This window comes from uncultured Sphingomonas sp. (assembly GCF_964237335.1).
In the GTDB taxonomy this organism is placed as follows: Bacteria; Pseudomonadota; Alphaproteobacteria; order Sphingomonadales; family Sphingomonadaceae; genus Sphingomonas.
This window is the reverse complement of record NZ_CAXSHM010000011.1, coordinates 1-57,472: the sequence shown is the minus strand read 5'-3', so window position 1 is coordinate 57,472 and position 57,472 is coordinate 1. Positions and strand designations below refer to the sequence as shown.

The window sequence follows — 57,472 nt, the reverse complement described above, 5'->3', positions numbered from 1 at the left end:
AGCAGACCGCTGGTCGGTCGGATGGCTAAATCGAGGATAAGATCGCATAACGATCGGGATTCATAGCGTTCTTCCGCCTACGCCCCATGCCTGCGCGTCTCATCGCGCGAGCAAAGGCGCATCTGCGGACTTGCCCGGGATGCACTTGTCGATAGACTGAAGGCGCGGACGCATGGGGGCATGTCGCCGACGGGGGAGGATGGCGGCCATCGAGCCAGCGAACGCGCGACCGGGCGTCCCGGCGCTGATGATCCTGCTGATGGCGCTCAACATCGCCGCGAGCGTCGATCGGATGATCTTTGCGGTGCTGGCGCCGGTGATGCAGCCCGCCCTGCACCTGTCCAACCCGCAATTGGGCATGATCCAGGGACCTGCGTTCGCGCTCCCCTATGCGGCGGCGTTGCCGGTCGCCGGCTGGTGCGTCGATCGCTGGAGTGCACGCCGCATGCTGGTCGGCTCGATCGCGATATGGACCGCAGGACTGGCGCTGAGCGCGACTGCGTCCGGCCTCCTCCCGATGATCGCGGGCCGCGCGGCGTGCGGCGTCGGCCAATCGGCGCTACTGCCGATCGCCTTCCATCTGATCGGCGGCGGCATCCGCCCGGACCGGGTCGGGCGCGCGATCGCGCTGTTGACCGGCGCCGGCACATTGGGGCGCAGCGCCGCCTTCGCGATCGGCGGCCTGCTGCTCACAGGGTTCGCGGGCCTCGGGATCGGGGGCGCTTGGGCGTACACTCTGATGGTGCTGGCGGGCGCTAACCTCGCCCTGCTCGCGCTGGTGATCGGCCTGTCGTTTCCCGACGCGCCGCCCGACGCGAGCCCTCGCATGGGCGTGGCTGCGACCGATCCGACCGCTCCGCGGTCGCCGGCGCTGGTCACCACCACGGTGGTGACGGCGCTCGGGCCGGTGGTGATCGTCCAGGCGGTCACCGGCTGGGTCGCGTCCACATTGACGCAGGCCCATCGGTTGCCGCCGTCGCGCGCCGCGGGCCTGATCGCGATCGCGACGCTCGCGTCCCCGATCGGCCACTTCGCAGGCGGCTGGGCGATGGATCGAGTGGGAGCGCGGCGGCGACCCGCCGGCGTGGTGCAGGCTCTGCTGCTGCTGCTGTGCATCCCCGCAGTGATCGCGCTCAGCTGGAGCGGCTCGCTGGGCGTTGCGCTTGCCGGCGTCGCCGCGTTGATGATGTTCGCAGGTGCCGGCTCGGTGGCAGGGCTGGCGCGGGTCCAGCGTCTCGCCTCGCCGCCGATGCGCGGCGCCACCAACGGCCTGTTCCTGCTGCTCGTCAACGTGATCGGCGTCGGCGGTGGCCCGCTGGCGGTCGGCTTGCTGGCGACGGACGGTCGCCAGGTCGGCGTCGCGCTGGTCGTGGTCGTCACCGTCACGGCAACGATCGCCGCGGTGGGAGCGTTGCGCACATCAATGATCGAGATCAAGGCGCGATGAGGAGTCGGCGGTGAGGCAGGTGCGTGGTCCGACGATCGAGCGGTCGTCTGTCGAGGCTAGGATCGTTCCCCCCGCCGCCGAGCGGCTGAAGTTCGTGGCGGGCGACGCGGACCCGGGCGCGTTCGATCGCTATCGCAGCCTCTATTCGGTCGGATCGGGGGTCGAGCCGATCGAGGGCCGGTTCCACGCGGAGCTCGATTGCCTGCGGCTGGATCGGATGATGATCCACGGCCGTCGGCTGCGTGCCGTTTCCCATCGCCGGGACGCCGCCACGGTGCGCCGCGCCGAGCTGGAGCATTTCACCGTCACCGTCTGCCTCGAGGGTACGATGTTCGGGGCCGGCGCCCAAGGGTACAGGCGTATCCGGCCCGGCGAGGCATGGCTGACCGACATGACGCGGCCGGTGCAGACGCGGATTGAGGATGCGCGGCTGATGACGCTGTCGATCGGTCGCGAGGTGGTCGAGGCCGCGACCGGCAATCCCCGCGCCCTGCACGCGACGATCGTGCCGGCGGCACAGGCCGCGGCGCTCACGCGCGCGCTCGTCGGCCTCGCGGACCGGGCACCCGCGTTCGTCGGGCGAGCGACGGCCGGCGAGGCGATCGGCGCGGAGGCGGAACTGACGCGGCTGGTCGGCGGCATGCTGGGGCCACCCAGCGCCACCGACCTGATACGGCTGGAGCGGCTGGCCAAGGCTAGGCGGTTCATCGACGCGCATCTGGACAGCCCGGATCTGGGGGTGGAGGCGATCGCGGCCGACCTCAACGTGTCGCGCAGCACCGCTTATCGGTTGTTCGAGCCGTCGGGCGGGGTCATGCGTTTCGTCCAGTCCCGTCGGCTGGAGCGGCTTCGCCGATTGTTGTCCGAACGATCGGTGGACACCAATCTCGCCCACCTCGTGGACCTTGTCGGTTTCGCGAGCGAGAGCCACGCAAGCCGCCTGTTCCTGAACCAATACGGCCAGCGCCCGGGCGCGTTTCGTGCCGGCACGCGCGCGATGTCGGATCTCGCGATGAGCAGGGTGCTGATGAGCGGCTGGCTCGCGGCGCTGCAATGACGCGCACCCGTTCGTGGATCGGGCTGGGGTCGTCTGGCCGATCGGCCTCCATCACGCTATGACGACCTTCCGCGAACTCCGGGAAGCGTCTCGATGGCATTGTATCTCGTCGGCTTCTCCGGCCGACTGACCCGGCATGCCGCCGCGACGCGCGAGGCGTTGCAGGCATGGGGCGCCACGAGGCTGTGGGACGACGTCTGGGTCGTCGATATGGAACAGGCGCCAGAGGCTTGCCTACCCGATCTCGTACTGACAGAGGCCGCGTTCTCGGTCGCTCTGGAAAGGTCTGGCGCGTTCTTCTCGATCGGGCGTGCGGCAGGCTTGACGGCGCAGCTGGCCTTCACCGAAACGGTCGCGCCCCGTCTCCATGCAACCGATGCGGTTGAGGAGGCTCAGGTCCAGGTGCGCTATTGCAACGACGGAGAAGCCGCTTTCGGCGGGATCGTCGATCAGTACCTGCGGCTGCGTCGGCATTCGACCCGTGCGACCGATCTCTGCCGTCTCATGGCGGGTCATGGCAGCGACAAGGGGATCGGATGGCATACTTACACGCCGTTCTACCAAACGCTTTTTGCAGATCGCAAGGAGACGATGACCGCGCTGTTCGAACTGGGTCTCGGGACAAACAACGAGGATACACGCTCGAACATGGGCTCGCACGGCAAGCCCGGCGCCTCGCTGCGTGGCTGGCGGGACTATTTCCCGAACGCACACGTGTACGGCGGCGACGTCGACAAACGCATTCTCTTCGCGGAAGACCGTATCGATACGTTCTTCGTCGATCAATGCGCGCCCGGCAGTTTCGACCTTCTCTGGGCGCAGCTACCCGGCATCGAACTGGACGTATTCCTGGACGACGGCCTTCACTCCTTCGAGGCCGCCCGAACCACGTTCCTCAACTCGATCGGCAAGGTGAAGGCCGGTGGATATTACGTCATCGAGGACGTCATGAAAGCAGATCTTCCCAGATATCTCAACGTCGTCGAAGAATATGGATTGGCGGGCATGTCGATCGACATCGAACACTCCGCCAACATCTATGACAATTGCTTGGTCGTGGCGGTCGTCACTCCCGTCACAACCCCGTCGTGATCGCCCGACAAGAGCGGCTGCGTGCGGGACCGTAGCAGGTTCGTTCAGTGCGGCGTCAGCCCCTCGTCGCGCAGCCAGCCCCGCCGATGGGCAATGCGGAAGACCGCGTTGAGAAGCGCATTCGACCAGCCGTTGATCGTGCTGAAGTCGCGCGCCAGCGTATCATGGTGATGGCGATGGTCCTCGGGCCGCATCAGCAGCCCGAGCCCACGCATCAGCCGGACCGGCCAGGGATTGTCCGCACGATGGAGCGTGCCGTGGAAATATTGCGCGAAGGTCGCGCCAATCAAGAAACTGACGAGCAACGCGACAATCGCCACCGGCCAGCCGGCTAGCGCAAGCACGGCATTGGCGAGGAGCGCGAAAGGGAGCGTGGTGAATAGCACTGTCGCGCCAACCTGCGTCCGCATCGAGCGTCGGCCGAGCGCGTCCGGCCGGGGATGGTGGTTCTTGAAATCGTAGGTAATCCGCTCGACCGGATTCATCTGTGCGAACGCCGCCCGGCGCATCGCGAGATACTCGTCGGACTCGCGCGATCCCTCATAGAAATACAGTCGGTCGAGGCCAATGCCTGATGGCGATGAGCGATAATCCATCACCATATGGACGACTCCTGACATGAGGTCGGCCAGGAACCAACCCAGCAACGCCGCCGGAACTAACCACAGACTGGGCGCGGACGCCATGATAGCCGCGTCGACGAGGAGTATGAGGCAGAGTGCCGCAATGGCCGCGAGGATTCTCATCGAGGCGCCCTACCTGCTGCGCGCCGCTCGACCCACCTTGCGGCCGTCGAGCCTGCTCGTGTCAACAGGAGGAGCAAGATACGCGTACGACTGGCTTTCGATCGGGGATCGCGGTCGGAGAACCGTGTTGGAGCGGTTACGTTCCCGTCACCCGTCGACGGCGCGCCCTGCGGGACGTGGCACCACTATTATCGATGACGCGCTGATCTGACCTGCGGTTACACGATCGTAGTTCTCGTTCATGATCGTCGAAGGGTGCGCTCGGCCACGCCTGCCAGGACAGTGGGGGGCCATATCAACGCCAAGGAACGCTCGGCCGTCGAGATCCCTTACATGCACGACCTGCAGGCTTTCAAAGCCGCTTAGGAAGACGGCGCGGCGATCTACGTCGACCAAGGAGGGTCCCAGCATCATGGCCGGGCGGGAGGACGCGCGGAGCGGAAAGATGCTGCAGGGCGTGGTGTCCGGCAACGGCATAGCCGTCTACAACTACGACAACAGCTACCCGGGAAGCGACGGGGCCAGCCTTGTGCTGAGTGGCTCCTACGAGGGCGCGTGCAGGCCATGAAGGGCAAGACGATATCGCCGCGCGAGCGGTCGCCGCTCCCCGGGCCCTGGAGCGATCACCAGCCCGCGCCCCGGGCGTGGACGGTGCGCCAGCGCAGGCCAACGGCTTCGCACACGGCCGGTAGCATCCGCTCCACGGTGTGGAGGATCGTCCTGTCGTAAGGAAGCGGCTCGGGCGGCAGGTCCGCCGTCGTCAGGCCCAGCTGCCAAAACGGCTCGATGGCCTTGGTACGGGCCCAGAACATGGCGCCGAGCGGGAAATAAGGATGGGCCGGCAGCAGCGGCACGGAGGTCATCCGCGCCGCCAGTTCCTCCGCCAGAGGCAGGTTGCCCGTCCAGCCCACGGCGTTGCGGTCCTCGGCGAACACGAGGCCGGTCGCCGCATCGTTGAACAGCGACAGAACCTGATCCATGCGACGGCCGTCTCCCATCAGGAGCCCGACCATGTGCTCGCGCCAGCGATCCCCCGTGCTGGTCGGTTCGTTATAGGCGGTCAGGCTCTTCTTGCCGTGCAGATGGCCGATCACTTCGTACCCGCCTTCGCGCAGCACATCCCTGATGCTGGTCATCAAGGGCCCCATGTCGCGGCCGCGATTGGGCACCAGATGGACCTGTACGTCTCCCCGCCGATAGTTGGTGAACGCGTATTCGATCTCGCGCCGTTTCTTCTCGCTGTTGGTCGTGACGATGATGTCCATGCGCGTAGCGGCATTGGCCAGGCGCCGCGCGAAATCGAAGGCGAGGTCGGAATAATGCAGGTGGAGGTGCACCGCGGCCTTGCCCCGGAAGAGCTTCAGGGGGGCTTCGTCCTCGAGGAGGTGGCAATCGTGCGTCGTCGGATCGACCTCGCCCCTGGAAAGCGCGTCGAACAACGGGACGACACCGTCTGCTGGATCGAGACGATGGCGTGATCGATAGAGATTGTCGCTGAAGCCGGGCCGCGGGTTGTGATCGCTCAGGCCCTTCAGCCCTCCCGCGACATATTTGCGCAAGGGTCGCAGGCCGAGACCCAGAAACCGTCGCTCCCCTTCGTGGAAGGCGGCGTCGAACACGTCCGCCTCGTCCAGCGCCGAGACGATCGTGTTGATCTCGCCTGACAGGACGCGCGCCTCGTCCAGCTTCCCCGAGATGAAAGCCGAATAATCGGGAAACCTGTAATCGGTTTCGATCAGTCGCCTGTTCTCATCCGCTACCGTCTTGGGTTTGCCGAAGAAATCGACGATCGCGTCCGCCGCGGCGCTCGCGCTGCCATATTCGACGGCGGCGCCGATCGCGCGCCCATCCGCGATCTCTTCCGCGATCCCGGTGCCATGTTCGAAGCATATCACGGGCAGCCCCGCCTCGAACGCGTCGAGCGCGACGTTGGGAAACGGATCGAGCCGCGACGAAAGATAAAATACGTTCGCACGTTCGAACAGGATATCGAGATTCGCCTGGGCCGGAAGAAACGTCACCACGTCCTGCAAGCCGAGGCGTTCGAGCGTCTCGCGGACGTAGAGCGAGTAGTTGAGGTCGCGAAGCGGGTCGTAGCCGCTGCCCACCCAGATGAACCTGAAGTCGGCCGAATAACGACGGCGGACTTCGTTGGCAGTCTGAACGAACAGGTCCACGCCTTTGCGTATCTGGACCTGGCCGGCTCCCAGCACGATCTTGGCGTTGCCTCTGTAACCAACCAGGATGTCGAGGTCCTCGTGGGTCAGATCGGAAGCATCGGGATCGGTTGGGAGTTCGGCGAGAATGCCTTGATGCCTGATCGCGGTATTGTTGGGCCTGCCGATCAGCGACAGCTCCTTGAACGCGGATTCCTGGAGGAGTTTGGCGGGGAAGATGACCCGGTCGGCGGTACCCACGATGCGACGGACCCTGAAGTCCGAATATTCGGCGAACTCATGCACGAGCGCGACGCTGGGCACGCCTGCGTACAATGCGCCTTCGGCGACGTGGAAGGTCTCTACCGAGTTGAGCACCACGCCGTCGATGCGACCTTCGTCGCGCAACTCCTTGAACAGTCGCTCGTAGCCACGGCCCATCAGCGCGCCGGTGCCCACCTGTGTGCTGATCGCCTTGAACTCCGCGGATAGCGGGCCCGGACGGCCCGTAAGGACGATCAGGTTGTTCTCCTTGGCAAGTTCTTCCGCGACGCCAAGCGCGACTAGGGGCGCCCCCGTGCGCGACGCTTCGTGCGACGCGACCACGATGGTGGGGCGATCCTCGTCGAACGGCTGATCGCCAGGCTCCAGTGCGAACGCGCCCGTGTTGCCTGAACGCCCTTCTGATCGCCCCATTTGCACGAAGTGAAGAAACGGATCGACGGGCGCCGACGCGATATCCGGATATCGTGCGAGATAGGACTCTTCCGAAAAATCGGGCGATGGATCGAGGCCATTGTACCGGCCCGTCAGAATGTAATGGATGAGCGGGTCTATCGAGGAAGGAAGATCCGAGATCTGGCTGCGATAGTAAGCCTCATCGAAATGCGGCCTCAACGCACTCGTCAGGCCCTCGATCTGCTCGGCCCGTGCCACCCGTCCCTCGTCGTAGCCGACGAGCAGGTAATGGACGGCCGGCGGCAGATCGCCCGTACGGACATCCTCGTAAGCACTGCGGTAGAAGTTGTCGTCGAACTCCTTCAGGATTTTTGCGCCGTTTCGCCAGCCACCGGCTAGATTGAACTCCAGCAGCGTGAACCCTTGGACCGGGCCCGGGACGCTGGCGTCCGCGGGACGATGCAGCTTCGTCTTGCGGCTGCGGCGCATCGCATCGGCGTGCTTCCTCAAAGCGGCTGGCGTCGCATAACGGCCCTCGTTCCGGCCATGGGCGAGATAATGGAGCAGCAGGTTGCCGCCGCCGGATCGCGCCACGTCCGCGTACATGACGCCATAGAAGGCCGGATCGAAACCATCCGAGGGCGCCAGGCCGTCACGCTCGCCGCGTTCCAAATAATGCTGCGCTGCCGCTGCCGCGTCGGCAAAGTCGAGTTCTGCCCGGTCTGCATAGGCCCGGGCATCGAAGAGGCCGCCTTCCAGGATCGCCGCGATGTCCGCCGCCTCCGTTCGCGGGCCGCGATCGGAAACTGGAGTGGAGTCAGAAGCCATGAGAGAACCTTAACGCGAGGATGCCGGCGCGAGGGACGCGATGCCGGCCAGGAAATCTGAGGGCGTCGGGTGCGGCTGCCGCTGGCCAGAGAGGGATGTCGGGAAGGTCATACGTGCGCGTATCAGAGGCGCGCTTGTTGTGGCGGATCACGCCCGCAGGCCGGTCTTCCTTGCTTTCGTCCCGCATCGAATCATAGGGTTATATCGGGCGTTCGGTAACGGCAACCGGGGAATGGGATATGCGTCGGTGCTGTGTCGTGGGCGGAGGCGGGTTCATCGGCGTGAACTTGGCCAATCACCTCGCAGGATCGGGCTGGCAGGTATCTAGCTATGGAAGATCGCCTCCGACAGGCTCGCTTGATGCCCGGGTACGCCATGTGGCCGGCGAGTTCACGGACACCGCCGCCCTTCTGCCGGCAGTCGAGGGATGCGATGCCGTGTTCCACCTCATCGGCAGCACACCGGCGCGCGCCGAGGCCGATCGCATCGGCGACATCGAGAGCAACGTCCTCAACACGCTACGCCTCCTCGATGCCGGTGCCGCCGGTGCGTTCGGCAGGATCGTGTTCGTCTCGTCGGGCGGCACGGTCTATGGCTCTCCCGAACAGATCCCGATCCCTGAGACCGCGCATCAGTGGCCGACCTGCTCCTATGGCGTAAGCAAGATGGCCATCGAGCGCTACCTGAGCGTCTACCACCGCATCTATGGCCTCAGTTACGCCATTGCCCGTGCGAGCAACCCCTTTGGGCCTTACCAGCGGTACGGGACGGGCCAAGGCGCGGTCGCGGCGCTGCTTCACTGCGCGCGGACGGGCGAGCCGTTCACGATCGTGGGCGACGGTACGGTCATGCGCGACTATTTCTATGTCGAGGACCTCGCCGGGGCGCTCGCCGGCCTAGCCGTCTACAAGGGGGACGCTCACGTCTTCAACATCGGCAGCGGCATCGGCACGAGCCTCAACGCGCTGGTGATGCTTGTCGAAAGCGTGACCAGCCGGGTCATCACGCGCCGGTACCAGCCGGGACGGGCGATCGACGTGCCGGTCAACGTGCTTGATGTGCATCGCGCCGCAACGGAGCTGGGATGGACGGCGCAGACCCCGCTCCGGGTCGGGCTGGCGCGGACGTTCGACTGGATGTCGCAGCAAGAGCGGCATGATGGCGATTGATGATCCGATCATCGCTCGCCAGGGAGCCGACGCTCTCCGGCACGAACTAGACTTGGGGCGTGTGTGGGCGCGCGATTGGCTGTTCACCGCCGCCTTGCCGTTGTGGTTCGACCGGGGAGCGGACCATGGTCGGGGAGGATGGTTCGACAAGCTGGATCGCCATGCGGGCCCGGTGGACGTGCCCAAGCGGCTGCGCGTGCAAGCCCGCCAGGCATTCGTCTTCGCGGAAGCCGGCCGCTTGGGCTGGGACGGCCCCTGGCGCGAAGCGGTGGTCCACGGCCTGGGTTTCATGTTGGGGAAGTTCAAGCGGCCGGACGGCTTGTTCCGGGCTTCGGTGACGCGGGACGGCGTGCCCGTCGTCGATGCGCCCGACCTTTACGACCAGGCATTCGCCCTGTTCGCCATGGCCGCCGGCTATGTGGCGCTGAACAGGCCGGCCGCGCTGCTGGCGGAGGCGGAAACGCTGCTGGAACGGCTGGAGCGGGAACTCGGTCATCCCCGAAACGGCTTTGAGGAGGCGCGGCCTCGCACGTTGCCCCTTCGATCCAATCCGCACATGCACCTGCTCGAGGCGTTGCTCGCGTGGGTGGAGGCAGGCGGGGGGCCAGGCTTCGAACGCCGTGCAGATGCGATCATCGACTTGTGCCGGGATCATCTGATCGACCACAACACAGGTTCCATCGGCGAGTTCTACGACGGCGACTGGCGGTTCAACGACGAGACGGGCCACCTGCGCGAGCCGGGCCACCAGTTCGAATGGGCGTTCCTGCTCCACCGTGCCGGCGCGCTTCTGGGTCGCGACCACGCGCCACAATCGAATGGCCTTCACAGGTTTGGCACGGCCCACGGCATCCGCGACGGACTGGCCGTATCCGCGGTCGCCGCGGACGGGGCGCTGGTGGACGGTTCGGCCCGGCTATGGGCCCAGACCGAACGGTTGCGGGCGATGGTCGTGCTTGCCCCTGCCCTCCCCCCGATCGACGCCGCCGCGGCCATGGCCGCGGCGGTCGAAAGCCTCGCGGTAGTACGCCGTTTCCTTGACGTGCCCGTCCGCGGCTTGTGGCGGGATCGGATGGACGCGAACGGCTTCTGGCTGGACGAGCCGGTGCCGGCGTCCTCACTCTATCACATCGTCACGGGTCTGGTGCCGCTGCTCGAGATGCGGGATGGCGGCGCAAGGCCGGCCGGCGATGCTCCGGCGGCACTTGAGCGGAGCGCATGACGATGGACCTTCCCGATTTTGCGGCGATCCGGGTGCTGTGCATCGGTGACGTGATGATCGACCGGTTCGTCAGCGGCCGGGTCGAGCGCATCTCGCCCGAGGGTCCGGTGCCGATCATCCGGATCGACGCGACGCAGAGCGTACCTGGAGGAGCCGCCAATGTCGGGCGCAACGTCTCGGCACTGGGTGGGCGCTGTACGCTGGTGGGCGCGGTGGGCGCGGACGCGGCGGGGGCCGAACTCGGCGCGATGCTGTCGATCTGCGGCCGCATCGATCCGGCGCTGGTGGCGGACGACGGGCGTCTGACGATCGAGAAGATCCGCTTCGTCGCAAGCGGGCAGACGCTGCTGCGCGCCGACCGCGAGGAGCCGCGCGAGGTCTCGGAAAAAGGCGCGCATGCGCTGGTCGCGGCGATCCGCGACCGGATCGCCGACCACCACGTCCTCGTCCTGTCCGACTATGCCAAGGGCGTGCTGACCGACACGGTGATCCGGCGCGTGATCGACGCGGCGATCGATGCGGGCATCCCGGTCGTGGTGGATCCCAAGTCGGTGCGGCTCGCCCGCTATGCCGGTGCCACCGTCGTCACGCCCAACGCCCGCGAAGCCGGCATCGCCACGGGCATCGACATCGACACCGACGAGAGCGCCGCGCGCGCCGCGATCCAGGTGATGCGCGATGCCGCCATCGGCTCGATCCTGCTGACCCGGTCCGAACGGGGCATGACCCTCGTCACCGCCGACGGCGCCGTCGTCCACGTGCCGACCACCGCGCGCGAGGTGTTCGACGTCGTCGGCGCCGGGGACACCGTTGTCGCGACGCTGGCCCTGTGTCTGGGTGCCGGCATGGCGCTGGAGCCCGCCGCACGCATCGCCAACGCCGCGGCCGGCATCGTCGTCGGCAAGCACGGGACGGCGACGGCGAGCCGATCGGAATTGGCCGAAGAGCTGGCGCGCCTGAGCCGCAGCGCCGGCTCTCCGAGCGAAGCCAAGGTGATGTCCCCACTCCACGCAGCGATGTTGCGCCGGCAGTGGGAGCGCGATGGGCTGACGGTGGGATTCACCAACGGCTGCTTCGACATCCTCCATGTCGGCCACGTCGGCATCCTCGAGTTCGCGCGCGCGCAGTGCGACCGCCTGATCGTGGGGGTGAACGACGATGCCTCGGTGACCCGCCTTAAAGGTCCGTCGCGGCCGCTCACCCCGGAAGAGGACCGCGCCCGAATGCTCGGCGCGTTCAGCTTCGTCGACGCGGTCGTCCTCTTCGAGCACGATACGCCCCGCGCGTTGATCGAGGAGCTGCAGCCCGACGTACTGGTCAAGGGAGCGGATTATGCCATCGAGGACATCGTCGGACACGACATCGTGCAGAAGCGGGGCGGCAGGGTGGTGAGGTTCGACCTGGTGCCGGGACGCAGCACCACGGGAACCATCGCCCGGGCGGCCGGGCTCGTGGAGGTGTCGGCATGATCGTCGTGACGGGCGCGGCCGGCTTCATCGGATCGAACATCGTCGCCGACCTGGAAGAGCGCGGCGCAGGAGCGATCGCGGTGGTCGACTGGTTCGGGGAGAACGAGTGCTGGCGCAACCTCGCCAAGCGCCGGGTGGACGCATTCGTCCGGCCGGACCATCTCGATGCATGGCTCCACGGCAACGGACGCGATGTGACGGCCGTCATCCACATGGGCGCGATCTCGGCCACCACCGAACGCGACGTCGACCGGCTCGTCGCCAACAACATCAACTTCACGATCGGACTGTGGGACTGGTGTGCCGAGCACGACGTCCCCTTCGTCTACGCGTCATCGGCCGCGACCTACGGCGGCATCGAGGCCGGCTTCGTTGACGACGACAACGTCGAGGCGATGGCCGCGCTGCAACCACTCAACGCCTATGGGTGGAGCAAGAAGGCCACCGACATCCTCCTGTGCCGCCGCGTCGCCGCGGGCAAGCCGGCGCCTCCCCAATGGGCCGGACTCAAGTTCTTCAACGTCTATGGGCCAAACGAATATCACAAGGGCGAGATGATGTCGGTCGCCTGCAAGATGTTCGACCAAGTGCGACAGGACGGACGGGTGACGCTGTTCCGATCCCACCGGGACGGGATCGCCGACGGCAACCAGCGCCGGGACTTCGTCTATGTGAAGGACTGCACCAGGACCATCCTGTGGCTGCTCGACCATCCGGAATGCAGCGGCATCTTCAACGTCGGGTCGGGAGAGGCCCGCTCGTTCCTCGACATCGCGCAGTCGATGGGCCGGGCGACGAACATACCGGTGGCCGTCGACTTCATCGACATGCCACTCACGATCCGCGATCGATATCAGTATTTCACCCAGGCCGACATGACGAAGCTGCGCGCGCTTGGCATGGACGTGCCGTCGACGACGCTCGAGGACGGGATCGCCGACTATGCGGCCGCCTATCTCGCGCGTGCCGACCGCTATCGCTGATGACGCACTGGACGCGCGAGCGGTGAGCGGCGGCACGATCTTCCTCGATCGCGACGGCACGATCATCGTCGAGCGTGACTATATCCATAATCCTGCGGACGTGGCGCTGGAGATCGGCGCCGCGGCGGGCTTGCGCGCACTGACCGCGGCAGGTTTCCGGCTCGTCGTTCTCACCAACCAGTCGGGGGTCGCGCGCGGGTATTTCGACCTGGCGGCCGTATGGGCCGTAAACCGGCGCGTCGCCGATCTGCTCGATGAGGCAGAGGTGACGATCGCGGGCTGGTACGTTTGTCCCCACGGACCATCCGACGGCTGCGCGTGCCGCAAGCCGCGTCCCGGGCTTGCGTACCACGCGGCCATCGACGGAGGCCTTGCGCTCGCTGGGTCATGGGTCGTCGGCGACAAGCGCTCTGACGTGGAACTGGCCGATGCGATCGGCGCATCCGGCATCCTCGTGACGACCGGTCATGGAGCCGACCACGTCGCCTGGGCGCATGACCTTGGGCACCCCGTCGTCAGTGATCTTGTCGGGGCATCCGACTTCATCTTGGCCGCGGCTGCCTGATCGTGGCGGCCGGCCCCGCCCTGCATGAAGCCCGAAAATGTGGCGCGTCTTGGTTCTTTGTCCTTTAGGGAAGGACGGGTAGATCGGACCGTGATCGCTTGGCTGAGAGGAAGTTCCACATTCACCAGGGTCCGACCGAACAGGCCGTCTCCTCCGCCGAGGCAGATCGGCTGCGGAAAGAGAACATGCGGCTGGTCGAGCGGTTGGCCGACATGGGTCGTTTCCGCGCCGACGAGCAGCGAACGGCCGAGGAGGTCGAGGCGCAGATGGATCGCGCACGCCTCGACCTCGCAGCCGGCGAGCAGCGCCGCGTCCAACTCGAACGGCAACTCGACGAGTTGCGACTCGCCTTAGAGCAGCAAGGCCAGGCGGCGCAGGACGATCGGGACCGGCTCGAGGCGGCGATCGCCCGCCTCAGGCAGGAAGGCGCCGACGTGCCGCTGTTCGACTATGTGCTGAAGGGCGGCGGCTCGGACATGAGGCTGTTCCGCCGTCTGACGTCCGGCGGTAAAGCCGCGATGGCGCGGGGTGATCATGGTCGCGGCGAGGCCCTGCTAAGGCTGGCCGCTCTGCTGCTTCCGATGGATGGGCCGGCCTGGCGTCGGTTTGCTGGCAGTCTCGAGACCTTGGGCGAGTATCCCGCCGCAGCCGTCGCATGGCGCAGGGCGATCGGCGTGGACCAGCACGATGCGGTCGCTTTGTACGGCCTGGGACGGGCGATGGCCGAGGTAGGGCGTCATGACGACGCGCGTGCGGCCATGGAGACGGCGTTCGCGATCGATCCCGGCCTGCCCGGTCTTGGCGAACGTCTCAAGGCGGTCGGCGTCGAGCCGGCCAAGCTGGTGGACCTGGTGCTTTCCTCGCTCTGGTTGCGCGGCAGGGCACGCAAGGGGCTCGTGTCCGGCATCCGTCATCGCCTGGCGCTGCGCAGGGCACGCCATGCCGCAGGCGACGGCCGCCCCCGTTCGGCGACGCGCATCTATGACCGAATGGTGACCCTGTCGGACGATCCGGACGAACTCTTCCGGTATGGCGACGCGATCGCCCGTCTGATGGGCCCCGTCGCCGCGTGCCGCACCTACCTCAAGGCCGTCGCAGCACGGCCGGACGATGGGCGTCTGCGCCGCCGCGCGCTCGACGTCAAACATGATGCGCTTGGTTTCGTGGTCCGGCCGACGGTCGACCTGAGGACCGCCGACGACGGCAGCTTCGTCACGATGTCGGACGACGCGCAGATGCAGCTCGATCCCGACGGTCGCTCCTTCCCGGCGGGCTGGACCTTGATCTCGATCTCGGCGAGCGCACCCGCCGCACCGATCCGGCCGGTCGTTTACGCCTTCCACGGCGAGCTTGGAGCGCAGGTGACGGCGTTCACCTTTCCGCTGATCGAGGGGGAAGCGGAAGTACGATGCCTGCTTCCCTTGCCTGAGGGGATCGATCGGCTTCGACTCGATCCCACTGGTCACGCGGGCGTGACGTTCCGCCTCCACCGCGCAGGCTGGCTGAGCGAAGGCGCGCTCGAAGGGCGCCTCTTCGTACCGCCCCCGGAAGGGCTGGCGTTCGTCGGTGAGGAACCGACGGTCGGCGGCGCGACCGATCCTGTGTCCCGGAGCTTCGTTCTGCGACCGCAGAACGACCTGGCGGTTCTGACCGACGGCTCGTTCGTTTCGACGGGCGAGGACCCGCAGTTCGACGTCGAGGGTGCCAAGGACGTCCTGGGCGGCTGGACATGGATCGACCTGCGGATCGATGGCGTCGAAACGCCCCTCGATCCGATCCTCTACGCATGGACGGAAGGCGAGGTGGTCACCATCCGCCTCCCGGAGATCGTTGAGGGCATCGGCGTGATCCAGGCGCTGGTCCGCCTGCCCGAGCGCGTGTCCCAGCTGCGGTTCGATCCGGCGTGCCGCAAGGGCGTCCGCTTCGGCGCCGTGGCGTTCGGCGCCGGGCCGATGCCGGACGGAAACCGTGTCTTCCTGCCCTGCCCCGCCGGCCCGGCCGCCCAGCCCGGCGCGATACCGACGGCACTGCGTGTGGCTGCCGTCTACTCGGCGCGCCCGCTGGAACAGCTCGAAGCGGTCGGGAACGACCGGTTCAGGACGACCGGCGACGCGCCGCGCGTCGCCATCGAGTCCGATACCGCCGACTTCCCCGCCGGCGTGGTCAGGCTGACCCTGCGGGTGGACGAGGCGGACCAGGCGATCGATGCCGCCCTGTACGCTTCGTGCGAGCCGGACCGATCGCCCTGGGCCTATCGCTTCGGCAGTCTGGCTCCGGGGGTGTCATACGAATACCACCTCGTGTTGCCGGTCGGCGTCCGGGCGCTCCGCTTCGCCTCCGGCGACACGAGGAACGTCACGCTGACCCTTCCTCGGGTCGGATTGCTGCCGCTCGATACGACCGACGAGGCGAGCTACGCCGTCGCGCGTCGCGAGGACATGCCGCCCGACGCGGGTCCGGACGCGATACGGGCCGGTCTCCAGCCGCTCCAGCACCTGGAGGAGTTGGACGGCGTGTTCCGGTCTACCGGACACGATCCGCAATTCCATATCGCGACGGGCGGAGCATTCCCGTGCGGATGGACGGTCGTGACGGTCGAGATGGACGTCGCGGACACGCTGGCCAGACCGATCCTCTACGTGTGGAGCAGCGCGGGTGTGACGGCGATCCAGCTTGCGTCACTCGGCCAGAAAGGACGCGTCCAGCAGCTTGTCCACCTGCCCGACGACGTCTCGACGATGCGCCTCGACCCGACCGACGTGGCGGGAACGTCATTCTCGGCGCCGCAGCTTTCCTTCTCGCCTGCATCGCTGTTCGCGGGTCGCCTCCTTGCGCGCCTGCCTAATGCCGGCCGCCGGGTGGACTATGACACCTGGTGTGACCTCTACGACCGGATCGGTCCGGTGGACCGTGCGCTCATCGGCGAGGCGATCGATCGATTCGCGGACCGGCCGCTGATCTCGATACTGATGCCGGTCTACGATCCCGAGCCCCGCTTCCTGAAGCGCGCGCTTGATACGGTGATCGACCAGATCTACCCCGTTTGGGAGCTGTGCATCGCGGAGGACTGCTCGCGGAACGAGGAGATCCGCACCATCCTACGCGACTACGCGGCGCGAGACGAGCGGATCAGGATCGTCTTCCGGAAAGAGAATGGCCACATCTCGCGCGCGTCCAATTCCGCACTGGAGCTCGTCAGCGGCACGTTCGTCGCCCTGATGGATCATGACGACGAGTTGCCGCCCCACGCGCTCTACCTGATCGCCGACGAGATCAACCGCTTCCCCGACACGGACCTGATCTACAGCGATGAGGACAAGATCGACCAGAACGGCCGGCGCCATGATCCCTATTTCAAGAACGACTGGAACCAGGAGCTCTTCTACTCGCAGAACTGCGTCGCTCACCTGGGCGTCTTTCGTACGGCGCTCGTTCGGGCGGTAGGCGGCTTTCGCGCCGGCTTCGACGGCAGCCAGGACTATGATCTGGTGTTGAGGATCCTGCGCCTCTCGTCGGCCGACCGGATCCGGCACATCCCGCATGTGCTGTACCATTGGCGGATTTTCGAAGGGGTGCGCACCTTTTCGAGCAACAACCCGTCGAACTCGGTCGATACCGCCCGACAAGCGATGAAGGACTATTTCGCGGAGGCCGAGCCCGACAGCGAAGTCCAGCCGATCCCGTATTTCCCCGGATGGTGGCGGATCCGGCGCCCTCTTCCGACCAAGCCGCCGTCCGTCACGATCATCATCCCGACGCGCGACCGTGCCGAATTGGTCAGAAACTGCCTCGACGGTGTTCTCGATCGTACGGACTACCCGGCCGTCGACGTCATCATCGTGGACAATGGCAGCGTCAAGGCGGAGTCCCTGAACTATTTCACGACGATGGCTCAGCATCCGCGGGTAACCGTCCTGCACGATGACGGACCGTTCAATTATTCCCGGCTGAACAACATGGCGGTCGCGCAGGCGGCGGGTGAGTATGTCTGCTTCCTCAACAACGATATCGAGACGATATCACCCGATTGGCTGTCGGAAATGGTCAGCCAGATTCTTCGGCCGGGCGTCGGCGCGGTCGGCACGCGTCTTCTCTATGCCAGCGACACTCTGCAGCACGCCGGCATAACATTGGGCGTGTATGGGATCGCGGCCCACGGCCATCGTCACTTTCCGGGCGACTCCATCGGCTATTTCGGTCATCCGCAGCTGGTCCGGGAAGTGTCCGCGGTCACTGCGGCCGCCCTGTTGATGCCGAAGGTCTTTTTTCGCGCCATCGGCGGCTTCGACGAGGCCGATCTCGCCGTCAGCTACAACGACGTTGACCTGTGTCTGCGTGTTCGGGAAGCGGGGCGCAAGGTCGTCTACACGCCCTTTGCCGCGCTCTACCATCTCGAATCGGCCAGTCGCGGTCTGGACATCAAGCCGGAACAGCTCGAACTGCAGCGTATCGAACGCGGCTACATGACGGCGCGGTGGGAAGGCGCGATCGCCGATGACCCGTTCTACAGCCCCAACCTGACCCTCACCAACGAGGATTACGATCTTGCCTTTCCTCCCCGGGCGTCGCGCCCGTGGCTGACGCAGGGGGACGTCGCGGAGCGACTGGCACGCCTGGGCCAGGCGGCTCTGCCGGTGCCGAGCGAGGCGGCGTTGGCATCGCTTGCGGCGGACACGGTGATCGTGATCGCCGGCGCCGCTCCGTTCGATATGCTGGCGCGGTTGTCCGCCGCGTTCCGCGACGGCCGGCCGAGTCCGGCGGCCATCGTCCTGGTCGACAGCACGGCGCGCATCGACGGTTTTGTCGGCGCCGGCCGCACGGCAGCCTTTCGACGGTCGTGCGATCACGTCCCATTGATCGTCGTCGACGATCCTGGACAGGATCATGACGTCGCAAGGGCCGCCAATCTCGGCCTTGCCCGGGTCGATTCGGATCATCGGCACGTCGTCGTGATCGCGGAGGATTGCGCGTTGACGGACGGCTGGTTCGCCTCGCTCCTGCGGGCCTGGCTTGCCGCGGGGGATCCCGACGGGCTGATCTCGCCGCGCATGTTCGTCCGGGAGAACCGGCCACGCGACGGCGTCCTGACCGACGGCTATCTGGAGATGCCGGCGCGGCAGGTGGCGGCGACGCCGTCGGATATCGGCGAGATGGGTGACGGCTATGCCAACCTGCCCGTTACCGGCCGTCGGGCGCCCGGCGACGTCACGGCCGACGAGGAATTGGAAGCGACGGAACTACCCGCGAGCGGCATGATCCTGGCGCGGCTCGCGGTTCTGCGCGGGGTGGCCGACGACGCCGCGGGAGAACAGGTGTTCGATCCGCTGCTTCTCACCCGGGCGGCGCTGTTCGAGGATCTCGCGCGCCGCCTCGAGAGCAAGGGGGTGCGCTGTCGCGCCACGATGGCGGCGCTGGGCGTGCTGCCCGGCCCACGGCCACGCGACATCGTCCATCTGTGGCAGCATCAGCATGACTATCGTTGGCTCAACCGCAAGGTCCACGGATCCGCCGACGACGGCACGGTGGAGTTCATCTGCCCCTTCCATCGCGGCGACGTGCTCGTCGGAATGCAGGTCGCCCATACCGCCTTTCTCGCCGGGATACCGATCCGGCTCCATGTGGCGGAAAGCCTGCTCGACTGGGTGCTGGCCTTTGATCCGCCGTTCCCCGTCCGCGGCGTGCCTGTGAAGGTGCCCTCCGCCGAGATGACTGCGTTGCACCTGCTTCGTTCCTACGAATATGTCGTCCGCCACCCCGATACCGGTCCTCGCCTCGCCCGATCCCATTTCGCGCGAGGGCTCGATGCGATGCGCAGCAATCTGGCGGGCGTGATGCTGGCGTCGGTGGGGCTGGCGCCGGAGACGCCGCTGGTCGAGCTTCGTCCGGTCACGGACGCCGTGCAGGAGGACGAGGCCGCGACGCTGCTGGCCCCCCATGGCGACCGCGTGATCCTCTTTCATCGCACGGGTGGCTGGGGACTGAAGTCCCTGCCGGACATGGTGCTGGAGCGCTTCGCCTCGACCGTGAAGGCGCAAGGCTTCCGGCTCGTGCAGATAGGTGGCCCGGGCGAGGCGGCCTGCGAGGAAGCCGACGGGATGATCGCCGGAAACTTCGCTCCCGGCCTGTGGGCGGCGCTGTTCCGGCTGGCGGATGCGGTCGCCGGGATCGACAGCTGGACCGCCCATATGGCCGCTATCCTCGATGTGCCTCAAATAACCTTCTATGGTTCGACGCATCCCGACCAGGTGGCCTCGAAACCCCATTTCCGCGCGAGGCGATCGCCTGCCCTGCTGATCGAGCCGACGGTCGCCTGCTCCCCATGCAACTCGCTGGTGTGCCTGATCCAGCCCGAGCCGTTCTGCCCGGGCTACAGCGCGGACCGGACCCGGGTCTCGTTATTCCTGCGCGCTCTGGACCCGATGCCGGCGGAGGAGCGACACGAGGCGTCGGAACGGTCGCCAGAGAGCGACCGGTTTCGCGCTTGATCGCAGCGTAATTGACAACCGGTTGCCGAATGCGCTTGCGTTATCCGGTGATGCCGCCGCTCGCTTGCTTCCTGGCGTCGTCGAGTTCGTTTGGAAAACCCTATGGAAATGCTAGTGAAGCCGGGAGTGCGGCCGAAGCCGCCTGCGCTGCTGGAGCGCGTGGCGAACTGGTTGCGCCATCGCCGCTGGTTCACGATCTTCGTGATCGCACCGACGCTCCTGGTGGCATTGTACCAGGGGTTCGGCGCGTCTGACATCTATGTGTCTGAGTCGCGCTTCGTCATCAAGGCCCCCAGCCAGAAACAGGCCCAGCTCTCGACGATCGCCAGCCTCATCCAGACGACCGGCCTGTCGGGTGGTCAGGAACAGACCAACGAGGTCATGGATTACGTCCGCTCGCGCAACGCGCTCGCCGACCTTGCGAGGCGGATCGACGTCGGGGGCGTGTTCTCTTCCCCGGCCGCCGACATCTTCAGCCGCTACCCGCTGCCGTTCGTCCGCAACCGGTTCGAGAACCTGTACAAATATTACGGCAAGATGGTGGACACCCGCCTCGACCATGACACCAGCACGGCGGTCCTGACCACCAAGGCATTCACGCCCGATGACGCCCACGCGCTCAATGCCGGGCTGCTCGACCTGAGCGAGCAACTGGTCAACAAGCTGAATGCGCGCGCGCAGGACAAGGCCATCGCCGAGGCGCAGCGGTATCTCACCGACGCACAAGCCCGGCTGCGCGCGGCCCGCGTATCGCTGCGGCAATATCGCAACGCCTCCGAGCTGCTGGATCCCGCCAAACAGGCGACCGGGGTGTTGGAAGTGTCGAATGTCCTGATCGGCCAGCAGGCGGCGCTGCGCGCCCAGCTGCAGGCCATGCAGCGGGTCGCGCCGCGCAATCCCTCGATCGCGGCGCTGCGCGACCGGATCGCCGCGATCGGCGTGCAGATCGCCGCTCAGAACGGCCGCGCGGTCGGCACCGGCAGCGGCATCGCCTCCAAACTCAGCCAGTATGAGAATCTCTCGGTGGAGCAGGAGTTCGCGACCCAGATGGTCAACGCGGCCGGCGCCAATCTGGAGCAGGCCCGCACCGAGTCGGAGAAGCAGCAATTCTACCTAGAACGTGTGGTCGAGCCCAATCGTCCCGACGTGGCGTTGCTGCCGCACCGCATCCAGGCCGTGTTCTTCGTGTTCGCAACGGCGCTGTGCATCTATCTGATCGGCTGGATGCTGATCGTCGGCATCCTCGAACACGCGCCGGAGGATTGAGGATGGCGTCGCTGCAACAGGGATGGCGGATACAGCAGCGCGTCATCGTCGCGCTGATGAGCCGCGAGCTCACGACGCGGTTCGGACGCGAGAACATCGGCTTCCTGTGGATCATGGCGGAGCCGCTGCTGTTCGCGGTTCTGGTATCGATCGTGTGGAGCTTCATGAAGGGGCCGGAGGAGCACGGCGTCGCGATCGTGGCGTTCGTCGTCAGCGGCTACCTGCCGCTGACCTTCCTTCGCCATTCCTTCGGCCGGTGCACCAGCATCTTCGTGGCGAACGGCAGCCTGATGTACCACCGCCAGATACGCATCCTCGACTTCGTCTTCGTCCGTGTGCTGATCGAAACGATCGGCGGCATGATGGCCTATTTCTTCATCGGCATCATCCTGATGTACTTCGGCTATTTTCCGGTTCCGAACAACATCGGCCTCATGGTGTCCGGATGGCTTCTTTACACGCTGTTCGTCCTGTCCGTGTGCTTCATCATCGCACCCTTGTCCGAGATGTCGGACGTTTTGGAAAAGGTGCTTCCCGTCACTATCTACCTCTCGATCCCTTTTTCGGGCACTTTCAACATGGCATCGTGGCTGACGCCTCAGGCGCGCGATGTCCTCATGTGGTCGCCGATGGTCAATGCGACCGAAATGATGCGCTACGGGCTGTTTGGCGACGCGGTGCGACCCTATTACGACATCTGGGTTCCGATCGGCGCGTCGCTGGTGTGCATGACGATCGGCCTCGCGCTGTGCCGCCGGGTCCGCCGCACGTTGGTGGTGGAGTGACGGCGCGATGATCGTGTGCGAGGACCTGCACAAATCCTATCGCATGGGTCACGGGCGCAAGCAGGTGCTCAGGGGCGTGGACCTGACGATACGGCCGGGCGACAAGGTCGGTCTGCTCGGTCGCAACGGCGCGGGCAAGACGACGCTGATCAAGCTGATCGGCGGTGTGGAGATGCCGACGTCGGGGCGGGTACGGCGTACCATGTCATGCTCGTGGCCGCTTGGTCTGACCGGCGGGTTCCAGGGCAGTCTCACCGGTTACGACAACGCTCGTTTCATCGCGCGGATCTACGACCATGATTATGCCGACGTGCGCGCCTTCGTCGAGGATTTCACCGAGCTCGGCCGACAGCTCAAGATGCCGGTAAAGACCTATTCGTCGGGCATGCGCGCACGTCTCGCGTTCGCGCTGTCGCTTGCCATCGAGTTCGAATGCTATCTGATCGACGAGGTCATCATGGTCGGTGACAGGAACTTTCAGCAGAAATGCCACTATGAGCTGTTTGACAGGCGCAAGGACCGTTCGTTGCTGCTGGCGTCGCATAGCCCAGAGTTCATCCGCGACTTCTGCAATCGGGCAATGATCCTGTCGAACGGCAAGGCCGATATGTACGAAGACGTCAATCCCGCGCTCGAGACCTATTTCGAGCTCTGATCGATACCGGCCGCCCGATCATTCCCGATAACGACGGCCTTCATGTTTGCCGTGAGCGGCGTAATGGTCCGCGGCATCCTCTCCTGCTGCCGCGACGTCCGGATTGAGCAGGAGGTAGCCCGCGGCATCGAAGTCGGCCGGGAGATCAGCCAGGGAGTCCTCCATGACCGGCTTGGCTGCCGGCGGCATGGCGGGAAGGGTCGCGGACTGAATGGCGGACGTGGCCGGTCGCGGTGTTTGCCTGAACAGGCGCGGCCACGCGCGCCGGGCTTCCGCCTGCGCCTCCCGATACGGCTGGACGGTTTCTCCCAACAGCGTGTTCGGCTCGATCGCGCCGGTCGCGACGTTGGTGATGGTGCGAAGGTCCAACCGGCCGAACGGCTCGTCCGAGAACGCAGGCGTATAGTAGACGCAATCCGCGAAGTAATAGTGACTGACCTGCGACCAGCGCGTCCGCTTCAAATCCGTCCGCACGCTGCCGCCGTGGAGCAGGTTGGCCGCCCAGATCAGCGCCTGGCCCTTGCGCGCCAGGAAGGTCTCGGGCGCGATCCGCTCGGCGTCGACCATCGCGCTCCATACCGCCTCGAACGGCGTCTGCGCGGAGGCATGCGTGCTCTTCCATCCCCGCCGGCCGATCATCGCGTTGCTGAGCACCGGCCATCTGTGCGAGCCGGGATAGTAGACGAGCGGACCGGACTCGGCCGTGATGTCTTCCATCGCCAGCCACACGCCGCACATGAACCGCTCGGGCAGGCTCGAGAAATGGACGGCATCCGTATGCGGGCGCTGCTGTGTGCCGACGGGGAAGTTCAACGTCTGGAACGGGAACGCGCGCCGCCCATACAGCTTGCCCAGCAGCGCGAGGATCTGCGGATTGGCGGCGATGGCCAGCACGTCCGGATCGAACTTCCACGCGTCCTGGATGCGAAGGTTCGCGTTCGGGCCCAGCGCTTCGGGGTCCGACAGGTCCGCGTCGTAGCGCGGTGAAAGGTTCGTCTTGATGCTGTCGATTCGCGCATGGATCGCAGGGTCGGGAAAATCGAACACCGCATAACCACGCGTGTTGAGCTGAACCGCGATGTCCCGTTCGAACGACGACAGCCTCATCGCATCCGGCGACCCGGCGAACAGGGGGGACTCGACCAGCGGCACGCCCGGCAACAGCCTGGACGAAAGTGGTGATGCCGTATCGGGGTAAGGCAAGCTGGACATGGACTTTCCTCGCAACGTCAAAGGCGGGAACGATAGGTTTCGCTGGCTCGATCGAGCCCGACATGATGCATCGGATCGACGACCGTCGTCGTTCCCCAGCGGGTCTGCAGAACTTTAAGCTCGCGCATATAGCGTTCGAGGTGCGCCGGCGAGAAATCGGAGCCTCGCGACTTGCTTTCCAGATGAAAGAGCGTCGCTTGGGGCGCGTAGACGTTCCGCCAACCCGCTTGGCCGAGCTTCAGGCACAGGTCGACGTCGTTGTAGGCGATCGACAGGTGTTCCGCATCAAAGCCGCCGACCGCCTCGAACTTGCGCTTTTCCACCACGAGACAGGCACCGGTGACCGCGCTGGCATAATGTGCCGCGTGCGCCTGGGCGAAGTAGCCGGGATCGCCGGCCGGCAGCCCCCGATGCGCGTGGCCCGCCGCGTTGCCCAGGCCCATCACCACGCCGGCATGTTGGATGCTGTGATCGGCGTAGAGCAGCTTCGCGCCGACCGCACCGACGTTCGGACGGACGGCGTAGCGCATCATCTCCCCGAGCCAATCGCCCGCCGCGACTTGCGTGTCGTTGTTCAGGAAGCAGAGATACGCGCCTTGGGCATGAGCGGCGGCGACATTGTTGATGGCGGAGAAATTATACGCCATCGGACATGGCAAGACCGTCACGCGCGGATCGCGGACGATCTGCCTGAAATAGGCGTGTGTTTCCGGTTCAACGCTGCCGTTGTCGATGATGACGAGCGTGTAATTGTCGTACCGGGTATGTTCGAGAACGCTATCGACGCACGCGCTCAGCAAGTCACGGTGGTCGCGCGTCGGAACGAGGATCGTGACCGATGGTGCAGGATCGGGCGCCGGCCAGCTGACCGTGACGGTGGCGAACGGCCCGGCTGTGGCAGTGGCGCCCGTTCCCCGAAGATGGGCGGACACCGTGTCCACGCGCGCCGGCAGGGCATCGGCGCCGCCTTGTCGCCGAACATGGGCGACGATGTGCGGAACATGCACCACACCGGCATCGTCGCCGCTCGTCGCCGCGAGCAGCAAGGCGTAGGCCGGACATCCGGAGGATCGCACCGCTTCCGACATCGCGGCACGCGCGCACGCCGTCTCGATCGCGTACGAACGTGACGCGAAGTCCAGCGCGAGGATCATCTCCGCGTTCCACTCCGGCTTGAGCCACGGCGTCGAGCGGTGACCGAACCGGTTGATGCTGTCTTGATCGCCGTAGATCACCCCCGACCTCGGCGCCGCGCGGAATGCTTCGGCGAAACGGAACAGCGCGGTCGGCGCCAGTTCGGTCCCGATCGTCCAAGGCACGACGAGAGCGCCGACCGCGGCATCGAGCGCCAGGGCTAGGGCGTCGCCGGCGTCTTTCGCCCGGCACGTCACGGTCCGCACCCGGGGATGATCGTGGAGGACCGGCTTTCCCGTCTCTGCCGTCACGATCTCCCAACGATCGTAGCATTGTCGCTCGATCGAGGCGACGGCCGCGGCGAGCAGGGCCGGATCGGCACCGGCCGGCACCGGCATCAGGATCGAGACCAGCGGCGGGTCGGTCCAGGCCGCGACACTGTCGCGAGCACGCGTGATCACGCCGCCTTCGTCTTCCACCAACCGGATCAGCACATCGTAAGCGAATGGCGCCGACGCGGCCGCTTCTTGGAGCCAGTTGCCTGCGCGCACGCGCCGCCGGGTCACATACCAATAGGCGACGGCGATCGCCCGATGCGGACGCCACGCCAGGACGCGGAGGAACAGGCTCATCGATCGCTTCACGGTTCCGCCTGCCCTCCCGTCGCGAGGGAACGCATCGTCCCGCATCCATCGTCGTCGAAGGCGCAGCAGGGCAGCATGTATGGAGACCTACGACCGTGGTCATCGAGAAAAATGGTCATCATCGCTTGCAAGCGCACCACGAAAGACGTGATCATGCTCTTGCGCGCGTTGGGATGGTTGGAGATCAGTCTGTCCTTTTCAAGACGAGAATCGCCTGCGCATCAGAGGCACGGGGTATTATCTCGACGACTTGAAAGTATCGCGACCATTGCCGGCGAACATAGTCGTCGCTGTGGAACACGTTGCATCGATAGGGATCATCATTCCGGAAGTTCGACACGTGCCTGCCCGCAGGCAGTTCGGACAGTGCAGCAAGCTCGGGGCTGTGAGCCTCAAGAGCCGAGCGCAGTTCTGCACCCATGTCCTGCCATGTTGCCTCGTTGTGCGTCGTGACCAGTGCGAGACCGCCGATCTTCAACGTCCTGCGCAATTCCAGAAGCCAGTTTGTCTCCGTTTCGTCGATATGGGTGAAGACCGACATCGCTATGATGAGATCGAAGGTCTTGTCGTTGATCGGCAAAGTCGGCTGATACAGTCCCTGAAACAACCTCAACGCCGGTGGAAAGTTGAGCAGGTTCCATTCGACCGACGTTTGCTTGAAGTCGTTGGACCAGACTTTCCAGCCACCTTGATAATGGAAATGCCTGAACACTCTTCCGGTCGATCCGCCGAAATCCAGTATCGATCCATGCGAGATGCCGTGACGAAGTGCGATCTTGGATAAGCCAAGATATTCCGCATATCCGGAAACCCAGTAATGGAAGTCGTTTGCGCCATAACCTTCCCTGTTTTGAGAAGCCGGGATCGGTGCATCATCGAGCTTCAACGCATTGATGATCTCGTCAGCAGATGGCTTCAGTCCTCTTGCTTCAAACAAGGGAAACATGTGGTGATGTTCATAATCGATGAAATCGGCGGCGCGGGACACTGAAGGAGCCAGGGGCTCGGAGGCCGCGAACGGGTTCGCATAAGCGCTCAACCGGGCCAACTTGGCTTCCAGAGTATCCGTCATTGACTCACAAAACCCATCATAAGCTGGTCGGACGTCCCGAGCATCTTCCGTATCGCGGCAGGCGTCACTCCTTCAAGGCGATTTAGTGAGCCTGGCGATCGGGACCAGCGCGCACCGACGATGGCCCGAACCCGCCTACCCGCCGCCGGAGATCAGATCGGTTCCGGCGCCTTGGGGTCCGGCAGTGTCCGCCGCATCGCGGTCGTGGATCTGCATCGAAGCCGCACGCCGGCTGGTTTCAGACGAGCCATTGCCGCCTGCCGGGTTCGTTTGCCTCACGACGGATCAAGATGATAGGGCCGCCATTGCCAAAGACTTATCCGCAAGGCCCGTTTCTCCATGGTATTTCCCTCAATCCGGTGGTCCGGCTCACGACGTTGGGCTGCGAGCGGGTTGACGGTGCTTGCCGCCGGATGCGCGACCCTGCCGTCGAGCGGTCCCACCGGCCATGAAATCCAGAAATCGATCACCGACCCGAAGGAGGCCGGGCAGCTCCAGATCGTCGAGATCGCGGACGCGGCATCGCTTCCGGTCGCGACCGCCCGACGCGCCCTCCCGTTCTCCGAGAACGAGCCATCCCCGACGGACATGGTCGGTCCGGGCGACGTTCTCGACATCACGATCTACGAGGCCGGCATCGCGCTGTTCGGGGGCGGCAGCCGTATCCCGGGAGACGGGACGGGTTTCGACCCATCGGCCAAGGTCGAGAAACTGCCGCCCAACCGCGTCGACGATGGCGGTTACATCCAGCTGCCTTATACCGGCCGGCTGCGCGTGGCCGGACAAACCGTCAGCGAGATCGCGCGCCGGATCCGCACGGGCTATTCGGGCCTGTCGCAAAACCCTCAGGTCCTCGTCTCGATCCGGGAAGACATCACGAACAGCGTGATCGTCGGAGGAGAGGTGGGCAAGCCCGGGCGGCTCATCCTGTCGACCAACCGGGAATCACTGTCCGACGCGATCGCGCTGGCCGGCGGATATCGCGGCGACGCCAAGGACCTCGAGGTCCGCGTGACTCGCAAGGATGTCAACGGCGAGTTCCGGCTGAGCGACGTCCTGGCAGGATCCGAGCGGGATCTGCGCGTCGAGCCTGGCGACCGCATCCTTCTGTTGCGGGCACCACGGTCCTTCTCGGTCATGGGTGCGCCCGGCAGGGTCGAGCAGCTGGCCTTCAGCGGCTCCGCCATATCCCTGGCCGAGGCGATCGCCACCGCGGGAGGCGCGAACCCCAATCTCGGGGATCCCAAGGCGATCTTCATCTTCCGCGCCACCGCCGCAGAGAACGGTCAGCCGGTGAACACCGTGTACCACATCAACATGATGAGGACGGGCAGCTACTTCCTCGCCCAGCGTTTCGTGATGCGCGACAAGGATGTCCTCTATTTCGGCAACGCACAGGCCAACCAGCCGAGCAAGCTCATCCAGATCATCAGCCAGCTCTTCTCCCCGATCGTGGCGATCACCAGCGGCGTCAGCGCCCTGCGTTGAGGCCGTCCGGTTCTTCACGGTGGACAGTGAGGCAAGGACCGATGGAGGTGCCGGCCATCGGGACCGGAAACGATCCCGTTGGCCGATCCGGCGCGCCGTCGGCCCGGCGCGCGATACTGCCGCTGGCGTTGTCCGCATCGCCACACGACGCGCTCCGGGGCCTTGGATGGATCGTCCGCGGCAAGCGCGTGCGCGGCTGGAACCTGATCTACCGTGCCGCGTCGATCCACCCGGGTTATTATGAGTCCTGGGTGGCCAAGGCAGAAGGACGCATCATCCAACGTTTTTGCGCGGAGCGGGCACCGGCGTCGCGACCGCCGTCGATCGGTTGCCTCATCCTGGGCCCCGGCGTCGAACAGGCCAGGCGGACGCTGCGAAGCGTCCGTGCGAGCCTGGGACCCGCGGTGCCGGTCTGGACCAACGTCGCGATGCCTGTCGCCGATGGCGCGATGCCTGTCGCCGATGGCACGATGCAGATCGCCGACGGCTCCCCGCTTGGCGAGGGCCTGGCCGGTCCGGAACCCGACTGGCTCCTGCCGCTACGCGCCGGGGACACATTGTCTCCGGCATTGGGAGCCATACTCGCCCGCGTGGCACACGATCGCTCCAGGAACCCGGCTCTCGGTCCGGTCATCTTCTGGGATGAGGACCGGCTGCACGACGGTCGACGACGCGATCCCTGGGTGAAGCCCGGATATGATCCCATGCTGTTCGGCGATGGTGACGGGGTGATCGGTGCCGGACTGATCGCGATGCCCGCGATCCGTGCGGCTGCGAAGGAGTGTGCGACCCGCGCCGACCTGGCGGGGGTGACGGATGCCGTCGCAAGGATACTCGCCGTCGGCGATCTTGCCCCCCTCCACCTGCCGCTGATCCTCACCCACCGCTGCTTTGACGTCGGTGTGAACAGGCCTGTCGGGGACAAGCCATCAAGGGGCCGTCCCCTGCCGTCCGCGCCACCGGTCTGGCCGCACGTCTCGATCATCATACCCATGCGGGATCGGCCGGCCCTGCTGCGGTCGTGCCTGGCCGGACTGCGCATGCTGACCTACCCCGGACGGGTGACGATCACGGTCGTCGACAACGACAGCATCGAGGCGGAGACGCATGCGCTGCTGGCGCAACTCAAGCATGACGGCGCGGCGGACGTGCTTCCCTGCCCCGGCGCCTTCAATTTTGCCGCCATGATCAACCATGCCGTCGAGAACACGTCGGGCGACGTCCTCTGCCTGCTGAACAACGACGTCGAACCACGCGACGGCAGGTGGCTGGAAACCATGGTCCGCCACGCGGTCCAGGAGGAGATCGGAGCCGTCGGCGCGCGGCTCCTCTATGCCGACGGCACGATCCAGCACGCGGGCATCGCCATCGGCACCGGCGGAGCGGCCGGGCATGTCCAGAAAGGCATTAGCCCGGACGAGCCCCGCTTTCACCATTGGCATGCCCGCAGTCGTACCGTCTCGGCGGTCACCGCCGCCTGCATGGTCCTGGAGCGTTCGAAGTTCCAGGCCGCGGGCGGGATGGACGCCGCGACATGGGCGGTCGATTTCAACGATGTCGACCTATGCCTGAAACTCGTCGCATGCGGCATGCGCAACGTGCTCACGGTCGAGGCCACGCTCGTCCATCACGAGTCGCAGTCTCGCGGGACCAGGCGTTCCCCCGAAGCATCCGAACGCTTCGCGCGCGAACTGGAGGCGCTGCAATCCCGCTGGGCCACCCGAACATGGCAGGATCCCCACCACAGTGTGCGCTTCAGGCGGGAGGCCGAACAATGCATTCTGGCATTCTGACGCCGCGCCGCGCCAGGCGCGAGCCCGTCACCCCGGTCGTCGAATTGCCCGAGGTGACGCTCGTCGCCGCCACCAGCGTCGCCATGCCCCAGACGGTCAGGGCCATGGTGCTGTCGCTGGAACAGGCGCGCTTTGGTGCAGCGATCCTGTTCTGTCATCGACCACCGTCGGTCGGGACGCCCGCCTGCATCGTCTGGCGGCAGATCGAACCGATCGAGTCGCACGCAGCCTATTCGCGGTTCATGCTCCATGATCTGCGGCGTCACGTGGCGACGAGCCATGTCCTGTGCGTCCAATGGGACGGCTATGTCCTGGACGGGCGCAGATGGGATCCCGGTTTCCTGGACTATGACTATATCGGCGCTCCATGGCCGCAGTTCGGGGATGGCCATGTCGTGGGCAACGGCGGCTTCTCGCTGCGGTCACGACGCCTGTTGGACGCCTGCCACGCGCTCGGGATCGACGAGTCGCCCGAGGACGTCGCGATCTGCCGGACGCACCGTTCCACGCTCGAAAGCCGGTTCGCGATCCGCTTCGCCCCGGAAGACGTCGCTCGACGGTTCGCGTTCGAACGACACGCGTCGAGCGGCGACGAGTTCGGTTTCCATGGCGTGTTCAACCTGGCCGGGCTGGTCGATCCGCGACAGATGAACGACATCATCACCGATCTGGACCCGATGGTCCTCAACCGTCTCGAGCATCGCGAGTTGTTCCGCCTGGCGCTGCGACGGGGCAATCTGCGCCTCGCCTGGAAGGTCCTGCGGCGGCTCCGTCAGGGCGCGGACCGTCGCTAGACGATCGGCCGATCCGACGATGGCTCCTGCCGCGGGTGCGATGCCGCGATGGCGGGGCTGACGAGAGACCCCATGTGGCGGGCATGAGCTTCTCGTGCCGATCGTCATCCACGGTGCCGTCGCCGGTGTGGCCGATCCCGTGTCGGCATGGCCGGCCTGGCGAGCGCGATCCGTGCTCATAGACGTCAGCCGGCTGATCTGGCGGTGGTGGACGGGTCGCCTGCCCACCGGGATCGATCGCGTCTGCCTTGCCTATATGGCGCATTTCGGGCCCAAGGCGCGTGCGGTCATCCAGTGGAAGGGGCGGCGGATCGTCCTGACGGCCACGGACTCACAGCGACTGCTGGCCATCCTCCTCTCGGGCAACCCGGGATTTCGCGCGCGCCTGGTCATGGTGCTCGGCCGGGCGCTTCCGCGTGCGGTCGCGATCCGCCTTCAGCCTGGCGAGGTCTACCTGAACATCGGCCACACCGGTCTGGACGACCCCGGCCTGGGTCGTTGGGTGGAACGACACCGATTGCGTGCCATCTACCTCATTCACGACCTGATCCCGATCGAGACGCCGCAGTTCTGTCGCGCGGGCGAGGCCGAAAGGCATGTCCGCCGTATGTCGAATGCCCTGACGAGTGCCAGCGGCATCATCGTCAACTCGCAGGTCACTCTGGACGGGTTGCGCGACTTCGCGGACCGTCGACGCCTCCCTGTCCCGCCTGCGATCGTGGCATGGCTCGCCGGCGATGCCCTCCCCGCCGGTGCCACCCCACCACCGGCGGATCGTCCCTATTTCGTCACGATCGGCACGATCGAAGGGCGCAAGAACCACATCCTGCTGCTGCGCCTGTGGCAGCGGCTGATCGAGCGGATGGGGGACGGCGCGCCCCGGCTGCTGCTGGTCGGCCAGCGCGGCTGGGAAGCGGACGATGCGCTCGCGATTTTGGATGGCTGCGTCGCATTGCGGGGCATTGTGGTCGAGCTTGGCCGCTGCGGCGACGACGAGCTGGCCCGGCTGCTGACCGGCGCGCGGGCGCTGCTGATGCCGTCCTTCGCCGAAGGGTTCGGGATGCCGGTGATCGAGGCGCTGCACCTCGGCACCCCAGTGATCGCGTCGGACCTCGCGGTGTTCCGCGAGATCGCCGGCGACATCCCCACCTATCTGACGCCGTCCGACGGTGCGGGATGGGAACGCGCGGCCCTGGAGTTTTGCGGCGCCTCGCCCGACCGGCTGCGCCAGCTGGCGGCGCTGCGCGGGTATCACGCGCCCGACTGGCCCGGCCATCTCGCCCGTGTGGAGCGCTGGCTCGCGACCCTAGGCTGACGTCGGCGACGTCCGCGCGTCCGCTCCGATCAGCCGGCGCGCGGATTCGGTCACCAGCAGATCGATCCCCGCGTTGCTGAGGAACGCGCCATGGATCAGGCAGCGGTCGGCGAGCACGCGACTGAACGCCTCGTACACCGCCGGTTCCGGCGCGCGCGGAGCGGACCAGAAGCCGTCGAGCGGCTGAGCGTCGGTCAGCCCCGGAATATCGTACACCGCGCTGCCCAGTGCCTTCACCGGCTTGCCCGCGGCGAGCGCCAGCGTGCCGCTGGTGCTGTTGACCACCACCATCCCCAGCGATGCGGTCATCATGTCCGGCAGGTCGCCGCCCTCGACGAAGACGACGCGGGTCTCGACGCCAAGCGCGGTCGCCCGCGCCGTCACGACCGTGCGCCAGTCGTTGAGGCCGGAATCCAGCGGGTGCTCCTTGATGACCAGCGCGACGCCGGCGGGCGCTGCGCGCGCGAAGCTTTCCAGCACGACCTCGATCGCGCGGTGCATCGTGCCGAACGGCGAGTGGACGCGGATCTGATAGTCCGAGTTGAGCTGGAGCGGGAACAGGAAGAACGGCCGGTCGAAGGCATGCGCGGCCTCTTCGTGCACGCGGGCCGCGTCCTTCCTGCGCTGACGGAAGCGGCGCAGGAAGGTGATCCCTTCCCACACCGGATCGCGGTCGCGATGCGAGCGGTGGAACGGGAAGCGCCAATATTGGAGCACCACCTCGGCATAGTAGAAGAACGCAGCCCAGCCGCGTCCCGTGGCGAAGGAGGGTACGGGCGGATGCGCCGGCACCGGCGGCACGCCTGCGGCCTCGCGCCGGTACCAGTCGGGATCGCGCGGCAGCGTCGAATGGCCGTTGACGCCGCCCCGCTCCAGCGTGACCCAATCGGGCCGGATATATCCTTCCTCGAAGACATGGACCTGGACGCCGGCCGCCAGGGCCGCCGTGATCGCGGCGGCGTGCGCGGGTCGGCCGTCACCGAACACGACAAGGTCGGTGACGCGGTGACGCACCATGTAGCGTGCGACATGCGCCGGCCAGCCGCGCTCCAGCCCGCGATAGCCGTCGCCCTGAGGCCACGTCGCGCGATCGCCGCCGTTCAGGTTGATGCGGCGGACGCGCGGTCCGGCCGATGCCAGTGTCGCACCCAACCGGGGGAAGAACGACCCGTGCGGCCCCTGCAGGAACAGGAAGCAGCGCGCGGTCATGCTCGCGGAAGGATCAGACGCGGACATTGGCGATCGCGTCGCGGTCCGACAGCGCGAGCAGTAAGCCGATCGTGAAGGGCAGGATCGCGGGCACCAGCATCGCCGCCAGGACGATGCCGGCCGGCGCGCGCAGCCAGAGCGCGAGAAGCGAGAACATCCACAGCGCGACGTGGCCGGCATAGGCGCGGATGCTGACGAGCGTACGCCGGAACCGGCCGACCCGCTGCGCGAACAGCGTCCATGGCCCGGTCGCGGCGCCGTAACCCCACAGCCAGACGAGCAATCGGGGCGACGCCGCGTCCGCGCCGAGCACCACGCGCAGGCACAGGATTTCCGCGACGAGGATCACGGTGATCGGCACCGCCCCGCTAACGACCGCGATCGCGCGGGCCCGCCGCCGCCGGCCGCGATCCAGCGACTGCGCCGCCGCGTCGTCGATCATGACGATCAGCGCCTCCAGCGGGCGCGCCAGCACCGAGCAGAGCAACAGCGCGACGAGGCCCAGCGCGACCGGCGCCCAATCCTGCCGGACGACGAGGATCAGCCCGGCGGCGACGCTTCCGACGCTTAGCAGTGCCATGGGGATGGTGGCGAGGCCCATGGCGGTTCCCGTCACGTCGAACCCGAGCCTCAAACACCCTCTCCCACCCGGCCGGTACCGGTGCGCCGACGCTTCATACAGCCGGAAACCGCACCAACAACCGTCAGCGTCGCCGCCCAAGCAGCCGACCCTGCCAACGCCGCAGCCGCACGATCAGGCCCGGCGATCCCATCGCGCCATCCTCGATGCGCGCCACCAGCACCTCGGCGGGGCACGGCAGGCGGGTGACGGGATCGAGATAGCGCGGGTAGAGGATCAGCGTCGCGGCGACGAGCTCGTCGAGGCTCGCGTCCCGGCTGCGCCGGGCGGGCATGGGGCCCAGATCGCGGGTGAGGCCCCAGCCGGCGAAGAACGGCACGCCGTGACACGTCACCTCGCGCCCGCGCAGCAGCGCCTCGAACCCGGTCAGCGAGGTCAGGACGTGGACCGCGTCGACATGGCCGAGCAGCGCCGCCATGCTTCCTTCGCGCAGCACTCGGTCGGCATGGACGAGTGCGTCGGCATCGCGCAGTCCGCCCCGGCGATGGCCCGCATCGACGTCGGGGTGAGGACGGTACCAGATCTCCGCCTCGGGCTCCGCGGACCGCACGCGGCGCAACAGGTCGAGATTGCCCGTCACCTGTCCCCCGCCCAGCAGCACCGAGCGGTCGTCCTCGACCTGGCCCGGCACCAGCACCAGCCGGCGCCCGCGGCGCGGCGGAAGCGCCGGCTGGTCCCCCGCGCCGCCATATTTGCCGATCCCGCCTGCCACCAGCCGCGCGCGCAGCGCCGCAGCGCGCGCCAGCAGCGCAGGCGGAAAGTCGCCGCCCTCGATCAACCGCTCGAGCTCGCTCGGCCGCGCGGGATCGTAATGGATGCCGGACCGGTCGACCACGACCGACTGCGGCGGGACGAGGTTCGCGCCCAGCCCGACCGAGCGGACGAAGCCGTCCTCCACCTCGACCAGCGGCACCGCGCGCCGGCCTGCCTCCGCGAGCGTCGCGGCGGACACGCGCGAAGGCCAGATCGCGACCGCGCCGCCGGCACGCGCGGCATGACGGATCGCAGCCGGGCCGCGCAGGAAGCGTAGCGGCGTGGGCCGCGGTGCCCACAGGAAGCGGCGGATCGCCGCGCGCTTCCACCACGCCATGCCGGTCGCGGCGACGATATCGCGATCGGCGTCGATCTGCCGGCGCCACAGCGCCAGCAGTGCCACAGCCTGATCGATGCGACACTCCTCGCCGGTGAACGGGTCGCGATACCGGCAGCCGAGCAGATGCGCGGCGATCCGGTGCCGGCGATCGGCCTGGGTCTCGCCGGGGGCGCCGAACCGTCCGGACGACACGATCCGCACCGCGGCGCCCGCCAGCTCGCCGATCCCGGCCCATTCGTCGTCCCCCTGCGCGACCAGCGTCACGCCAGGCGCGAGCAGCGACCACGGGTTCGTCAGCTCCTTGAGGGAAGCGGGCACACGCAGCGCGTCCGCCGAAACGCCGCCAGGCTCGTGGCTGCGGGTGACACGCACCACGGTTGCGGCACGGACGCCAGCGGGCGCGGCCCAGAACGCGGCACCGACGCGCGCGTCCCGCACGATCCCCAGCACCGCCTCGACCCGTTCCTCCTCCAGCGTTGCCGGATCGAGCGGTGCGCCGCCGCCGCTGACCGCCGCGACCGCCGCGACCGCCACCGGCAGCCCGGGGAACGGGGGCGAGCGCAACAGGGGCTGGCGAACGGCGGTCATCGCTGCGCCTCGCCGGGTCGGCGATCCCAAGCGGCGATACGTGCAGCCCCATCCGCGACGACGATCCGCCCCCACGCGCCGGTCCGCAGCCTGCGCGAGGCGAGCGCGCTCGCCTGCCTGGCCAGCGCCGGATCGGCATGAAGCGCAAACCGTGCCGCGCCGTTGCTGGTCACGAGCAGCAGGTGCCCCCGCCCCGTCACCATCAGCGTGCGCCACGCCTCCAGCCGCGCCGGCGCGTCCACGGTCCAGCCCGGCGGGGCGGCCAGATCCTCGTTCCAGCGCGCCAGCGCCTCCGGCCCGATCCGGGCGAGCACGGCATCCTCGGATTGTCCCTCGTCGGGGCCGTGGTCGATCTCGGCGAGCCATGCGGCGGTCTCGATCGCGGAACCGGCCGGCAGCAGCCCCAGCATCAGCTCGGCGGTCGCCTGCGTTCGCCGCAATGGCGCGGCGAGCACGCGGTCGAAGGCGATGCGCTCCCCGGCGAACGCCGCGCCCAGCGCGCGCGCCTGCGCCTCGCCCGACGCGACCAGCGGCAGATCGGTGCGCGCGCCGATGCGGCGCGGCGGCTCGCCGGGGAAGAATGTATCGCCGTGGCGGACGATGGTCAGGATGGTCGGGGCGAGCGTGAGCGTCATGCGCCGAACGGATCGCCCAATCGCGCGATCAGCTCCTCGGCCAGCGCGACGTCGCGCGCGCTGTCGATCCCCGACATCGGGTGGCGCGGGGCCGGCACCTCCACCGTCGTCACATCGATGCCGTTCTCGAGGAAGCGGAGTTGCTCCAGCCCCTCGATCGCCTCGTAGATGCCCGGCGGCAGTGCCTCGAACCGCGCGAGCGCGTCCCGCCGATAGGCGTAGACGCCGAGGTGGCGATATATCGGCGACAGCGGGTCCCGCCCGCGCAGGGTCGCCTCGTCGCGGATCGCGGGCAGGATGGTCTTCGAGAACCACGCCGCATGCCCGTCGGCCAGCCGCGCGCAGGTGGTGCCGCTGAACGGTGACCCGGCCTTGTGCGCGCGCAGCGCGTCGAGCGCCTCCCAGTCCAGCCGGACCACAGGCGTCGCCACCCCTGCGGTCGAGCAGCGCAGGGCCTCGACCAGACGGGCGACCACCGCCGGGGGGACGAAGGGCGCATCGCCCTGCAGGTTGACGACGATCCCCGGCGCGCGTTCTCGCACGAGAGCGGCCGCATGGGCCCTGCCCGAGCCCGAGGCGATGGCCGCGTCCGTCATCACCGCCTCGCAACCCAGCGCTTGCGCGTGATCCGCGATCCGCCGGTCGTCGGTCGCGACGACCAGCTCGGCCCCGCCCGCCAGCGCGATCGCGCGCCGCCCGACGTCCACCACCCGTTCCAGCAACGTGCGCCCCGCGATCGTGACCAGCGGCTTGCCCGGCAGCCGCGTCGAGCCGAACCGCGCGGGGATGACGATCAGGTCCGGTGGGCGCCGGTCGGAGGCTGCCCCGTCAGCCGGTGCCGACACGCAGCACGTCGTGAAGGTGGACGATGCCCAGCAGGACCGTGCCGTCGCACACGAACAGCGTCGTCACCGCATGGTCGTTCATCAGCCGCAGCGCGTCCGACACCAGGGTCTGCGGGGGAACGGACAGCGGCTGGGGCGTCATCTGCTCCTTCACCAGCGCGTCCATGCGGCCAGCCGCGAAGCTGCGGCGCAGATCCCCGTCGGTGAAGATGCCCACCAGCAGACCGGCCCCGTCGACGACGGCGGTGCAGCCATAGCGTTTGCGGCTCATCTCCACTGTCGCTTCGGCCAGGGTCGCCTGGGCGGCGATGATCGGGATCGCCTCGCCCGTTCCCATCAGCTGCGCGACCGTCGCGAGCCGCGCGCCCAGCCGGCCGCCGGGATGGAGCCGGTGGAAATCCCCGAGGCTGAACCCGCGCCGATGGATCAGCGCGACCGCCAGCGCGTCACCCAGCGCCGCCTGCACGGTCGTCGAGGCGGTCGGTGCCAGCTGATGCGGGCAAGCCTCGCGCACCGCGGGCACCGGCAGGCAGATGTCGGCCGCCTGCCCCGCGGCGCTGTCGCCACGCGAGGTCATGACGATCAGGATCACGCCCAGCCGACGGGCGTGGTGGACGATCTCGGCGAGTTCGGGCGTCTCGCCGGACCAGCTGATCGCGAGCACCACATCGTCGCGGGTGATGATGCCAAGGTCGCCGTGGCTCGCCTCTCCGAGGTGGAGATAGGCGGCCGGGCTGCCGGTCGACATCAGCGTCGCCGCGACCTTCCGCGCGACGATCCCGCTCTTGCCGATGCCGGTCACGATCACGCGGCCGCGCGCCGCGAGGATCGCGTCGAACGCCTGGCCGAACGCCTCACGCAGCGGCGTATGCTCCAGCGCCTCCTCCAGCGCCGCGAGCGCATCGCGCTCGATACGGATCGTGTCCCGCGCCGACGTCATCACCACCGCCCGATCGGACGCATCGACGAGGACTGACCGGCTGTGGGGCACGAAGCGACTACCTGATGGGAAGGAGCGTGGCGCATAAACCTTCGGACCGATCTTTGCTATGTCCGCCGCTCGCGATAGGCGGGTGCCATATCCCGTTGTTGCCGAAAGCTAATTCCATGCACCTGTGCCAGCATTCCGTCGGGCCGGAGCATCCGCTGTTCGTGATCGCGGGACCATGCGTGATCGAGAGCGAGGCATCAGCGCTGTCGACGGCCGACACGCTGCGCGCGATCGCCGATCGATTGGGTATCCTGCTGATCTACAAGAGCTCGTTCGACAAGGCGAACCGCAGTTCGGGAGGCTCGTTCCGCGGGCCGGGGCTGGAGGAGGGGCTTCGGATCCTCGAGAAGGTGCGCGCCGGATCGGGGTTGCCGGTGCTGACGGACGTGCATGAACCCAGCCAGGTGAGCGCGGTCGCGCAAATCGCCGATGTGCTGCAGACCCCCGCGTTCCTCGCGCGGCAGACCGACTTCATCGCCGCCGTCGCCGCCTCGGGGAAGCCGGTCAACATCAAGAAGGCGCAGTTCATGGCGCCCGGAGACATGGTCCAGGTCGTCGCCAAGGCGCGCGCGGCGGCGCTTGCCGCAGGGTTGGAGCCCGACCGGTTCATGCTGTGCGAGCGCGGCGCCTCGTTCGGGTACAACAACCTCGTCTCCGACATGCGCTCGCTGCCGATCATGGCCGAGACCGGCTGCCCGGTGGTGTTCGACGCGACCCATTCCGTGCAACTGCCCGGCGCGGGCGGCGATCGATCGGGTGGCGAGCGGCAGTTCGTGCCGGTGCTGGCGCGCGCGGCCGTCGCCGCCGGGGTGGCGGGGCTGTTCGTCGAGACGCATCCCGATCCGGACCGGGCGCTGTCCGACGGCGCCAACAGCTGGCCGCTCGACAAGCTGCCCGCGCTGCTGGAACGGCTGGTCGCGATCGACGCGGTGGTTAAGGGTCTGTGAAGCAGGTCGCAACCGGCGCGACAGGGGGGAACGACCAGACGAGGATCAGGAGGAGACCCCCCCGCTCATCTGCAAGTTCGATCGTGGTGTAGCGGACATGCCGCAGCTGGATGCCCCGCGAGGGCACACGCTGCGGACCAATATCAACACCTTACGCGGGCTAACCGTTCGCGGCTTCCTGAAAACTCCCTTCGTGTCCGAAGCGGAGTGGCTAACCTTTCCGGTGCTCCGCCCGGGCCGAAACGTGAAACGCCCGACCTGGCTGGAACCGGATCGGGCGCTAACATTGCTCACCGGGCGGGCGGGCACGACTTCCATAGCATAGGCGGCGGCAACGGCCAACGGCGAGCGATCCTCACGCTGAGGTTCAGCGCATGACGACGTTCGACCTTCAGCACGCGGCGATGGCGATCCCGAACGCCACAGCGGCGCAGAAGCATGTGCTGTTGGTGCTCGCGCTGCGCGCTGACAAGGTTACGGCTGCTTGCAATCCCGGAATGCCGCGCATTGCGGAGGACACCGGCTTGAGCGAGCGGACCGTGCACCGCACGATCGTGGAGCTTGAACAGGCGGGCCATATCTCGCGTGCGGTACGGCCCGGCGTCGGCACCACCTACACCGTGCACCCCTGCCACAGTGTCACCCCTGACAAGGTGTCACCCCTGACACAGTGTCAGGCGACCCCTGACACAGTGGCAAGCGAACTACCAAGAACCACCACTTCTACGAAGACTTCGTCTTCTCCGAAGAAGCGCGCGCGAGTGAACGCCTCGATCGAGCTGCCCGATTGGGTGCCTGTAGATCCGTGGAACGGCTGGCTGGAGATGCGGCGGGTGAAGGGCGCGAAGGAAACCGCCCGCGCCCTGACGATCGCGATCGGCGAGCTGCGCAAGCTGGCGGACGCCGGTCACCCACCAGGCGAGGTGCTCGATCAGTCGACCTTCCGCCGGTGGACCGGCCTATTCCCGATCAAGGATTCTCGTAATGGACTATCGCTACGAAGCAACGACCTCGCCCGGCCGGGAAGTGTCGGCATGGCAGGACCTAGGCGCGGCTACGCTGCCGACATGCTCGCCAGTGCCCTCGCGCGGTCGGACGAAGGTGCCGCAAGCGATCCACCAGATGATCGGGGAGCTGAAGGTCCGGTTCCAGCATGGCTCCGGCGGCGACCCTGAGGGGTTCAGGGCGCGGTGTGGTTTCCTTGCTGAAGACCTGGCCGACGCTCCGCCACTGCTGCTCCGTTTGGCCATCGCGCAATGGGTTCGGGAACAGCCGTTTCTGCCTACTGCGGCAGACCTCACCCGACTGATGCGGGAGGAGCTTGAACGCCGCGATCGTGCGGCCTCGCCGGCATCGCCACCACCTGGCTACGACTGGGCACAGAGCTTCTGCGACCAGCGTAACGCCGACATCATCGCCAAGGCTGATCCGCATCGTGCGATGACGTGGCAGGTTATGACCGGCGAGCCCCGGCTGATGGAGGAGCGCGAGAAGCGGGCCCCAGATGCGGACATGATCCCGCCGGCCGAGATCGACACGTTCAACCGCAACATGCGCAAGTTCGGGTGCCTCATGCGCTGCCGACCGGATGGCACGACGTTCGAGATAGCGCCGGGACAGTCGGACCCGACAGCGAGTGAGGCATCATGACCGCCGTAATAGGCCGGTTCCGTGGCGGGTATTTCAGGTGCTCCAAACAGATGGAGCCAAGCTGATGCCCGCACCTCGACAGTTGCATGAACTCGCGCGCCAGATCGGTCGGCTGTCGCCCGACTGGCGCAACCCGGAACGATACTTCGAACAACGCGGTGAGATCGAGCGCGACCTGCGCCGGCTTGCTCGCCAACTGGAGCACGGACGATGAACCCTTTCCCGGCCGACACGGCTGAGTGGCTCGCGCACGAAGCGCGGGCACACGCTGATGGCAGCACGTCAGACGCGACGACGCGACTGGTTGGCGCGATCGAGGTGCTGCGTCGGTGGCAGCTCATGGCCGCGTTCTGCGAGCCTGAGGACGCGGATGCAAATGGCTGACTGGCCCTACAACACTGGCCAGTGGCGTCGGCTGCGCCTGCTGAGGCTGCGCACCGAGCCGCTATGCGAGCCATGCACCCAAGCGGGCCGTATTGAGGTGGCGAACACGGTCGATCACCGCGTGCCGATCAGCGCGGGCGGTGATGCGTTCCCGCCGCTCGACGGACTCGCCAGCATGTGCGCGCGGTGCCATAGCGTGAAAACGGCGCGCGGTGTCGAGGCGGGCGCGGTGCGAACCAACCGGGCTATTCAGCCGCGCCGCGGATGCGATGCCGATGGCAACCCGACCGATCCCGCGCACCCCTGGCACGGAAAATCGCTCAAAGCTGAGCTCGACAAGACCGTTGTGCCCCAAAACGCTCAATTAGTTCGCCGCGATGGGTAAGCGTGGTCCTGGCGCAGCGCGAATGGCGCGCGCAGCGCGACGGCCGGGCTCGAACAAAGTCCACCATCCCTGGTCGAAACGCGGAATGTCGGCGGCCGATCAGGTGCTTTCGTTCCTTGGTACGCTCCCCATCGTGTCCGGCCTGAAGGCGGGCGAGAAAATGGAGCTGCTGGAGTTTCAGGAGCGGTTCGTGCGCGGCGTCTATGCCGAGACGGAGGGGGAGAGGCAGGTGCGCTTGGCAGGGCTGTCCGTGGCCCGCGGCAACGGCAAGTCGGCGCTGCTCGCCGGCCTGTCGCTCGCCCACCTGCTCGGGCCGATGAAGGAGCCCCATGGGGAGTGCTACGCGGCGGCGCTCGATCGCGAACAGGCGGGCGTCCTGTACCGCATGGTCCGGTCCTACATCGAGGCGACGCCGTGGATGGCGGCGGCGGTGAACATCCGCGACTGGCACAAGTCGATCGAGGTGGAGGCGGACCGCTCGACCTGGACGGCCCTCACCAGCGACGCACGCAAGGCGCACGGGCTCGCGCCCTCGTTCTGGATCGCCGACGAGGTGGCGCAATGGCGCTCGCGCGAGCTGTGGGACAATCTGAAAACGGGCATGGCGAAGCGGCGGAACGCGTTGGGCGTGACGATCAGCACGCAGGCGGCGGACGACATGCACTTCTGGTCGCAGTTGCTCGATCAAGAGCCGGTGCCCTCGTTCTATGTCCAGCTCCACACGGCGCCGGCCGACTGCGCGCTGGACGATCGCGACGCTTGGCGCGCGGCGAACCCGGCGCTGGGCGCGTTTCTTAACGAAGACGAGTTCGCCGACGCGGCCGGCATGGCAATGCGCTCGCCCTCGTTCGAGCCTGCGTTCCGGCTGCTGAACCTGAACCAGCGTGTCGCGGCGGAGGGCCGGTTCATCAACCCGGCGGAATGGGAGGCGAACGCGGAGCCGTTCGACCCGATCGAGCTGGAGGGGGAGCGGTGCTTCGGCGGCCTCGACCTGTCGAGCACACGCGACCTGACGGCGCTGGCACTGTGGTTCCCAGATGCCGGCAAGCTGCTGGCCTGGCACTTCGTCCCCCGCGACACGATCGCCGAGCGGGTGGAGCGGGACCGGGTGCCCTATGACCGATGGGCGGAAGCCGGGTGGATCATCACCACGCCCGGCCGCGCAACCGATCGCGTCGCCATCGCGCGCCAGCTCGCCGACATTCGCGGCCGGTACAACGTGCAGGGTATCGCGTTCGATCGCTGGCGGTTCGAGGATCTGGGCAAGCTGCTATCGGACGAAGGCATTGACCTGCCGATGGTGGAGTTCGTGCCGGGCTTCCGGTCCTACGCGGCGGCGGTGGACGCATTCGAGCGCGCGGTGCTGGAGCGGCGGATGGGGCACGGCGGCTCGCCCATCCTAAAGTGGCAGGCGGGCAACGTGATTGTGGAAATCGACCCGGCCGGGAACCGCAAGCCGGCGAAGAACAAGAGCATCGACAAGATCGACGGGCTTGTCTCCGCCATCATGGCTTGCGGGCTGGCGGCGACGAATGAGGGACCGAAGGTGTACCGGGGGGCGGGACTGGCGTGGGTTTAAAGCGCATTCCAATCGGCATTGTATGGCCTAGCCTTAGTCTTCGCTATGACGGTAGAGACAAAGCCATCGACCTGTTCGCGATGTTCGATCGCGACAACACACGCACTGCCGCTTTCGCGACCTTTACCAAACGCAATATAGTCACCAACGGCAGGCTGAACGTCAAATACAGCCTGACCCTGCCAAGTACTTCCTCCGTCAATCTCCATATAGGCTTTCATGGTATCACTTTCATTGCGCTTGAGTTATATTGTATCTTCTGTTCGCACCGGACTTAATCGCCCAGTCTCTTTGCCTTCGTGATCAACGAATATAATGTCGCGCATTTGCACAGCGTCTTCGGCTTCGCGATTACGTTCCCGAGCTGAAATGAACATCGGTGCGGCCATGTTGAGATGAGTATCAAGTTCCTTGGACTCGACCTTAAGCCACTGACCCTCAACCGCTATCACCTTCACGCAGGCGTGCGATTGTTCTTCCGTAGTCCCATAGATCAGCCAATATTCTTTGCCGACTTCGAATATCACGACAGCCTCTCCCTCAGTATAAGACGGATCGCTTCAGGCCGAGACGGTGGTGGCTCTTGGCGCTCAATCCATGTGTCGAGTGCGGCGAGATCGGCGGGCTGTAGCCGAACACCGATCGGAACACCCTTACCAGTCGGAGCCGGACCGCGCCGTTTCCGTGGCGACAAAGTTTCTTGACCTGTCATGTAACCGTGACTACACGGTAAGCGAGCCGAGGGGAAGGTGGTGCTTCCCGCCCGGCTCTAACCCAACCGTCTGTTGTGGAGACGATCATGGCTACCTCACCCGTTATCACGGGTGCGCCGACACGCGCATCCTCGAATGTCACTCGCCTGCCAACCGCGGCGGCCCGAAAGGTGCCCTGCCGGCACTTCACCGGCGCGCAGCTCGCCGACCGTGGCGTCCCTCGCATCCTGCCAGTGCCCGACCCCGTACAGTCCTACTTCCTCGATCCGCGTCATGCATATCCGGCGGCGCTGATCGTGGCGGAGGCCATCCTGGCGCAGCTTACGCCCGACCAGCGGCGCGAGGCGCAGAACACGGTCCACCAGGTCTATCAGCGGATCGGCGGCGACGAAGCCCGCGCCGCGTCCGCGTTCATGGCGGGGGTGCGCTGACATGGGCGTTCACTTCAAGCTCGCCCCCGATCATCGGGCCGCAATCGAGGACCAAATCGAGTCGCTGATCGCGATGCTGGACAGTTTCGACGGATGCCCCGACCTGGAGGAAGACGACTGGCCCGGCGATCCGCTGGAAATCGACGGGGAGCCGTCTAGCGACGACGGCCGGCCGCTGTTGCGCACGGTGCCCTGGTACGCGGCCGACCAGCGCGAAGGGCCGACCAACTATCGGTCGGCGAGCAAGCGGCACATGGCGCGTGAGCTGGGACTCGTCCGGAGCGCGTCGGGAGGATGGCAACATACCTGTTGAAAGATACCTGTGGACAGACGCCTGTAGGCATCCTATAGAAGTTTAACTGTAGGAGACTTTCACATGCCCAACGCTGCCCGTACCGCTGCCGCCTGTCGGATCGCCCGGCTGGATCGGCAGAAGTTCAACGACCTCATGGCGAGCGGGGACTACGATTGCGCACCCCGCACCAGCCCCGGAGTGCCTCGCGTGTTCGAGAGGCCCGACCTGATCGGGCTGTTCTTGTTCGCGCGCCTGACGGAGCGCGGCCGGACCGCGCGGCAGGCATCGGATGTGACCTGCCGGGTCGTGGGCATCCTCGCGAACGCGGTGATAGGCGGGCGCGATCTGCCGGAGCATGTCGCCGTTGCCTATGGCGTCAACGGGGGTTCGTTTGCCGCCGAGGCCAGCGACGTGAACCCGCTCGGCAACGTCTATCTGGCCGGTGGCGCCTCTAATCCGATCCTTCTGACGGAGGTGTGGAACATCGCCAATCTCGGGGCAGAGGTGGATCGAGGCCTGGCCGAGGAAGCCCGTGTGGTGGGCGACGACTAATGCAGTTTCCCGCCCCAAGTCCTGAGGCCGACGCGACGCGGCCAGTAGCGGAAAGCCTGATGCCCGGGGCGGGCGGCGCGTCTGCCGGCATCGGTGGGCTCAATCAGGCAACGTCGCACCCTTCCGCCATCGTCGCGAGACAGACGGCTTTCACCGCGCCGGGGGCTCCGGCCCCTGGCCAGCATGAGGACGAAGCATGAAAACGGCAGAATTGATCGAACAGCGGGCGGCGATCGTCACCCGCATGAACGAGGCGCACACGAAGGACGATCAGGCCGGCTTCGACGCCGCCAAGGGCGAGCTGGACTCGCACGACGCCAAGCTGACCCGCGCCAAAGCGTTGGACGATGCCGAACGGCGCGAACAGGGCGTGACGATCCACGGCGACGAAGCGGCAGCGGAAATCCGCGACCAGTCGCTCGCCGAGACGATCCGCTACGCCGCCGGCCTGCCCTGCGATCGGGCCAAGGTGGAGCGCGAGCAGCGGTTCCTCGAACAGCGCGCCGGCACGCCGCCGAAGGGCATCTACATCGCCACTGAGGTATTCGAGACCCGCGCGACGCAGACGACCGGCGCGAGCGCACCGATCGTGCCCGTCAGCTTCCGCCCGGACCTGTTCACGTCGGCGCTGGTCGCCACCAGCGTCATGCAGGCGATGGGCGCGACCGTGCTGACCGGTCTGTCGGGCAACGTCGTCATCCCGCGCGAGACGGGTTCGCCCGCGGTCGGCTGGGTGAACGAAGACCAGGCGCTGCCCTACGGCAACGCGACGTTCGACAGCGTGACGCTCTCGCCCCACCACGTCGGCGCCATCACGGAGCTGTCCCGCCAGCTCATCATGCAGGCCAGCCCGGCGGCAGACGGCATCCTGCGCCGGATGCTGGCGCGCAACCTGGCGCTGGAGATCGACCGGGCGGCGCTCGCCGGCACGGGCGTAGCGCCGCTGCCGCGCGGGCTGCTGATCGACCCGGACGTGCCGAGCATCGCCTGGGACACGGACCTGTTCGCCACCACGGCGGACATGATCGGCAAGGCCGACATCGCCAACGTCGGCTCCAGCCGCGCCTTCCTGTCGACCAACGGCGTGAAGGGGCTCGCGGCGAAGACGCGGGACACGGTAGGCCAGATCATTCCCGCGGCGGAGGTGTTCCACGGCGAGACGACGCACTTCTCCAATCAGGTGCCGAACACCTTGGGCGCAGGCGGGAACGAGCACGGGCTGGTCTATGGCGACTGGTCGGACTTCCTGATCGGCATCTGGTCCGAGTTGGACATCCTCGTGAACCCCTATGCGGAGACGGCCTACAGCAAGGGCAACATCCTGATCCGCGCCATGGCGACGGTGGACTTCGGCGTGCGCCGTCCGGCCAGCTTCGTGAAGGCGACCGGGGTGAAGACCGCGTGACGGCGGCAGCGACCCTTCCGGCTGTCGAGCGCCGCGCGTTCACTGAGGTTCGCACCGCCGGCCGGCGGGTGGAGGGGTACGCCGCCACGTTCGGGACGGAGGCGAAGCTGGGCACGTTCGTGGAGACGATCGAGCCCGGTGCCTTCCGCTCCGCCCTTGCCGGCGACGTGCTGGCGCTGCTCGACCATGACGCCGGTAAGGTGCTGGGCCGCACACGGTCCGGGACGCTCCGGCTGTCGGAGGACACCCGCGGGCTCGCGTTCAGCCTCGACCTCCCCGACACGCAAGCCGGTGCGGACGTGCTGGCCCTGGCGGCCCGCGGCGACCTGGGCGGCATGTCGTTCGGGTTCACGGTCCCCAAGGGCGGCGAGCGGTGGGCGGGCAACCGTCGATCGCTGTCTGCGGTAGGGCTACGCGAGGTATCGGTGGTTTCGGCGTGGCCCGCCTACCCGGATACCGAGATCGCGCTGCGGGCGCTCCAGACGGGTGCAGAAGCCGCGCGCCGCCGCCGGGTGCTGGTGATGGCGGAGGCGGCGCGATGGGCCTGATCGAGCGCATGGCGAACGTGCTGGGCTATGAACGCCGCAGCGACGCCGCCGACCCGTCATGGGCCGCCATTGCTCCCGGCATCGGCTATCCCGGCGCATTGTCGGTTCGGGCCTATGAGAACCTGTCGACCGTGCTGGCGTGCGTGGAAGCGATCAGCTCCGCGCTCGCCTATGTGCCGGCGCTGATCTACCGGATCGAAGGCAACGATCGGGTGGAAGCCATGGGGCATCCCGTGCGCCGGTTGACCCGTACTGGCGTGTCGGACCGGATGACCTGGCCCGACTTCATGGAACACCTCGTCGCCTCGACGTTGCTGACCGGCAACGGGCTGGCGACCATCGAGCGCGACGCGCGCGGCGCGGTCTCCAGTTTCACCTGGATCCCGTGGGGACTGGTGACCGTGCAGTATCTCCGCTCCGGCCGGCTCGCCTATGACGTCGGCGACGGGTTCGGAAACCTCCGGCGATGCTTGGAAGGCGAGGTGATCCACCTTCGCGACCGTACCGATGATGGTTTGGTAGGCCGCTCGCGCCTGTCACGCGCGGCCGAGGCGGTCGCGGGCGTCGCCGCCAGCAACGCCTTCGCCAAGAGCTTTCTGGACAAGGGCATGGCCCCAAGCGGCGTGATCGAGCTTCCCGGCACGCTGACAATGGACCAGCGCAATCAGCTCCGCGATCAGATGCGCCAGCGCAACGAGGGCGCGGCGAACGCCGGCCGGACGTTGATCCTGGACGGCGGCATGACGTGGAAGGCATCGCAGATCAGCCCCGAGGATGCCGAGCTACTGGAGTCCCGCAAGTTCGGCGTGATTGAGATTTGCCGCGTATATCAGGTGCCGCCGCCGATCGTGCAGGCATATGAGAACAACAGCTTCACGAACGCCGCACAGGCGGGCCTATGGTTCGGCCAGTTCACGTTGGCGCCCTGGGCACGCAAGATCGAGGCGGAGTTCGCCCGCAGCGTCCTGGCGGCGGGCCTGGAGTTCGAGCTGGACCTGTCGGGCTTCCTGCGCGGCGATCCGCTCACCCGCTGGCAGACGCACCAGATCGCCATCACGACGGGCGTCCTGGACGCGGACGAGGTGCGCGAAGTGGAAGGCTGGAACCCGCGCGCGAAGACTGACGCGCCCGCGGCGGAGGTGCCGGCGGCGTGAGTCGGCGCGTCACCTTCACGCAAGCGGAGATCAACGCTGTTGCTCTTGCGGCGAAGGCTGGCGTGCGCCTGGCAATGATCGCCCGGCCCGATGGTACGAAGGTCATTGTGCCCGCTATCGACGCCGACCTGCCGATCGGCTCGAATGACCTCGATAGCCGCCTCGACGCCTACGGTGCCGCATGAAGCGGTTTCTCTACGTCTCCAGCTTCCCCGATCGGCATGGAAAGCGAAGGTATCGCTTCCGTCGCAAAGGCTACGACACGCGGTACTTTCACGAGCCGTTCGGCACCAAGGCGTTCGAGCGTGAGTATGCCTCGTTTCTGGAGACAGACCCCGCGCCGATCGGCGCAGACCGGATCAAGCCGGGGAGCGTGGCAGACGTGATCGGCCGCTACTACGCCGATGACAGCTTCATGGCACTGCGCCCGGCGACGCAGGCGGTCTATCGTGGGGTGCTGGAGCGGTTCCGCACCAACTTCGGCGGCGATCCGATGCGCCAGTTTGACGCCGAGAGGATCGCACGGTTGATGAACGCTATGCGAGGAAAGCCGCACGCCGCGGCCCGGCTGCGCAAACTGCTCGCGCAACTGTTCGTGATCGCCCGCCGCGCCAAGCTGGTGCCGTTCGCATTTGATCCGGTGAAGGACACGCGCGCCCCGAAAACCGAAACGTCGGGCTATCATCGCTGGACCGAGGACGAGCTGGAGATGTTCGAAGCCCGCCACGCGCTTGGCACGAAACCTCGCCTTGCGTTTGCCTTGCTCCTCTACGGTGCGCAGCGAAGCGGGGACGTGCGGTTCATGTCGCTCGAGACGATCGCAGGCGGTCGAATCCGGCTCGATCAGAGAAAGACGAACAACGCGGTCGACGTGCCGATGGTCGGACCTCTGCGCGACGCAATAGCCGCGGGGCCGATCGGCGCGACGTTGCTCCTGGAGACGAAGGATGCCGCGGCGTTCACGCCCAAGGGCTTCTACGGGATGATGAAGAAGGCTTGCCGCGCGGCGGGGCTTCCTCACTGTTCGCCGCATGGACTTCGCAAGTCCGCTGCGCGTCGGTGCCGGGAGGCCGGATGCAGCGATGACGAGGGCATGGCTATCACCGGGCACAAGAGCGTGCGCGAGTACCGGCGTTACGCCGGCGAGGACGCGCGCGGCGATCGGGCTGATGCCGCGATGGACAAGGTGATGGCTAACCGGGCCGCCAAGTTAGCCCGCGACATGGAGAAAGCCGTTGAAAGCGCCGCATAAATTGCAGGCGGCTGGATGCCCCGCGAGGATTCGAACCTCGATTGACGGAGTCAGAGTCCGTAGTCTTACCATTAGACGACAGGGCAACGCTGGCTTGGCCTTACGGGGCGGGGCGGCGGGGGTCAAGGCGGCGGGCGTGGCTTGTGGGCGGGAAGGCGAGGCGCTATCCTGGCAACAAGTACCCGGCGCGGGCGGCCATGGCCGCGATCGGCGGGTGGACCATGCGAACAGGAAACGGCGATGGGGGACGTGCCCGCCAGCTTGCCGTACCGGCCGGATACGCCGGCCCCTCCGGCGCCCCACGCGCCCGCCCGTGCCGAGGGGCGGCGGGATGGCGGGCGCGAGGGAAGCCGGGGCGAGCCGCGCCATTTCGCGGCCCTCGACCTTGGCACCAACAACTGCCGGCTGCTGATCGCCCGGCCCGCAGGCTCGGAGCGGGACGGGGGCTTCACCGTCGTCGACGCCTTCTCGCGCGTCGTCCGGCTTGGCGAGGGGCTGGCCGCGACCGGTCGGCTGAGCGACGCGGCGGTCGATCGCACGATCGCGGCGCTGAAAATCTGCGCGGACAAGCTGCGCCGCCGCCATGTGCTGATCGCGCGTTCAGTCGCGACCGAGGCCTGTCGCCGCGCGACCAACGGCCCCGCCTTCGTCGCGCGCGCGCTGGCGGAGACGGGCATCCATCTCGACGTCATCTCCGCGGAGGAGGAGGCGCGGCTGGCAGTGCTGGGCTGCCATGCGCTGATCGAACCGGGCGACGATCCTGCGCTGGTGTTCGACATCGGCGGCGGCTCGACCGAGCTCGTGCTGGTCGACACCGGCGACAACTCTGGCGGCGGCGCGGGCGAACGGCCGCGCGTGCTCGACTGGCATTCCGCGCCTTGGGGCGTCGTCTCGCTGACGGAAAGCGCGGGCGGCGGCGCGACCGCGGAGGAGCGCGCCATCGCCTATGCCCGGATGCGCGCGGTGGTGGCGGACGCGATGGCGCCGTTCGCCGCCCGCCTGCCTCGCGGGATCGCGCAGCCGCGGCTGCTGGGCACCAGCGGCACGGTGACGACGCTCGCGTCGGTCCATCTGGGACTGCCGCATTACGACCGGTCCGCGATCGACGGGCTGGTGGTACCGGCGGAGTCGATGCGCGCGATCAGCATGAGCCTCGCCGGCATGTCGGTCGCCGAGCGCGCGACCCTGCCGTGCATCGGCACCGAGCGCGCGGACCTGGTGGTGGCGGGCTGCGCGATCCTGGAGACGATCATGGACCTGTGGCCGGCGCAACGCATCGGCATCGCCGACCGCGGCATCCGCGAGGGCATCCTCAAGCGGCTGATGGGTGAAGGGTGATGGTTGTTTCGCTCGCGTCCTTGTTTGATCCGCTCACGCGGATGCCGCACCGGCCCGCTTCCCCACCCGGCCTCCCATCTAGGATACTCTGTGGGAGGCCGGGTGGGGGAGCGGGCCGGTGCGGCGCTGGTCCGACGCAGTCGGATCAGCCTGACAGGCAAATCGCAGCATGAGCCGCGGCGGCTCCGGCAGCCAGGTGAAGGTGCGCACCGCGCGCGGGCGGACTGCGCAGTCGCAGCGGTGGCTGGAGCGGCAGTTGAACGATCCCTATGTGCGCCGCGCGAAGGCGGAAGGGTATCGCAGCCGCGCCGCCTACAAGCTGATCGAGCTCGACGAGAAGTTCGCGCTGCTGAAGGGCGTGCGTCGCGTGATCGATCTGGGCATCGCGCCGGGCGGATGGAGCCAGGTGGTGCGCCGCGTCGTCCCCGCCGCGAGTGTGGTGGGGATCGACCTGCTGCCGGTCGATCCGATCGAGGGGGTGACGATCCTGGAGCTCGACTTCATGGCGGACGCGGCGCCCGGCTTGCTGATGGAGGCGCTGGGCGGCCCGGCGGACCTGGTACTTTCGGACATGGCGGCGAACACCGTCGGCCACCCGCAGACCGACGCGCTGCGCACGATGGCGCTGGTGGAGGCGGCCGCGGCGTTCGCGGCCGAGGTGCTGCGCCCGGGCGGCGCATTCGTCGCCAAGGCGTTCGCGGGCGGCGCGGACCATGCGCTGGTCGCGGGCATGAAGCGCCAGTTCACGACGGTGAAACACGCCAAGCCGCCGGCGAGCCGCAAGGGCTCGGTGGAGTGGTATCTGGTCGCCCTCGGCAGGAAATCAGACAGCGTCTGATTTCCGCCTCGGCCGAGGGCGCGGCCGACGGGCGTCCGAGCGCGGTACCGTGCAAGGTGAACAGGTGAAGGCTGCCCCGCAGCCTTCAGATCATGCCGGGAGCATGATCGACCTGTTCACCCGTTCGACGTCACGCTGGCGGCTTTGCCGTCGGCCAGCCTTGCCTCTCCTCGACCGCTCGCTTCCCGCACCTCGTCATGCCAGCAAACGCTGGCATCTGTTTGTGGGCCGGAGACCATTTCCGAGAGATCCCAGCGTTCGCTGGGATGACGAGTTCTGGGAGACGTACCGCGTGCTTCACGGCACAACCGCGTACACCACCGTCACCTGCGCCTGCGTCGTGATCGCCTGCGGGGACAGCGAGACGTTGATCGGCGGGGCCATGAGTAGACTCAGCCCCGGCGGTGGGGGCGACGGTGCCGCGACCCTGGACCCAGTCACCACGACATCCTGATACCCCCCGCCGTTAGACGCCGAGATCAGCGCCCCGAGCTTCACCCCCGTGCCGTGCCCTGCGCCACCGCCTCCGCCTTCGCGCGCGCGTCGGCCAGCGCGGCGGCGATCGCCCGGCGTTGCGCGTCGCCCAGTGCAGCAAGCGAGAAACTCTCCAGCCGCGGTTCGGTCGCGCCGAGCCGGCCGAGCAGCCCCACCACAGTCCCGACCTTGGTGACCGCCGCGGTGCGCAGCGTCACGGTCATGTCGGCAGCATAGCCCTGGATCGCGCAGGTGCCCGTCGACAGCCGCGCGCTGCCGTAATTCTGGCGGCAGTCCGGCCCTCGCGCCTCGGTCACGGCGACGCGGCTGGTACCCGCCTCGACGGCGACGTGGAGCGAGGCGAGGCCGCCGTCGATCCGCTCGCGCTTGCCGACCATCGATGCCACCGCCTCGTCGCTCGACGCGCCCTCGCCATGGACAGTGTATTGGATCGTGGCGCGGTCGGGTGGGGTCTGGACGCTGGCGGTCGCGGAGACGCTGATGCGGGGCGTATCGTCGGGGGCGGCGAGGGCGGGGGTGGGTATCGCGAGCAGGGTAGCGGCGATGACGATGGCACGCATGATGTTGGTCTCCCCCGAGTTGTGGCGGAGAGTAGCAAAGGAAGTGGTCAAGGCAAGAATACAGAACAGAAGCGGCGCCGTGGCAAAGCCACGTCGTCAGACGGCACTGGCGTGCCGCTGGCCGGAGTTCGGCTTATCCGCGGATAGCGGCGTTGCCGCTATCCTTGGGCCTCACTCGTAATCCCCACCCAGGTTCTGGTTCCGCGGCGGCGCGGCGGCCGTCAGGCGCAGCGCCTCGGCGGAGGCGGACAGGCTGCCGATCGCGTCGGGCGCTTCCTCGTCGTCGATCTGCACCTTCTGCAACTGCGCGATGACGGACTCTTCGAGCTGGTCGGGGCGCACCGTCTGCTCGGCGATCTCGCGCAGCGCGACGACCGGGTTCTTGTCGCGGTCGCGGTCGATCGTCAGCTCGGCGCCGCCCGACACCTGCCGCGCGCGCTGCGCCGCGAACAGCACCAGATCGAAGCGGTTGGGGATCTTGTCGACGCAATCCTCGACGGTGACGCGTGCCATGAGCCGCTTCCTTCGTTGAAACCCGGAGTTCGGTAAAGCGGGCCGCCTAGTCGATCGGGCGTCTCGGGTCAAGGAAACCACCGGGCCCGCCGCCCGGCTTGTGCCCCGCCATGGCCGCGCCCAAAAGGCCGCAATGGCCGATCTCCTGTCCCAAGCTGCTCCGACCGCCGCGCCTCAGTCCTTGCCTCAGCCCGAACCCCAGCCCCGCTTCACCGTCGGGGGCGACCGGCTGACGTTGCTCGATACCGGGCCGCGCCGGCTCGACGCGCTGCTGGAGCTGATCGGGTCGGCGCGGACCTCGCTGCGCCTCCTCTACTACATCTATGCCGACGACAGTGCGGGGCGGCGCGTCCGCCAGGCGCTGATCGAGGCGCAGGCGCGTGGCGTCCGGGTCCGGCTGGTGGTGGACGGGTTCGGCAGCGACGATGCGTCCGACGCCGATTTCTTCGCACCCTTACGCGACGCAGGCGTGTCCGTCTGCCGGTTCGAGCCGCGGTTCGGGCGTCAGTATCTGCTGCGCAACCACCAGAAGCTCGCGCTCGCCGACGCGGAAGACGCTGCTGCGGCACGCGCGATCATCGGCGGCTTCAACGTCGAGGACGATTATTTCGGCACGGCCGCCGACGGCGCATGGCGCGACCTGGGCCTGCTGCTGGAGGGCGCGGCGGCGGCGCGGATCGCGGGCTATTTCGATGGGCTGACGCAGTGGATCGGGTCGGGCCGCGGCATCGGCCACCTCAACCGCTCGCTGCGCCGGTGGAGCGAGCGGGAGGGCGCGTTGCGCTGGCTGATCGGCGGCCCGACCAAGCGCCTGTCGCCCTGGGCGCGCGCGGTGCGGGCCGACATGCGCCGCGCCGCGCGCGTCGACATCGTCGCCGGCTATTTCACCCCCAGCCCGACGATCCTGCGCCGGCTCGACCGTGCGGGGCGGCGGCAGGCGGCGGTGCGCGTCGTCACCGCATCACGATCGGACAACAACGTGACGATCGCCGCTGCGCGTTTCACCTATGCCGGGCTACTGGCGAAGGGAGTGCGCCTGTTCGAGTACCGCCCGACCAAGCTGCACACCAAGCTATACGTCATCGACGACGCGGTGTTCGTCGGCTCCGCCAATTTCGACCTGCGCAGCTTGTTCATCAACCTTGAGATCATGTTGCGGATCGAGGATCGCGCGTTCGCCGATCACCTGCGCACCTATGTCGACGGCGAGATCGCGCAATCGGAGGAGATAACCCCGGCGCTGTACCGGACCCGCACCGGCATCCTGCAGCGCGCAAAGCAGCTCGTCGCCTATCTGATGATCGCTGTCGCCGATCCGGGCGTGTCGCGCGGGCTCAACTTCGGGATCGACTGAGGTCCAGCCGCTAGAGGAAGATCATCAGCGTCAGCAGCGATACCGCAACCGAGACACCGCTGACGCAGCACAAATGCAGAAACTGCAGTTCGTGAAGGTGGTCGTCGCACCGGTCCATACATTCTCTCCTGCCATCGTCCGACGTTTCGGATCGATGATGCAGGCTATCACACTCCCCAAATGACACAAGCAGCAATTCACACGCAACAATCCACCATTTGAGAGCATCCGTATGCGAAAGTCTTGCGCGGATGCTCGAAAGGCCGCGCGGAAGCGGTGCCTTGTTGTTGCTGCGATGCGGCACAATTCTGCGACAATTGATCGCTACGCGGCGGTCGATCTCGGGGAAGGACTGATATGATGCGCGTCTCGCGCGGCTGCCTGCTGGGCGCCTCCATGCTCTCGCTGCCGGCCGCGCTGGCGGCGCAACAGGCGGCCCCGGCCCCCGCGCCCGCCAACACGATGGCGGCGCCGGGCGATCCGTCGACCCCCGCCCCGACGCCCACACCGACACCAGCGCCCGATGCGAGTCCGGCGGCCGGACGCACCGGCTACCCCGGCGGGTATCGCCGTCGTGCGGCGGCAGCATCGGGAGCGGCAACAGCCGGCCAGACAGCCGGGCAGACATCGGGCCAGGCCGCCCCCGCCGCCGCGTCACGCGCCGCGCAAGCGCAGGATGCGGGCAACGACGATGCGGGCGATGCGGATGATGTCGTCGTCACCGGCAGGCGGACGCAGCCAGGCGCGGTGATCGGCGACATCCCGCCCGAGAACCAGCTGAGCCCCGCCGACATCCGCTCCTATGGCGTCAGCTCGATCGCGGACCTGCTGACCGAGCTCGCGCCGCAGACGGGCAGCGTGCGCGGATCGGGCGGCGCGCCGGTGGTGCTGCTCGACGGCCGCCGGATCGGCAGCTTCTCCGAGATCCGCGACATCCCGACCGAGGCGATCCAGCGCGTCGACATCCTGCCCGAGGAGGTCGCGCTCAAATACGGCTACACCGCCGACCAGCGCGTGGTGAACATCGTCCTGCGCCGCCGCTTCCGTGCGATCACCAGCGAGGCGGCGGGCAGCATCCCGACCGAGGGGGGCAATTACACCGTCAACCCGCAGACCGACATCCTGTCGATCGCCAACGGCAAGCGGCTGAACGTCCACCTCAATTACTCGACCACCGGGCACCTGCTCGAGAGCGACCGGAACATCGCGTCCAACCCCAGCCTCTTCTCGGCCGCCGGCAACGTCGTCACGCCGGCGGGCACCGTCTATGGCGTCCCCGCCGCCGCCGCGACCGGTCCTGCCGCCCTCGCCCAGTTCGCGGGCACCGCGCAGACGAGCACCGACCCGTCACCCTACCGCACGCTGCTGCCGGCCACGAGCGACTTCCAGTTCAACTCGATCTACGCGACCAATATCGGCCGCACGTCGGTGACGCTCAATGGCCGGGTCGAGGTGCAGGACAACCGGTCCGAACAGGGGCTGGCGACCACCGCGCTCACCGTGCCGGGCACCGATCCCTACAACCCGTTCGGGACGGCGGTGACGCTCGACCGCGCGCTGACGGCGTTCGCGCCGCTGGCGCAGGACACGCAGACCGTCACCAGCCACCTTGGCACCACGATCAACGGCGATCGCGGCCAGTGGCGCTACACGCTAACCGGCAATTACGACCGGGTGGGGACGCGGACGGATACCGACGTCGGCGTCGATGCGACCGGGCTTCAGGCGGCGCTCACCGCCAACACCGCCGGCGTCAATCCGTTCGGCCCGATCGTGCCCGGCGCGCTCGTCGGTCCGGCCGCGTCCAGCCTCGCGCGATCGGTCACCAACACAGAGACGGTCGACGCGCTGCTCGCCGGGCCGATCGTGAAGCTGCCGGCCGGGCCGCTGTCGACCAGCGTCCATCTCGGCGGCACCTTTTCGACGCTCGACAGCGATTCCTATCGCTTCGGCACCAGCCTCGACAGCCACATCCTGCGCAACCAGGGCAATGCTCAGGCGAATATCGACATTCCGCTGACCAGCCGGCGCAACGATTTCCTGGCGAAGATCGGCGACCTGTCGGCGAACGTGAACGTCGCGGTCAACCAGCTGTCGGACTTCGGTACGCTGACGACGCTGGGCTATGGCGCCAACTGGTCGCCGATCGCGCCGATCCGGATCATCGCGTCGGTGACCGACCAGGACGATGCGCCGTCCGCGGCGCAGCTCGGCAACCCGGTCATCACCACGCCCGGCGTCCGCGTGTTCGATTTTGTGACCGGCCAGACGGTGACGGTCAACCAGGTGACGGGCGGCAACGCCGCGCTGGGCGAGGATCGCCGCCATGTCGCCAAGGTCGGGCTGACGCTCAAGCCGTCGACCAAGATCGATTTCACGCTGACCGCCGACTATGTCGAGACGCACGTCCGCAACCCGATCCTGAGCTTCCCGAGTGCCAGCGAGGCGATCGAGACGGCGTTCCCCGACCGGTTCCAGCGCAGCGGCGGCGTGCTGACCTCGATCGATTCGCGGCCGGTGAACTTCGCCGCGTCGGAGAGCCATGTGCTGCGCTACGGCTTCAACCTGTCGATCCCGATCAAGTCGAAGCTCCAGAAGGAGTTCGAGGCGTTCCGCGCCGGCAAGGGCCCCAACCCCATTCGCGCGCTGTTCCCCAACGGCCGCCCGACCCCGCCGACCAGCGTCTTCGGCGGCAGCCTGTTCGGCGGGCCGCCGCCGGGCGCGGGCGGCACCCGGGCAGCGGCGGGAGCGACGGGCGGGGCGACCACGAGCACGGGCACGGGCGTGGCCCCCAACACGGGCGCGGCCCAGGCCGCTCCGGCCGGCACCAATGGTGGCGGCGCGGCGGCGGGAACGGCGGCGGGCACCAACTCCGACACCGGCGCGGCGCCGACGACCGGCACGCAAGGTGCACCCGGCGCGGCACCCGCGGGCGGGCCGCCCGGCGGCTTCGGCGGCGGCGGTGGACCGGGCGGCGGCGGCGGTTTCGGGGGCGGCGGCTTTGGCGGCGGTGGCTTCGGCGG

General features: G+C 67.4%; 52 protein-coding genes and 1 tRNA gene. 36 read left to right on the top strand and 17 right to left on the bottom strand.

Translation table 11 applies throughout. The features are described from left to right. Window positions 1-199: 199 nt before the first annotated feature. From ACFE65_RS07725 to ACFE65_RS07715, 3 genes are all read left to right on the top strand, one after another. Window positions 200-1,447, top strand: coding sequence for an MFS transporter (locus ACFE65_RS07725; RefSeq protein ID WP_375381772.1), 1,248 nt, complete (start codon window positions 200-202; stop codon window positions 1,445-1,447). Between the two features lie 10 nt (window positions 1,448-1,457). Continuing rightward, the gene (locus ACFE65_RS07720; protein ID WP_375381771.1) at window positions 1,458-2,504 is read left to right on the top strand and encodes a helix-turn-helix domain-containing protein; all 1,047 of its coding nucleotides are present in this window, start codon (window positions 1,458-1,460) and stop codon (window positions 2,502-2,504) included. A 93-nt stretch (window positions 2,505-2,597) separates the two neighbouring features. Beyond that, window positions 2,598-3,596: a hypothetical protein gene (locus ACFE65_RS07715; RefSeq protein WP_375381770.1), complete on the top strand. Its 999-nt coding sequence runs from the start codon at window positions 2,598-2,600 to the stop codon at window positions 3,594-3,596. A gap of 44 nt (window positions 3,597-3,640) precedes the next feature. On the opposite strand, the gene ACFE65_RS07710 is transcribed toward ACFE65_RS07715, so the two are convergent. Beyond that, a complete protein-coding gene (locus ACFE65_RS07710; RefSeq protein WP_375381769.1) occupies window positions 3,641-4,282 on the bottom strand; it encodes a fatty acid desaturase CarF family protein in 642 nt (213 codons plus the stop codon). Window positions 4,283-4,754: 472 nt separating this feature from the next. Here ACFE65_RS07710 and ACFE65_RS07705 point away from each other — a divergent pair, with 472 nt between their 5' ends. Beyond that, window positions 4,755-4,910, top strand: coding sequence for a hypothetical protein (locus ACFE65_RS07705; protein WP_375381768.1), 156 nt, complete (start codon window positions 4,755-4,757; stop codon window positions 4,908-4,910). 55 nt (window positions 4,911-4,965) lie between these two features. On the opposite strand, the gene ACFE65_RS07700 is transcribed toward ACFE65_RS07705, so the two are convergent. Continuing rightward, entirely contained in the window at window positions 4,966-7,848 is a 2,883-nt protein-coding gene (locus ACFE65_RS07700) for a rhamnan synthesis F family protein (RefSeq protein WP_375381767.1), read from the bottom strand. A 395-nt stretch (window positions 7,849-8,243) separates the two neighbouring features. Here ACFE65_RS07700 and ACFE65_RS07695 point away from each other — a divergent pair, with 395 nt between their 5' ends. The 9 genes from ACFE65_RS07695 (at window position 8,244) to ACFE65_RS07655 (ending at window position 22,603) form a co-directional block, all read left to right on the top strand. Further along, window positions 8,244-9,173 carry an NAD-dependent epimerase/dehydratase family protein gene (locus ACFE65_RS07695; RefSeq protein ID WP_375381766.1) on the top strand — a complete coding sequence of 310 codons (930 nt, stop codon included), beginning with the start codon at window positions 8,244-8,246 and terminating at the stop codon, window positions 9,171-9,173. Further along, window positions 9,163-10,395, top strand: a complete 1,233-nt coding sequence (locus tag ACFE65_RS07690; protein WP_375381765.1) for an AGE family epimerase/isomerase — start codon at window positions 9,163-9,165, stop codon at window positions 10,393-10,395. Before ACFE65_RS07695 ends, ACFE65_RS07690 begins: the two co-directional genes overlap by 11 nt. Beyond that, window positions 10,392-11,864, top strand: coding sequence for a D-glycero-beta-D-manno-heptose-7-phosphate kinase (gene rfaE1, locus ACFE65_RS07685; protein WP_375381764.1), 1,473 nt, complete (start codon window positions 10,392-10,394; stop codon window positions 11,862-11,864). Before ACFE65_RS07690 ends, rfaE1 begins: the two co-directional genes overlap by 4 nt. Next, a complete protein-coding gene (gene rfaD / locus ACFE65_RS07680; RefSeq protein WP_375381763.1) occupies window positions 11,861-12,847 on the top strand; it encodes an ADP-glyceromanno-heptose 6-epimerase in 987 nt (328 codons plus the stop codon). The genes rfaE1 and rfaD overlap by 4 nt, the downstream gene beginning before the upstream one ends. Beyond that, window positions 12,828-13,412: a D-glycero-alpha-D-manno-heptose-1,7-bisphosphate 7-phosphatase gene (locus ACFE65_RS07675; RefSeq protein ID WP_375381762.1), complete on the top strand. Its 585-nt coding sequence runs from the start codon at window positions 12,828-12,830 to the stop codon at window positions 13,410-13,412. The genes rfaD and ACFE65_RS07675 overlap by 20 nt, the downstream gene beginning before the upstream one ends. 98 nt (window positions 13,413-13,510) lie before the next feature. Then, entirely contained in the window at window positions 13,511-19,897 is a 6,387-nt protein-coding gene (locus tag ACFE65_RS07670) for a glycosyltransferase (RefSeq protein ID WP_375381761.1), read from the top strand. A 102-nt stretch (window positions 19,898-19,999) separates the two neighbouring features. Continuing rightward, entirely contained in the window at window positions 20,000-21,163 is a 1,164-nt protein-coding gene (locus tag ACFE65_RS07665) for a capsule biosynthesis protein (RefSeq protein ID WP_375381760.1), read from the top strand. 2 nt (window positions 21,164-21,165) lie between these two features. Beyond that, window positions 21,166-21,948, top strand: a complete 783-nt coding sequence (locus tag ACFE65_RS07660) for an ABC transporter permease (RefSeq protein ID WP_375381759.1) — start codon at window positions 21,166-21,168, stop codon at window positions 21,946-21,948. A 7-nt stretch (window positions 21,949-21,955) separates the two neighbouring features. Next, complete coding sequence (locus ACFE65_RS07655) at window positions 21,956-22,603, top strand: ABC transporter ATP-binding protein (RefSeq protein ID WP_375381758.1); 648 nt, start codon at window positions 21,956-21,958, stop codon at window positions 22,601-22,603. 18 nt (window positions 22,604-22,621) lie between these two features. Here the strand turns inward: ACFE65_RS07655 and ACFE65_RS07650 are convergent, their stop codons facing one another. The 3 genes from ACFE65_RS07650 to ACFE65_RS07640 form a co-directional block, all read right to left on the bottom strand. After that, on the bottom strand, window positions 22,622-23,815 hold the full coding sequence (locus tag ACFE65_RS07650) for a phytanoyl-CoA dioxygenase family protein (RefSeq protein WP_375381757.1): 1,194 nt from the start codon (window positions 23,813-23,815) through the stop codon (window positions 22,622-22,624). A 17-nt stretch (window positions 23,816-23,832) separates the two neighbouring features. Further along, window positions 23,833-25,050 (bottom strand): glycosyltransferase family 2 protein, encoded by a 1,218-nt coding sequence (locus tag ACFE65_RS07645; protein WP_375381756.1) that lies wholly within the window; start codon window positions 25,048-25,050, stop codon window positions 23,833-23,835. Window positions 25,051-25,777: 727 nt separating this feature from the next. Then, window positions 25,778-26,665 carry a class I SAM-dependent methyltransferase gene (locus ACFE65_RS07640; protein ID WP_375381755.1) on the bottom strand — a complete coding sequence of 296 codons (888 nt, stop codon included), beginning with the start codon at window positions 26,663-26,665 and terminating at the stop codon, window positions 25,778-25,780. A 399-nt stretch (window positions 26,666-27,064) separates the two neighbouring features. Here ACFE65_RS07640 and ACFE65_RS07635 point away from each other — a divergent pair, with 399 nt between their 5' ends. From ACFE65_RS07635 to ACFE65_RS07620, 4 genes are all read left to right on the top strand, one after another. Continuing rightward, the gene (locus ACFE65_RS07635; protein ID WP_375381806.1) at window positions 27,065-28,153 is read left to right on the top strand and encodes a polysaccharide biosynthesis/export family protein; all 1,089 of its coding nucleotides are present in this window, start codon (window positions 27,065-27,067) and stop codon (window positions 28,151-28,153) included. A gap of 188 nt (window positions 28,154-28,341) precedes the next feature. After that, window positions 28,342-29,946 (top strand): glycosyltransferase family 2 protein, encoded by a 1,605-nt coding sequence (locus tag ACFE65_RS07630; protein ID WP_375381754.1) that lies wholly within the window; start codon window positions 28,342-28,344, stop codon window positions 29,944-29,946. After that, a complete protein-coding gene (locus ACFE65_RS07625) occupies window positions 29,928-30,740 on the top strand; it encodes a DUF5672 family protein (protein ID WP_375381753.1) in 813 nt (270 codons plus the stop codon). The genes ACFE65_RS07630 and ACFE65_RS07625 overlap by 19 nt, the downstream gene beginning before the upstream one ends. A gap of 94 nt (window positions 30,741-30,834) precedes the next feature. Next, window positions 30,835-32,055 (top strand): glycosyltransferase family 4 protein, encoded by a 1,221-nt coding sequence (locus ACFE65_RS07620; protein WP_375381752.1) that lies wholly within the window; start codon window positions 30,835-30,837, stop codon window positions 32,053-32,055. On the opposite strand, the gene ACFE65_RS07615 is transcribed toward ACFE65_RS07620, so the two are convergent. From ACFE65_RS07615 to ACFE65_RS07590, 6 genes are all read right to left on the bottom strand, one after another. Beyond that, a complete protein-coding gene (locus ACFE65_RS07615; protein ID WP_375381751.1) occupies window positions 32,047-33,264 on the bottom strand; it encodes a capsule biosynthesis protein in 1,218 nt (405 codons plus the stop codon). The two genes, ACFE65_RS07620 and ACFE65_RS07615, sit on opposite strands and share 9 nt — an antisense overlap. A gap of 13 nt (window positions 33,265-33,277) precedes the next feature. Next, window positions 33,278-33,898: a hypothetical protein gene (locus tag ACFE65_RS07610; protein ID WP_375381750.1), complete on the bottom strand. Its 621-nt coding sequence runs from the start codon at window positions 33,896-33,898 to the stop codon at window positions 33,278-33,280. A gap of 70 nt (window positions 33,899-33,968) precedes the next feature. Then, entirely contained in the window at window positions 33,969-35,585 is a 1,617-nt protein-coding gene (locus ACFE65_RS07605; RefSeq protein ID WP_375381749.1) for a beta-3-deoxy-D-manno-oct-2-ulosonic acid transferase, read from the bottom strand. Next, window positions 35,582-36,220, bottom strand: a complete 639-nt coding sequence (locus ACFE65_RS07600) for a histidine phosphatase family protein (protein ID WP_375381748.1) — start codon at window positions 36,218-36,220, stop codon at window positions 35,582-35,584. The genes ACFE65_RS07605 and ACFE65_RS07600 overlap by 4 nt, the downstream gene beginning before the upstream one ends. Further along, a complete protein-coding gene (locus ACFE65_RS07595; protein WP_375381747.1) occupies window positions 36,217-37,065 on the bottom strand; it encodes a 3-deoxy-manno-octulosonate cytidylyltransferase in 849 nt (282 codons plus the stop codon). Before ACFE65_RS07595 ends, ACFE65_RS07600 begins: the two co-directional genes overlap by 4 nt. Next, complete coding sequence (locus ACFE65_RS07590; protein ID WP_375381805.1) at window positions 37,049-38,005, bottom strand: SIS domain-containing protein; 957 nt, start codon at window positions 38,003-38,005, stop codon at window positions 37,049-37,051. Before ACFE65_RS07590 ends, ACFE65_RS07595 begins: the two co-directional genes overlap by 17 nt. Window positions 38,006-38,172: 167 nt before the next feature. On the opposite strand from ACFE65_RS07590, the gene kdsA reads away from it, so the two are divergent. From kdsA to ACFE65_RS07555, 7 genes are all read left to right on the top strand, one after another. Beyond that, a complete protein-coding gene (kdsA, locus tag ACFE65_RS07585) occupies window positions 38,173-39,003 on the top strand; it encodes a 3-deoxy-8-phosphooctulonate synthase (protein ID WP_375381746.1) in 831 nt (276 codons plus the stop codon). Window positions 39,004-39,377: 374 nt separating this feature from the next. Beyond that, complete coding sequence (locus tag ACFE65_RS07580; RefSeq protein WP_375381745.1) at window positions 39,378-40,178, top strand: helix-turn-helix domain-containing protein; 801 nt, start codon at window positions 39,378-39,380, stop codon at window positions 40,176-40,178. Further along, the gene (locus tag ACFE65_RS07575; RefSeq protein ID WP_375381744.1) at window positions 40,126-40,653 is read left to right on the top strand and encodes a hypothetical protein; all 528 of its coding nucleotides are present in this window, start codon (window positions 40,126-40,128) and stop codon (window positions 40,651-40,653) included. The genes ACFE65_RS07580 and ACFE65_RS07575 overlap by 53 nt, the downstream gene beginning before the upstream one ends. A 64-nt stretch (window positions 40,654-40,717) precedes the next feature. Next, window positions 40,718-40,867 (top strand): hypothetical protein, encoded by a 150-nt coding sequence (locus tag ACFE65_RS07570; RefSeq protein ID WP_375381743.1) that lies wholly within the window; start codon window positions 40,718-40,720, stop codon window positions 40,865-40,867. After that, window positions 40,864-41,037, top strand: coding sequence for a hypothetical protein (locus ACFE65_RS07565; protein ID WP_375381742.1), 174 nt, complete (start codon window positions 40,864-40,866; stop codon window positions 41,035-41,037). The genes ACFE65_RS07570 and ACFE65_RS07565 overlap by 4 nt, the downstream gene beginning before the upstream one ends. Beyond that, a complete protein-coding gene (locus ACFE65_RS07560; protein WP_375381741.1) occupies window positions 41,030-41,422 on the top strand; it encodes an HNH endonuclease in 393 nt (130 codons plus the stop codon). Before ACFE65_RS07565 ends, ACFE65_RS07560 begins: the two co-directional genes overlap by 8 nt. 85 nt (window positions 41,423-41,507) lie before the next feature. Then, window positions 41,508-43,001 (top strand): terminase large subunit, encoded by a 1,494-nt coding sequence (locus tag ACFE65_RS07555; protein WP_375381740.1) that lies wholly within the window; start codon window positions 41,508-41,510, stop codon window positions 42,999-43,001. Here ACFE65_RS07555 and ACFE65_RS07550 read toward each other — a convergent pair. Both ACFE65_RS07550 and ACFE65_RS07545 read right to left on the bottom strand, forming a co-directional pair. Further along, window positions 42,998-43,222 carry a hypothetical protein gene (locus ACFE65_RS07550; protein ID WP_375381739.1) on the bottom strand — a complete coding sequence of 75 codons (225 nt, stop codon included), beginning with the start codon at window positions 43,220-43,222 and terminating at the stop codon, window positions 42,998-43,000. The two genes, ACFE65_RS07555 and ACFE65_RS07550, sit on opposite strands and share 4 nt — an antisense overlap. A 24-nt stretch (window positions 43,223-43,246) precedes the next feature. Continuing rightward, window positions 43,247-43,528, bottom strand: coding sequence for a hypothetical protein (locus tag ACFE65_RS07545; RefSeq protein ID WP_375381738.1), 282 nt, complete (start codon window positions 43,526-43,528; stop codon window positions 43,247-43,249). Window positions 43,529-43,884: 356 nt separating this feature from the next. On the opposite strand from ACFE65_RS07545, the gene ACFE65_RS07540 reads away from it, so the two are divergent. The 8 genes from ACFE65_RS07540 (at window position 43,885) to ACFE65_RS07505 (ending at window position 49,351) form a co-directional block, all read left to right on the top strand. After that, window positions 43,885-44,145: a hypothetical protein gene (locus ACFE65_RS07540; RefSeq protein WP_375381737.1), complete on the top strand. Its 261-nt coding sequence runs from the start codon at window positions 43,885-43,887 to the stop codon at window positions 44,143-44,145. Window position 44,146: 1 nt separating this feature from the next. Further along, window positions 44,147-44,458 (top strand): hypothetical protein, encoded by a 312-nt coding sequence (locus ACFE65_RS07535; RefSeq protein WP_375381736.1) that lies wholly within the window; start codon window positions 44,147-44,149, stop codon window positions 44,456-44,458. A 63-nt stretch (window positions 44,459-44,521) separates the two neighbouring features. Further along, the gene (locus tag ACFE65_RS07530; RefSeq protein ID WP_375381735.1) at window positions 44,522-44,992 is read left to right on the top strand and encodes a hypothetical protein; all 471 of its coding nucleotides are present in this window, start codon (window positions 44,522-44,524) and stop codon (window positions 44,990-44,992) included. 196 nt (window positions 44,993-45,188) lie between these two features. After that, window positions 45,189-46,397: a phage major capsid protein gene (locus tag ACFE65_RS07525; RefSeq protein WP_375381734.1), complete on the top strand. Its 1,209-nt coding sequence runs from the start codon at window positions 45,189-45,191 to the stop codon at window positions 46,395-46,397. Next, a complete protein-coding gene (locus ACFE65_RS07520) occupies window positions 46,394-46,945 on the top strand; it encodes an HK97 family phage prohead protease (RefSeq protein ID WP_375381733.1) in 552 nt (183 codons plus the stop codon). The genes ACFE65_RS07525 and ACFE65_RS07520 overlap by 4 nt, the downstream gene beginning before the upstream one ends. Beyond that, window positions 46,936-48,099: a phage portal protein gene (locus tag ACFE65_RS07515; protein WP_375381732.1), complete on the top strand. Its 1,164-nt coding sequence runs from the start codon at window positions 46,936-46,938 to the stop codon at window positions 48,097-48,099. The genes ACFE65_RS07520 and ACFE65_RS07515 overlap by 10 nt, the downstream gene beginning before the upstream one ends. After that, window positions 48,096-48,284 (top strand): hypothetical protein, encoded by a 189-nt coding sequence (locus ACFE65_RS07510; RefSeq protein WP_375381731.1) that lies wholly within the window; start codon window positions 48,096-48,098, stop codon window positions 48,282-48,284. Before ACFE65_RS07515 ends, ACFE65_RS07510 begins: the two co-directional genes overlap by 4 nt. A 197-nt stretch (window positions 48,285-48,481) precedes the next feature. After that, window positions 48,482-49,351, top strand: coding sequence for a tyrosine-type recombinase/integrase (locus tag ACFE65_RS07505; protein WP_375381730.1), 870 nt, complete (start codon window positions 48,482-48,484; stop codon window positions 49,349-49,351). Window positions 49,352-49,363: 12 nt separating this feature from the next. Here the strand turns inward: ACFE65_RS07505 and ACFE65_RS07500 are convergent. After that, window positions 49,364-49,437: transfer RNA gene (locus tag ACFE65_RS07500), tRNA-Gln, on the bottom strand. Between the two features lie 154 nt (window positions 49,438-49,591). Here ACFE65_RS07500 and ACFE65_RS07495 point away from each other — a divergent pair. Continuing rightward, window positions 49,592-50,689, top strand: coding sequence for a Ppx/GppA phosphatase family protein (locus ACFE65_RS07495; RefSeq protein ID WP_375381729.1), 1,098 nt, complete (start codon window positions 49,592-49,594; stop codon window positions 50,687-50,689). 169 nt (window positions 50,690-50,858) lie between these two features. Further along, a complete protein-coding gene (locus ACFE65_RS07490) occupies window positions 50,859-51,527 on the top strand; it encodes an RlmE family RNA methyltransferase (RefSeq protein WP_375381728.1) in 669 nt (222 codons plus the stop codon). A 297-nt stretch (window positions 51,528-51,824) separates the two neighbouring features. Here the strand turns inward: ACFE65_RS07490 and ACFE65_RS07485 are convergent, their stop codons facing one another. The 3 genes from ACFE65_RS07485 to rpoZ all read right to left on the bottom strand — a co-directional run bounded on the left by ACFE65_RS07485 (window position 51,825) and on the right by rpoZ (window position 53,095). After that, complete coding sequence (locus tag ACFE65_RS07485) at window positions 51,825-51,968, bottom strand: hypothetical protein (RefSeq protein WP_375381727.1); 144 nt, start codon at window positions 51,966-51,968, stop codon at window positions 51,825-51,827. A gap of 53 nt (window positions 51,969-52,021) precedes the next feature. After that, the gene (locus tag ACFE65_RS07480) at window positions 52,022-52,582 is read right to left on the bottom strand and encodes an SIMPL domain-containing protein (RefSeq protein WP_375381726.1); all 561 of its coding nucleotides are present in this window, start codon (window positions 52,580-52,582) and stop codon (window positions 52,022-52,024) included. Window positions 52,583-52,753: 171 nt separating this feature from the next. Continuing rightward, on the bottom strand, window positions 52,754-53,095 hold the full coding sequence (gene rpoZ / locus ACFE65_RS07475) for a DNA-directed RNA polymerase subunit omega (RefSeq protein WP_375381725.1): 342 nt from the start codon (window positions 53,093-53,095) through the stop codon (window positions 52,754-52,756). A gap of 133 nt (window positions 53,096-53,228) precedes the next feature. On the opposite strand from rpoZ, the gene ACFE65_RS07470 reads away from it, so the two are divergent. Together ACFE65_RS07470 and ACFE65_RS07465 are read left to right on the top strand one after the other, a co-directional pair. After that, window positions 53,229-54,449 carry a phosphatidylserine/phosphatidylglycerophosphate/cardiolipin synthase family protein gene (locus ACFE65_RS07470; RefSeq protein ID WP_375381724.1) on the top strand — a complete coding sequence of 407 codons (1,221 nt, stop codon included), beginning with the start codon at window positions 53,229-53,231 and terminating at the stop codon, window positions 54,447-54,449. Window positions 54,450-54,809: 360 nt separating this feature from the next. After that, window positions 54,810-57,472 (top strand): TonB-dependent receptor (locus ACFE65_RS07465; RefSeq protein ID WP_375381723.1); only part of this gene is annotated, 2,663 nt, incomplete at its 3' end.

Bases quoted from the DNA above. Each gene is read 5' to 3' on its own strand.
- ACFE65_RS07725 (WP_375381772.1), top strand. From the start codon at position 200: ATGGCGGCCATCGAGCCAGCGAACGCGCGACCGGGCGTCCCGGCGCTG.
- ACFE65_RS07715 (WP_375381770.1), top strand. From the start codon at position 2,598: ATGGCATTGTATCTCGTCGGCTTCTCCGGCCGACTGACCCGGCATGCC.
- ACFE65_RS07710 (WP_375381769.1), bottom strand. From the start codon at position 4,282: ATGGCGTCCGCGCCCAGTCTGTGGTTAGTTCCGGCGGCGTTGCTGGGT.
- ACFE65_RS07705 (WP_375381768.1), top strand. From the start codon at position 4,755: ATGGCCGGGCGGGAGGACGCGCGGAGCGGAAAGATGCTGCAGGGCGTG.
- ACFE65_RS07695 (WP_375381766.1), top strand. From the start codon at position 8,244: ATGCGTCGGTGCTGTGTCGTGGGCGGAGGCGGGTTCATCGGCGTGAAC.
- ACFE65_RS07690 (WP_375381765.1), top strand. From the start codon at position 9,163: ATGGCGATTGATGATCCGATCATCGCTCGCCAGGGAGCCGACGCTCTC.
- rfaE1 (WP_375381764.1), top strand. From the start codon at position 10,392: ATGACGATGGACCTTCCCGATTTTGCGGCGATCCGGGTGCTGTGCATC.
- rfaD (WP_375381763.1), top strand. From the start codon at position 11,861: ATGATCGTCGTGACGGGCGCGGCCGGCTTCATCGGATCGAACATCGTC.
- ACFE65_RS07665 (WP_375381760.1), top strand. From the start codon at position 20,000: ATGGAAATGCTAGTGAAGCCGGGAGTGCGGCCGAAGCCGCCTGCGCTG.
- ACFE65_RS07660 (WP_375381759.1), top strand. From the start codon at position 21,166: ATGGCGTCGCTGCAACAGGGATGGCGGATACAGCAGCGCGTCATCGTC.
- ACFE65_RS07655 (WP_375381758.1), top strand. From the start codon at position 21,956: ATGATCGTGTGCGAGGACCTGCACAAATCCTATCGCATGGGTCACGGG.
- ACFE65_RS07650 (WP_375381757.1), bottom strand. From the start codon at position 23,815: ATGTCCAGCTTGCCTTACCCCGATACGGCATCACCACTTTCGTCCAGG.
- ACFE65_RS07640 (WP_375381755.1), bottom strand. From the start codon at position 26,665: ATGACGGATACTCTGGAAGCCAAGTTGGCCCGGTTGAGCGCTTATGCG.
- ACFE65_RS07625 (WP_375381753.1), top strand. From the start codon at position 29,928: ATGCATTCTGGCATTCTGACGCCGCGCCGCGCCAGGCGCGAGCCCGTC.
- ACFE65_RS07615 (WP_375381751.1), bottom strand. From the start codon at position 33,264: ATGACCGCGCGCTGCTTCCTGTTCCTGCAGGGGCCGCACGGGTCGTTC.
- ACFE65_RS07605 (WP_375381749.1), bottom strand. From the start codon at position 35,585: ATGACCGCCGTTCGCCAGCCCCTGTTGCGCTCGCCCCCGTTCCCCGGG.
- ACFE65_RS07600 (WP_375381748.1), bottom strand. From the start codon at position 36,220: ATGACGCTCACGCTCGCCCCGACCATCCTGACCATCGTCCGCCACGGC.
- ACFE65_RS07590 (WP_375381805.1), bottom strand. From the start codon at position 38,005: ATGACGTCGGCGCGGGACACGATCCGTATCGAGCGCGATGCGCTCGCG.
- kdsA (WP_375381746.1), top strand. From the start codon at position 38,173: ATGCACCTGTGCCAGCATTCCGTCGGGCCGGAGCATCCGCTGTTCGTG.
- ACFE65_RS07580 (WP_375381745.1), top strand. From the start codon at position 39,378: ATGACGACGTTCGACCTTCAGCACGCGGCGATGGCGATCCCGAACGCC.
- ACFE65_RS07575 (WP_375381744.1), top strand. From the start codon at position 40,126: ATGATCGGGGAGCTGAAGGTCCGGTTCCAGCATGGCTCCGGCGGCGAC.
- ACFE65_RS07570 (WP_375381743.1), top strand. From the start codon at position 40,718: ATGCCCGCACCTCGACAGTTGCATGAACTCGCGCGCCAGATCGGTCGG.
- ACFE65_RS07565 (WP_375381742.1), top strand. From the start codon at position 40,864: ATGAACCCTTTCCCGGCCGACACGGCTGAGTGGCTCGCGCACGAAGCG.
- ACFE65_RS07560 (WP_375381741.1), top strand. From the start codon at position 41,030: ATGGCTGACTGGCCCTACAACACTGGCCAGTGGCGTCGGCTGCGCCTG.
- ACFE65_RS07555 (WP_375381740.1), top strand. From the start codon at position 41,508: ATGTCGGCGGCCGATCAGGTGCTTTCGTTCCTTGGTACGCTCCCCATC.
- ACFE65_RS07550 (WP_375381739.1), bottom strand. From the start codon at position 43,222: ATGAAAGCCTATATGGAGATTGACGGAGGAAGTACTTGGCAGGGTCAG.
- ACFE65_RS07535 (WP_375381736.1), top strand. From the start codon at position 44,147: ATGGGCGTTCACTTCAAGCTCGCCCCCGATCATCGGGCCGCAATCGAG.
- ACFE65_RS07530 (WP_375381735.1), top strand. From the start codon at position 44,522: ATGCCCAACGCTGCCCGTACCGCTGCCGCCTGTCGGATCGCCCGGCTG.
- ACFE65_RS07525 (WP_375381734.1), top strand. From the start codon at position 45,189: ATGAAAACGGCAGAATTGATCGAACAGCGGGCGGCGATCGTCACCCGC.
- ACFE65_RS07515 (WP_375381732.1), top strand. From the start codon at position 46,936: ATGGGCCTGATCGAGCGCATGGCGAACGTGCTGGGCTATGAACGCCGC.
- ACFE65_RS07495 (WP_375381729.1), top strand. From the start codon at position 49,592: ATGGGGGACGTGCCCGCCAGCTTGCCGTACCGGCCGGATACGCCGGCC.
- ACFE65_RS07490 (WP_375381728.1), top strand. From the start codon at position 50,859: ATGAGCCGCGGCGGCTCCGGCAGCCAGGTGAAGGTGCGCACCGCGCGC.
- ACFE65_RS07480 (WP_375381726.1), bottom strand. From the start codon at position 52,582: ATGCGTGCCATCGTCATCGCCGCTACCCTGCTCGCGATACCCACCCCC.
- rpoZ (WP_375381725.1), bottom strand. From the start codon at position 53,095: ATGGCACGCGTCACCGTCGAGGATTGCGTCGACAAGATCCCCAACCGC.
- ACFE65_RS07470 (WP_375381724.1), top strand. From the start codon at position 53,229: ATGGCCGATCTCCTGTCCCAAGCTGCTCCGACCGCCGCGCCTCAGTCC.